The 44,220-nt window shown below is 59.1% G+C and carries 35 protein-coding genes (1 of these 35 cut by a window edge); 24 read left to right on the top strand and 11 right to left on the bottom strand.

Features of this window, described 5'->3' with window-relative positions:
- Both gdhA and ettA read right to left on the bottom strand, forming a co-directional pair.
- Positions 1-638 carry the start of an NADP-specific glutamate dehydrogenase gene (gdhA, locus tag BM267_RS13835; protein ID WP_036990740.1) on the bottom strand. The gene continues 703 nt to the left of window position 1, outside the view, so the window shows 638 of its 1,341 coding nt (coding positions 1-638); the start codon lies at positions 636-638; its stop codon lies off the left edge, out of view.
- A gap of 274 nt (positions 639-912) precedes the next feature.
- Positions 913-2,577 carry an energy-dependent translational throttle protein EttA gene (gene ettA / locus BM267_RS13840; protein WP_036990738.1) on the bottom strand — a complete coding sequence of 555 codons (1,665 nt, stop codon included), beginning with the start codon at positions 2,575-2,577 and terminating at the stop codon, positions 913-915.
- A gap of 310 nt (positions 2,578-2,887) precedes the next feature.
- Here ettA and glyA point away from each other — a divergent pair, with 310 nt between their 5' ends.
- Both glyA and BM267_RS13850 read left to right on the top strand, forming a co-directional pair.
- The gene (gene glyA / locus BM267_RS13845) at positions 2,888-4,144 is read left to right on the top strand and encodes a serine hydroxymethyltransferase (protein WP_036990737.1); all 1,257 of its coding nucleotides are present in this window, start codon (positions 2,888-2,890) and stop codon (positions 4,142-4,144) included.
- A 115-nt stretch (positions 4,145-4,259) separates the two neighbouring features.
- Positions 4,260-5,006: a substrate-binding periplasmic protein gene (locus BM267_RS13850; protein ID WP_143063075.1), complete on the top strand. Its 747-nt coding sequence runs from the start codon at positions 4,260-4,262 to the stop codon at positions 5,004-5,006.
- Between the two features lie 56 nt (positions 5,007-5,062).
- Here BM267_RS13850 and mqo read toward each other — a convergent pair whose 3' ends face one another.
- Positions 5,063-6,550, bottom strand: coding sequence for a malate dehydrogenase (quinone) (mqo, locus tag BM267_RS13855; RefSeq protein WP_036990735.1), 1,488 nt, complete (start codon positions 6,548-6,550; stop codon positions 5,063-5,065).
- Positions 6,551-6,699: 149 nt separating this feature from the next.
- Here mqo and thiO point away from each other — a divergent pair, with 149 nt between their 5' ends.
- Positions 6,700-7,806, top strand: coding sequence for a glycine oxidase ThiO (gene thiO, locus BM267_RS13860; RefSeq protein ID WP_074780755.1), 1,107 nt, complete (start codon positions 6,700-6,702; stop codon positions 7,804-7,806).
- Positions 7,807-7,896: 90 nt separating this feature from the next.
- Here the strand turns inward: thiO and BM267_RS13865 are convergent, their stop codons facing one another.
- The 4 genes from BM267_RS13865 to BM267_RS13880 all read right to left on the bottom strand — a co-directional run bounded on the left by BM267_RS13865 (position 7,897) and on the right by BM267_RS13880 (position 12,343).
- Complete coding sequence (locus BM267_RS13865; protein ID WP_407920283.1) at positions 7,897-9,177, bottom strand: sigma-54-dependent transcriptional regulator; 1,281 nt, start codon at positions 9,175-9,177, stop codon at positions 7,897-7,899.
- Positions 9,178-9,274: 97 nt separating this feature from the next.
- Positions 9,275-10,867, bottom strand: coding sequence for a sensor histidine kinase (locus tag BM267_RS13870; RefSeq protein ID WP_036990733.1), 1,593 nt, complete (start codon positions 10,865-10,867; stop codon positions 9,275-9,277).
- The gene (locus tag BM267_RS13875; RefSeq protein WP_051611040.1) at positions 10,848-11,078 is read right to left on the bottom strand and encodes a PP0621 family protein; all 231 of its coding nucleotides are present in this window, start codon (positions 11,076-11,078) and stop codon (positions 10,848-10,850) included. The genes BM267_RS13870 and BM267_RS13875 overlap by 20 nt, the downstream gene beginning before the upstream one ends.
- A 260-nt stretch (positions 11,079-11,338) precedes the next feature.
- Positions 11,339-12,343, bottom strand: coding sequence for an outer membrane protein assembly factor BamD (locus tag BM267_RS13880; RefSeq protein WP_036991184.1), 1,005 nt, complete (start codon positions 12,341-12,343; stop codon positions 11,339-11,341).
- 171 nt (positions 12,344-12,514) lie between these two features.
- Between BM267_RS13880 and rluD the strand changes: the two genes are divergently transcribed.
- From rluD to clpB, 3 genes are all read left to right on the top strand, one after another.
- Positions 12,515-13,474, top strand: coding sequence for a 23S rRNA pseudouridine(1911/1915/1917) synthase RluD (gene rluD / locus BM267_RS13885; protein ID WP_074780751.1), 960 nt, complete (start codon positions 12,515-12,517; stop codon positions 13,472-13,474).
- The gene (pgeF, locus tag BM267_RS13890; RefSeq protein ID WP_036990725.1) at positions 13,471-14,208 is read left to right on the top strand and encodes a peptidoglycan editing factor PgeF; all 738 of its coding nucleotides are present in this window, start codon (positions 13,471-13,473) and stop codon (positions 14,206-14,208) included. Before rluD ends, pgeF begins: the two co-directional genes overlap by 4 nt.
- A 121-nt stretch (positions 14,209-14,329) precedes the next feature.
- A complete protein-coding gene (gene clpB, locus BM267_RS13895) occupies positions 14,330-16,897 on the top strand; it encodes an ATP-dependent chaperone ClpB (protein WP_074780748.1) in 2,568 nt (855 codons plus the stop codon).
- A gap of 221 nt (positions 16,898-17,118) precedes the next feature.
- Here the strand turns inward: clpB and BM267_RS13900 are convergent, their stop codons facing one another.
- The 3 genes from BM267_RS13900 to aceE all read right to left on the bottom strand — a co-directional run bounded on the left by BM267_RS13900 (position 17,119) and on the right by aceE (position 22,752).
- Complete coding sequence (locus BM267_RS13900) at positions 17,119-17,718, bottom strand: REP-associated tyrosine transposase (protein ID WP_074781116.1); 600 nt, start codon at positions 17,716-17,718, stop codon at positions 17,119-17,121.
- A 398-nt stretch (positions 17,719-18,116) separates the two neighbouring features.
- Complete coding sequence (gene aceF / locus BM267_RS13905) at positions 18,117-20,090, bottom strand: dihydrolipoyllysine-residue acetyltransferase (RefSeq protein ID WP_074780745.1); 1,974 nt, start codon at positions 20,088-20,090, stop codon at positions 18,117-18,119.
- Between the two features lie 10 nt (positions 20,091-20,100).
- On the bottom strand, positions 20,101-22,752 hold the full coding sequence (gene aceE, locus BM267_RS13910) for a pyruvate dehydrogenase (acetyl-transferring), homodimeric type (protein ID WP_036990721.1): 2,652 nt from the start codon (positions 22,750-22,752) through the stop codon (positions 20,101-20,103).
- A 246-nt stretch (positions 22,753-22,998) separates the two neighbouring features.
- On the opposite strand from aceE, the gene glnE reads away from it, so the two are divergent.
- From glnE to BM267_RS14000, 18 genes are all read left to right on the top strand, one after another.
- Positions 22,999-25,941, top strand: a complete 2,943-nt coding sequence (gene glnE, locus BM267_RS13915) for a bifunctional [glutamate--ammonia ligase]-adenylyl-L-tyrosine phosphorylase/[glutamate--ammonia-ligase] adenylyltransferase (protein WP_074780743.1) — start codon at positions 22,999-23,001, stop codon at positions 25,939-25,941.
- Between the two features lie 121 nt (positions 25,942-26,062).
- Positions 26,063-26,986 (top strand): branched-chain amino acid transaminase, encoded by a 924-nt coding sequence (locus BM267_RS13920; protein ID WP_036991180.1) that lies wholly within the window; start codon positions 26,063-26,065, stop codon positions 26,984-26,986.
- An 81-nt stretch (positions 26,987-27,067) separates the two neighbouring features.
- On the top strand, positions 27,068-28,111 hold the full coding sequence (waaF, locus tag BM267_RS13925) for a lipopolysaccharide heptosyltransferase II (protein WP_074780740.1): 1,044 nt from the start codon (positions 27,068-27,070) through the stop codon (positions 28,109-28,111).
- A 5-nt stretch (positions 28,112-28,116) separates the two neighbouring features.
- Positions 28,117-29,172: a lipopolysaccharide heptosyltransferase I gene (gene waaC / locus BM267_RS13930; RefSeq protein ID WP_074781114.1), complete on the top strand. Its 1,056-nt coding sequence runs from the start codon at positions 28,117-28,119 to the stop codon at positions 29,170-29,172.
- Positions 29,173-29,513: 341 nt separating this feature from the next.
- On the top strand, positions 29,514-30,635 hold the full coding sequence (locus BM267_RS13935) for a glycosyltransferase family 4 protein (RefSeq protein WP_074780737.1): 1,122 nt from the start codon (positions 29,514-29,516) through the stop codon (positions 30,633-30,635).
- Positions 30,632-31,450 (top strand): lipopolysaccharide core heptose(I) kinase RfaP, encoded by an 819-nt coding sequence (gene rfaP, locus BM267_RS13940; protein ID WP_074780733.1) that lies wholly within the window; start codon positions 30,632-30,634, stop codon positions 31,448-31,450. Before BM267_RS13935 ends, rfaP begins: the two co-directional genes overlap by 4 nt.
- Positions 31,447-32,193 carry a lipopolysaccharide kinase InaA family protein gene (locus BM267_RS13945; protein WP_074780730.1) on the top strand — a complete coding sequence of 249 codons (747 nt, stop codon included), beginning with the start codon at positions 31,447-31,449 and terminating at the stop codon, positions 32,191-32,193. Before rfaP ends, BM267_RS13945 begins: the two co-directional genes overlap by 4 nt.
- Positions 32,190-32,969, top strand: coding sequence for a lipopolysaccharide kinase InaA family protein (locus tag BM267_RS13950; RefSeq protein ID WP_074780728.1), 780 nt, complete (start codon positions 32,190-32,192; stop codon positions 32,967-32,969). The genes BM267_RS13945 and BM267_RS13950 overlap by 4 nt, the downstream gene beginning before the upstream one ends.
- Complete coding sequence (locus tag BM267_RS13955; protein ID WP_074780726.1) at positions 32,966-34,393, top strand: lipopolysaccharide kinase InaA family protein; 1,428 nt, start codon at positions 32,966-32,968, stop codon at positions 34,391-34,393. The genes BM267_RS13950 and BM267_RS13955 overlap by 4 nt, the downstream gene beginning before the upstream one ends.
- Positions 34,394-34,510: 117 nt before the next feature.
- Positions 34,511-36,259 (top strand): carbamoyltransferase family protein, encoded by a 1,749-nt coding sequence (locus tag BM267_RS13960; protein WP_074780723.1) that lies wholly within the window; start codon positions 34,511-34,513, stop codon positions 36,257-36,259.
- Entirely contained in the window at positions 36,249-37,199 is a 951-nt protein-coding gene (locus BM267_RS13965) for a glycosyltransferase family 2 protein (protein ID WP_328586285.1), read from the top strand. The genes BM267_RS13960 and BM267_RS13965 overlap by 11 nt, the downstream gene beginning before the upstream one ends.
- A gap of 88 nt (positions 37,200-37,287) precedes the next feature.
- Positions 37,288-38,436 (top strand): glycosyltransferase, encoded by a 1,149-nt coding sequence (locus tag BM267_RS13970; protein ID WP_074780721.1) that lies wholly within the window; start codon positions 37,288-37,290, stop codon positions 38,434-38,436.
- Positions 38,433-39,530 carry a dTDP-glucose 4,6-dehydratase gene (rfbB, locus tag BM267_RS13975; protein WP_074780718.1) on the top strand — a complete coding sequence of 366 codons (1,098 nt, stop codon included), beginning with the start codon at positions 38,433-38,435 and terminating at the stop codon, positions 39,528-39,530. Before BM267_RS13970 ends, rfbB begins: the two co-directional genes overlap by 4 nt.
- On the top strand, positions 39,527-40,399 hold the full coding sequence (gene rfbA, locus BM267_RS13980; RefSeq protein WP_074780714.1) for a glucose-1-phosphate thymidylyltransferase RfbA: 873 nt from the start codon (positions 39,527-39,529) through the stop codon (positions 40,397-40,399). Before rfbB ends, rfbA begins: the two co-directional genes overlap by 4 nt.
- Positions 40,396-40,800 (top strand): sugar 3,4-ketoisomerase, encoded by a 405-nt coding sequence (locus BM267_RS13985; protein WP_074780710.1) that lies wholly within the window; start codon positions 40,396-40,398, stop codon positions 40,798-40,800. The genes rfbA and BM267_RS13985 overlap by 4 nt, the downstream gene beginning before the upstream one ends.
- Complete coding sequence (locus BM267_RS13990; protein ID WP_074780707.1) at positions 40,797-41,318, top strand: GNAT family N-acetyltransferase; 522 nt, start codon at positions 40,797-40,799, stop codon at positions 41,316-41,318. Before BM267_RS13985 ends, BM267_RS13990 begins: the two co-directional genes overlap by 4 nt.
- On the top strand, positions 41,315-42,433 hold the full coding sequence (locus BM267_RS13995) for a DegT/DnrJ/EryC1/StrS family aminotransferase (protein ID WP_074780703.1): 1,119 nt from the start codon (positions 41,315-41,317) through the stop codon (positions 42,431-42,433). The genes BM267_RS13990 and BM267_RS13995 overlap by 4 nt, the downstream gene beginning before the upstream one ends.
- Positions 42,434-42,460: 27 nt before the next feature.
- Positions 42,461-43,348 carry a glycosyltransferase family 2 protein gene (locus BM267_RS14000; protein WP_083392515.1) on the top strand — a complete coding sequence of 296 codons (888 nt, stop codon included), beginning with the start codon at positions 42,461-42,463 and terminating at the stop codon, positions 43,346-43,348.
- A gap of 229 nt (positions 43,349-43,577) precedes the next feature.
- Here BM267_RS14000 and BM267_RS14005 read toward each other — a convergent pair.
- A partial coding sequence (locus BM267_RS14005; RefSeq protein WP_074992216.1) for an IS3 family transposase occupies positions 43,578-44,220 on the bottom strand: 643 nt, incomplete at its 5' end.

The raw sequence follows: 44,220 nt of genomic DNA on the forward strand, positions 1-44,220 counted from the left end.
CAACCGTAGCCGGTAGCTTCAGGGCGGATCAGGCTGCCGCCGTAGGTCAGGCCCTTACCGGTCAGCACCGAGGTGAACTCGTTGCGCAGGCGCTTGTACTGGCCATACATGTAGCCGATTTCCCGCGCACCGACACCGATATCACCAGCGGGGATATCCAGGTTCTCGCCGATATGGCGGGACAGTTCGGTCATGAAGGATTGGCAGAAGCGCATCACTTCAGCGTTGCTCTTGCCCTTGGGATCGAAATCGGAACCGCCTTTGCCGCCGCCCATGGGCAGGGTGGTGAGCGCGTTCTTGAACACCTGTTCGAAGGCCAGGAACTTGAGCACACCCAGATTGACCGAGGGGTGGAAGCGCAGGCCGCCCTTGTAGGGGCCAATGGCGCTGTTCATCTGTACGCGGAAGCCGCGGTTCACATGGACCTGGCCGTTATCGTCCATCCACGGCACGCGGAACATGATCACCCGCTCGGGCTCGATCAGGCGTTCAATGATGCCGGCCTTGAGATACTTCGGGTTCTCCTGCAGAAAGGGCCACAGCGTGCTCAGCACTTCTTCGGCTGCCTGGTGGAATTCGGGTTGCTCTGGATCGCGCAGTTTGAGATGCGCCAGGCAGGAGGTCAGAGTATCAGTCATGGAAGTCTCTTTTTTGCAAGTTTAAGACGTAATGGCGCAAATTTATCAGAGGTGAGCACGCTCTGAAATAGCGCTTCACAAAAAAAAACGCGCGGGAATGAAGGTGAAAGGCACTTTGCAGCACCGCAACGAGCATCGCGCAGGTGCGCAAAGTTCTGTTGTAGATGATTGATTTTAAAGCGTTTTATGGACTTTCTTCGAGGCTCCGCTGCATGCGCGCTTTGGTCGCATGCAGCGGGTCGAAAAAGTTCCAGAAAAATGTGACTTTTTTGACTCAAGCCAGTTTTTTATAGCGGACACGGTGCGGCTGAGCTGCGGCTTCGCCCAGGCGTTTCTTGCGGTCTGCTTCAAACTCGGTGTAATTGCCCTCGAAGAATACCACCTTTGCATCATCCTCATAAGACAGAATGTGGGTGGCGATGCGGTCCAGGAACCAGCGATCGTGGGAAATCACAATGGCCGAGCCGGGGAAGTCCAGCAAGGCTTCTTCCAGGGCGCGCAGCGTTTCCACGTCAAGGTCGTTGGACGGTTCGTCGAGCAGCAGTACGTTGGCGCCCTGCTTCAGCGTCAGCGCCAGGTGCAGGCGGCCACGCTCACCGCCGGACAGGTCCTTGACGAACTTCTGCTGATCCGCACCCTTGAAGTTGAAACGGCCAACATAGCCGCGCGAAGGGACTTCATAGTTGCCGACCTTGATCATGTCGAAGCCGTCGGACACCTGCTCCCAGACAGTCTTGTTTCCATCCAGGTCATCACGGCTCTGGTCGACACTGGCGATCTGCACGCTTTCGCCGATGACGATCTTGCCGCTGTCAGGTTGCTCCTTGCCGGTCAGCATGCGGAACAGCGTGGACTTGCCCGCGCCGTTGCCGCCGATGACACCAACGATGGCGCCCTTGGGAATGGTCAGCGACAAATCGTCGATCAGGACCCTGTCACCATAGCCCTTGGCGACATTATGCAGTTCGATAACCTGGTCACCCAGGCGCTGGCCGGCCGGGATGTAGATCTCGTTGGTTTCACTGCGTTTCTGGAATTCCTGGGATTGCATTTCCTCGAAACGCTGCAGACGCGCCTTGGATTTTGCCTGGCGGCCCTTGGCACCCTGGCGAACCCACTCCAGTTCGGCCTTCATTGCTTTCGCATGGGAGGCTTCCTGCTTGGCTTCGGTAGCCAGGCGGTTGGCCTTGGATTCCAGCCACTGCGAATAGTTGCCCTCGAACGGGATGCCGTGACCGCGGTCCAGTTCCAGAATCCAGCCGGCGACATTGTCGAGGAAATAGCGGTCGTGGGTGATGGCCACCACGGTGCCGGGGAAGTCATGCAGGAAGCGCTCCAGCCAGGCTACCGAGTCGGCATCCAGATGGTTGGTCGGCTCGTCCAGCAGCAGCATGTCGGGGGCCGACAGCAGCAGGCGGCACAGGGCGACCCGGCGCTTTTCGCCGCCGGACAGATGGCCGATCTGCGCATCCCATGGCGGCAGGCGCAGCGCATCGGCGGCGACTTCCAGCTGGCGGTCGAGGTTGTGACCATCGGCGGCCTGCAGGATGGCTTCCAGTTTGGCCTGCTCGGCGGCCAGCGCGTCGAAGTCGGCATCCGGCTCGGCGTAGGCAGCATAGACCTCGTCCAGGCGAGCCTGAGCGTCCTTGATATTGCTGACCGCTTCTTCCACGATCTCGCGGACGGTTTTATCTGCGTCCAGCTGCGGCTCCTGAGGCAGGTAGCCGACATTGATGCCGGGCATGGGCCGGGCTTCGCCGTCAAATTCCTTGTCTACACCGGCCATGATGCGCAGCAGGGTGGATTTACCTGCGCCGTTCAGACCCAGCACGCCGATCTTGGCGCCAGGGAAAAATGACAGGGAGATGTCCTTGAGGATCTGCCGCTTCGGGGGCACAACCTTGCTCACCCGGTGCATGCTGTAAACGTATTGGGCCATGTGGATACAACCTTGATAATTGAATAGAGGAAATGGCACCTGGAACGGGTGCGGAATGGGGGGCAAGGCTAGCCCAAAGTGTGGGTTAGGGCAAACCTGGCGGCTGGCTGGTCTCGCAGCTGCTGCAATTGGGCACGCGCAGTCAATGTGAGCGGCGCGCACCGGCGCCAGCAGCACGTGGCAGGTCCCTGCCCAGGTACTTGAAGTCTCCTATCCGACCGCCTGAATGCTTTTCATGTGCCAGTTTGTCCCGGTTGAGGTAAAATGCGGCCTCTTTTTTATTTGTACATCTCTGGCAGAGGGCCGTGACATGTTTAGCCGTTCCAACGATATTGCCACTTTCGACGCCGAGCTGTGGGCAGCGATGCAGCAGGAAGCACAGCGTCAGGAAGAGCACATCGAGTTGATCGCATCCGAGAACTACACCAGTCCTGCGGTCATGCAGGCTCAAGGTTCGGTGCTCACCAACAAGTATGCTGAAGGTTACCCGGGCAAGCGTTACTATGGCGGCTGCGAATTCGTCGATGTGGCCGAGCAACTGGCCATCGACCGCGCCAAGGAACTGTTCGGTGCCGGTTACGCCAACGTTCAGCCGCACGCTGGTTCCCAGGCCAACAGCGCGGTATTCCAGGCGCTGGTAAAGCCCGGTGACACCGTGTTGGGTATGAGTCTGGCCCACGGCGGCCACCTGACTCACGGCGCTTCGGTCAACTTCTCCGGCAAGATGTACAACGCCGTGCAGTATGGCATCGACACCGCGACCGGGCTGATCGACTACGATGAGCTGGAGCGTCTGGCTGTCGAGCACAAGCCGAAAATGATCGTTGCCGGCTTCTCCGCCTACTCTCAGATCCTGGACTTCCCGCGTTTCCGCGAGATTGCCGATAAGGTCGGTGCCTACCTGTTCGTCGACATGGCCCACGTTGCCGGTCTGGTCGCCGCTGGCGTCTATCCGAACCCGGTACCCTACGCTGACGTGGTCACCACCACTACCCACAAGACCCTGCGTGGTCCGCGCGGTGGTCTGATCCTGGCCCGTGCCAACGAAGAACTGGAAAAGAAGCTGAATTCAGCGGTATTCCCCGGTGGTCAGGGTGGCCCGCTGATGCACGTGATCGCCGCCAAGGCAATCTGCTTCAAGGAAGCCATGAGCGACGAGTTCAAGGCCTACCAGCAGCAAGTGGTGAAGAATGCTCAGGCCATGGCCGGTGTGTTCATCGAGCGCGGCTTCGACGTGGTTTCCGGTGGTACTCAGAACCACCTGTTCCTGCTGTCGCTAATCAAGCAGGACATCACCGGCAAGGACGCGGATGCTGCGTTGGGTCGCGCCTTCATTACCGTGAACAAGAATGCGGTGCCGAACGACCCGCGTTCGCCGTTCGTGACCTCCGGCCTGCGCCTGGGCACTCCGGCGGTGACCACCCGCGGCTTCCAGGAAGCCGAGTGCCGCGAACTGGCCGGCTGGATCTGTGACATTCTGGACAACATGGGCGACGAGTCGGTCATCGATCGTGTCCGTGAACAGGTCAAGGCCATTTGCGCCCGCCTGCCGGTCTATCGTGACTGAGAGTTGCATGTGGTAATCGAACCCCTTGCCGGATGTCCGGCAAGGGGTTTTTTATTGCATTATGCCGGTAGGTCATTACGCTGGTTGCCAATTACCCAGGCGAGGGGAGGGAGTGATGCTGATCAAAGGAACGGCGAGGTGGTTGATCTTGCTATTGATGTGCTGGAGCAGCGCGATGCTGGCCAACAGCAAGCCGGTGGTGCAGGTTGCCTTCATGGACTTTCCCGGATATTCGCAGCTGGACGAGTCCGGCCGGGCCACAGGCAAGGCGGTCGAGCTGGTGCGCAAGTTGCTGAATGAAGCTGGCTATGATGCCCGGATACGGATTTTGCCTGCGGCGCGCATCTGGTTGGGGCTCGAGAGCGGCGACGTGCATCTCTGGCCTGGGGTATTGAATAAGCCGGGGCTCGACGAGCATACGCTGCTGACCGGTCGGGACCTGGGGCAGGTGAATATCAATCTGTATTACCTGCCGGGCCAGCCCGCGCCCGATTGGCCGGAGGGGCTGCGCGGTCGTAGTGTCATCATGATCACCAACTTCACCTATACTAATGCGCTGAACGATACCGTGCAGAATCCGGAGCTGGACCTGACTCTATATAAAAGCAACTCGCACAGGGGAGCGGTGGAGATGTTGCGGCGCGGGCGCGGGGACTACCTGCTGGATTACCGGGCGCAGGTGGATGTCGTGCTGGAGGAGCTGGATGGGGTCAGGCTGGAGCATATTGAGGTCGCGATGCAACCCATGCGTCTGGTGCTATCCCGTCATTCGGGCTTTGCTGAACAGTTACAGACTGATCTGGACGCTGCGTTTGACCGTTTACGGGCGCAGGGAGTCGAACTGGATGTGACGAAGCAGTAGTTTCGCTGCAAGGCAGGCGGTAATGCAGTCCGCCTGCCAGTAGCTATCGGCTGGGATCAGTCGCCGCGCAGGTTGAGTGTGCTCAACGTGCGATCACGGACCGTTTTCAGCAGCGCAGCGTCATCGATCAGGGATTGGCCATAGGAGGGAACCAATTCCTTCATGCGAGTCTGCCATTGCGGCGAGCTCATGCGTTCCTTGAAGCAGCGATGTAGTACGTCGATCATCGCCTGCACGGCGGTGGAGGCTCCCGGGGAAGCGCCCAGCAATGCTGCCAGGGTGCCATCCTTCGCGGCGACAATTTCGGTACCGAATTCCAACTTGCCGTGTCCCTCGGCATCTTTCTTGATGATCTGCACGCGCATGCCTGCATTCTGCAGCGTCCAGTCTTCCTCTTTGGCATCGGGGAAGAAGTTGCGCAGGGACGCGACACGGTCCTTGTGCGACTGGAAGGACTCGGCGATCAGGTACTTGGTCAGGTCCATATTGTCGCGACCCACGGCCATCATCGGTGCCACGTTGTACGGGCGAACCGAGGAGAACAGGTCGAATACCGAGCCCTTCTTCAGGAACTTGGTGGTGAAGCCGGCAAAGGGACCGAACAGCAGGGCCGGTTGGCCATTGATGATGCGCGTATCCAGGTGCGGAACGGACATGGGTGGTGCGCCGACCGGAGCCTTGCCATAGACCTTGGAATGGTGCTGCTGGACAATCTCCGGCTTCTTGCACACCAGCCACTGACCGCTGACCGGGAAGCCACCATAACCCTGGCTTTCATCAATATGGGATTTCTGCAGCAGGGGCAGAGAGCCGCCGCCGGCGCCAAGGAAGACGAAGCGGGCATTGAACTGTTTGTCCTCGCCGCTTTGTTCGTCCTTCACAGCGACACGCCAATGGCCACGCTTGCTTTTGCGCAGGCTCTTGACCGAGTGACTGAGGCACAGATCGAAACCGTCCTGAGTTACCAGATGCTTGATCATGCTGCGAGTCAGTGAGCCGAAATCGACATCCGAACCGTGGTCGACGCGGGTAGCGGCGACCGGACCCTCCGCTGCGCGGTCACGCATGACCAGCGGCATCCACTCAGCCAGTTGCTCCCGCGATTCGCTGTACTGCATATCCGCGAACAGGTGATGGGCGCTGAGCAGTTCGTGACGCTTGCGCAGAAAAGCCACGTCTTTCTCACCCCAGACAAAGCTCTGGTGTGCGGTGGGGTTGATGAATTTGCCGGGCGCTGGGAGGATCTGCTGTTCGACCAGGTAGGACCAGAATTGCAGGGTCACCTCGAAGTTCGCGTTGATCGACAGTGCGCGGTTGATCGTGATGTTGCCATCATCGGCTTGGGGAGTGTAGTTCAGCTCACAGTAACCGGCGTGCCCCGTGCCGGCATTGTTCCAGCCATCCGTGCTCTCATGAGCAACGTGATCCAGACGTTCGACCAGGGTAATGGTCATATTTGGATCGAGCTGTTTGAGCAACATTCCGAGCGTGGCGCTCATGACGCCACCACCGACCAGCAATACGTCTACATCTTTTGCTGTCATTTACATGTCGCCTCTTACTAAAAACTGCGCGTATGATACTCGTTTATCCGGTTGAGTGTCATAACCATTACCCTTTTGTAGTAGACGTGGTTGATGGACTACCTGTGCCGGAATGATCGGATGGATAACACGGGGAGGCGGCAGCAGACATGCATGAGGTGGTCATCATCGGTGGGGGTGTCATTGGTTGCCTGTCTGCCCTCAACTTGCTGGATGCTGGAGTACGCGTAACCCTGATCGAGCGGGGGGGGGTTGGCCGCGAGGCCTCCTGGGCAGGTGGCGGGATCGTCTCACCGCTGTACCCCTGGCGTTACTCCCAACCGATCAGCGCCCTGGCCGACTGGTCGCAGGGTTTCTATCCGCAACTGGCCGCGCGGTTGGCGGAAGATACCGATATTGATCCTCAGGTGACGCCCTGTGGCCTGCTCTGGCTGGATTCGGAGGAACAGGATGTCGCTCTGAGCTGGGCAGCAGGGCGCGGAAAACCGCTGCTCAGTGTCGATGCCGAGTTCATCTACCGTCAGGTCCCCGTATTGGCGGCCGGATATGAAAATGCATTGTGGCAGGCTGATCTGGCCAATGTACGCAATCCTCGTCTGATGGCCGCCCTGCGCGTTGCTCTGGCTGCCAACCCCCATTGTCGTTTATTGGAAGGCTGCGCCGACGCCCGCCTGCTGATCGAGCAGGGGCGGGTGGCTGGGGTGCGCTGTGCTGGCGAAAATATGCAGGCCGATGCCGTGGTATTGGCGGCCGGAGCTTGGAGCGGTGAGTTTCTCGCTGAGCTGGGCATGGCACTGCCGGTGGTGCCGGTGAAGGGACAGATGCTGCTGTACAAGGCGGAGCCGGGTTGGTTGTCGAGCATGGTGCTGTGCGGCGGACGCTATGCGATTCCGCGGCAGGATGGGCATATCCTGATCGGCAGCACTCTGGAGCATGAAGGTTTCGACAAGACCCCCACCGAGGCTGCGCTGAACTCCCTGCGCGCCTCCGCGGCGCAGCTATTGCCGGCGTTGGCGATGCAGCAGCCGGTTCGCCAGTGGGCCGGATTGCGTCCCGGTTCGCCGGATGGTGTGCCCTATATTGGCGAAGTGCCGGATTACCCTGGGCTCTGGCTGAATACCGGGCATTACCGCAACGGGCTGGTGCTGGCACCGGCTTCCTGTCAGTTCCTGGCAGATGTGATGCTGGGACGGCAGCCGATCATCGACCCGGCGCCCTATGCGGTGACGGCGGGCAGGGAGCTGCTGGCGGGTTAGTCGGGAACCTTTGTTCAGTGGAAGCGGGCTTGCCGGCCAAGGCGCTCCCACTCGGGCACACCGCGGGGCGGAACTGGCGCTGGCGGCAGGCTAGTCTTCCAGTCCCAGTTTCTTCAATCGATAGCGCATTGACCGAAACGTCAGGCCCAGGCGGCGGGCGGCTGCGGTCTTGTTCCAGCGGGTTTCCTCCAGCGCCTGGGTCAATGCCTTGCGTTCGATATCATCGAGGAAGTCTTCCAGCGAATCGATCTGGCGCAGCGCGGAGTCCTCGCCGGGAAGCGGGCTGGCGTTAAGCTGGATATCGCTGGCCATGATGGTATCGCCTTCACACAGGGTGAAGGCCCGCTCCAGAATATTCTCCAGCTCGCGCACGTTGCCGGGGAAGCGGTAGTTGCTCAACCGCTCCATGCACGCCGGGTCTATATGGGGCACCTCGACGCCCGCGCGCTGGGCCAGTTGGGTAAGAATGCGCCGGGCCATCGGTGCGATATCCTCACGGCGCTCGCGCAGCGGTGGTACGCAGAGCTCGATCACATTGATCCGATAGAACAGGTCCTGGCGAAATCGCCCTTCGGCCACTTCCACCGCCAGGTCCTTGTGGGTCGCGCATAGCAGCCGCACGTTCACTGGCTGCTCCTGCTGGGTGCCGACCGGACGCACCGCCTTTTCCTGAATCGCCCGCAGCAGCTTGACCTGCATCGCCAACGGCAGATCGGCCACCTCATCGAGAAACAGGGTGCCGCCACTGGCCGCCTGGAACAGGCCGGGCTTGTCAGCCACGGCGCCGGTGAAGCTGCCTTTGCGGTGGCCGAAGAATTCGCTTTCCATCAGCTCCGAAGGTATCGCCCCGCAGTTCACCGGCACGAAGGGATGACAGGCCCGAGGCCCCAGCGCGTGGATGCGCCGGGCGACCAGTTCCTTGCCGCTGCCGGATTCACCACTGATATAGAGCGGTGCCTCGCTGCGGGCGAGCTTGGCAATCTGTCGACGCAATTGCTGGATTGGCGGTGAGCTGCCCTGAATCGGATCGTCGCTCTCTTCAATCAGTGGGGCTTCCTGGCGCTGGTTCAGCCGTAGGGCACCGTTGACCAGTTCGCGCAGCCGCTGCAAGTCGACGGGCTTGGTAACGAAATCGAAGGCGCCGGATTTGAGCGCAGTGATGGCGGTATCCAGGCTGCCATAGGCGGTAATCATCGCCACCGGGGTGTTTGGGCAATGCTGCTGAATATGTCGCACCACACTCAAGCCATCGCCATCAGGCAGGCGCATGTCGGTCAGGCACAAGTCGAAGTGCTGCTGATTGAGCAGCTCCAGCGCCTGGCCGAGACTGGTCGCGCTGCGGGTACTGATGTTCATCCGCCCCAGAGTCATGTCGAGCAGCTCCAGGATATCGGGCTCGTCATCGATGATCAGTGCCAGCGGATTGTTCACATTGTGCTCCATGCGTTCGTGCGGTTCGAAAAGGGCATCATACCAGCCGTCTGGGGTGGGCGAAGACGATGCGCATGCAGCTGCCGCGCGGCTCCAGCCGTTCATACTCCAGGGTGGCCTGGTTGCTCTCGCATAGCTCGCGGGAGATATACAGGCCCAGACCGGTACCGGCGGACTCGGTAGTGTAGAACGGTTCGAATACCTGACTCAGATGGCGATCATCGATGCCCGGTCCGTGGTCGATGATCTCCAGGGTAGGCAGGCCGGTCCCGGCATCTTCATACAGCTTTAGCCAGATGGTGCGCTCGCTGCCCGGCTCGCCACTGTAACGGAAGGCATTCTGGCACAGATTGCTCAGCACCTGGCGCAGCTGATTGGGGTCCATGCGGGTCAGGATGCCTTCCTTCTCCAGTTCGCATTCGATGGTATCAGTGGCCGGGCTGGTCTGCTTGTAGTCTCGGATGAACTGTGCTACCCAGAGTGTCAGATCGACCAGTTGCGGTTCGCTCTGCCGCCGCCGGGACAATTCCAGCACGGTTTCGATGACCTTGTTCATGCGCTTGGAGTGCTGCTGGATGATCTCGGTCAGGCGCCGATCCTGATCATGGATGTGTTCTGACTCGATCAGCAATTGTGCCGCATGGCTGAGTGCGCCCAGCGGGTTGCGGATCTCATGGGCGATGCTCGCGGTGAGTCGGCCCAGGGAGGCCAGTTTGAGTTGTTGGACCTGCTGTGCCATCAGCGCATTATCGTCGAGGAAGACCAGGATCGACTCCCGCTCATCGGCGGGCAGGCGCTTGAAGTTGGCCATCAATTCTGCGCCGCCGGGATGGTTGCGAAAGGGCAGAGCCCGGATCGATGGATTGACCTGCCATTGGCGCTGGCGCTGGCCCAGCTCCGGGGCGAGGCTATCGAGGGCCATACCGCGGATGATCGGCTTGCCCAGCATTTGGGCGGCGGCTTCATTGGCCAGCAGTACCTGCAGCGATTCATCAATCACCATGATGCCGGTGCGCATGCGCTGGATGATCAACTGGTTGAGCTTTTCCAGGCTGGCCAGGCTGGCTGCCTGCTGCTGGGCCAGGTTTTCCGAGAGCCGCAGGCGGCGGCTGAGGCGCTGCACAAATAGCGCTACCGCAAAATAGATGCAGCCCAGCACACCCACCTGCAGGTAGCTTTGACTGATCGAGGGGTGCGCGAGGCTCAGAAAGAATGTCAGATAGATCAACGCCAGGCTGGCCAGCGCCGCCAGCAGCAGGCCAATACGCCCGTGCAGCAGAATATTGCCGGTAGCCACCGGGATGATCAGCAGGTTGCCCAGCCCGCTGCTGGCGCCACCGGCCGCGTAGAACAACACCGCCAGCAGGAAGATATCGATGAACGCCAGCACGAACAGATGCAGGTCGCGCTTGCCCTGATGCAGCAGCAGGGCGATCAGCACGTTGATGATCAGATAGATCCAGCTGGCGCTTTCGTAAAGATCGGGGTTCTGCAGGTCGATCAGCCCGTCGCGCAGGGCAGAGCTGGTCAGCAGCGTCAGGAAAAGTCCAAGCACCACCCGATAGATATTGTAGATGCGCAATATTTTCGGGCGTTGGGAGTCAACCGTATCAGTACTGCTGGTCCACATCGCGATGCTCACTGCAGCAATACCATTTGTCGTCCTGACGCAGGGCCATATCTTCCGGCAGATGCAGCTGGCATTGAGCGCAGCGAACCATCCTGGGCGGCTGTTGCGGCGGCGTTCGGTGTTTCTCCGCCTGGGCGGCCTTGAACTGGCGCCAGAAGACAAAGGCGATATAAGCCAGCACCAGCAGAATGAACAGTTTGATCAAGCCCATGATCGTGGTGATTCCATGTAGGTAAGCGAATGGCCCTTAGTGTATCCCACCCGGGCGATGCGCCAAACAAGTCCGTGGCTCGGGTGGTCAAACTGGCTTGATCGAATGATTTTCTATGGGAGCAGTGGGGGTTGGGCTGCGCAAGCTCAGGTGTTGGAGGGTGCCGGGTGGATTCGGTAATCCGGGGCTGGCAATAGCGTGCGATCAGAGCACGCCTGCCGGTGCGATGTGACGCCGAGGGAACGGCGTCACATCTTCAATCAATCAAACAGACCGAAAGTCAGCCGGCTCCAGATGGAGCGCTTGGGCTCTGGTTCCTGTTCCTGCCGTGGGGTCTTGATATCCCGGGGCAGAGCATTCAGCGCTGCCTGATACTGCTGTTCCATTTCCCGTTCCATCTGGGTTTCCCGGTTCATGGACGGCGGGGTCATGACCTTGTCCAGCAGGCCGGTGGTCATCGATTCGACCCAACCGGATTCGCGCTGGGCAGGCTCCACATGATGGCGGAACTCGCCGTCCTGAAGGCTCGGGTGCTCGGGATAGTTGGTCTGCAGCGTCAGCAGGGCGTTGTTGGCCAGATCATCCATGGCCAGACGACGGTAGCCTTCGACCATCAGCGCCAGGCCGTCACCGACAGACGGGGTCTGCTGGAAATTCTCGACAATATAGCGACCGCGGTTGACGGCGGCAACGTACGCGCCGCGCTTGAGATAATAATGGCCGACGTGAGTGTCGTAGGCGGCCAACAGGTTGCGCAGGTACACCATGCGCTGGCGCGCATCGGGCGCGTAACGGCTGTTGGGGTAACGGCTGACCAGTTGGGCGAACTCGTTGAAGGAGTCCCGGGCCGCACCCGGATCGCGACGGGTCATGTCCAGCGGCAGGAAGCGCTCGAAGAGCCCCCGGTCGCGGGTGAAGGAAGTCATGCCGCGCAGGTAGTAGGCGTAATCCACATCGGGATGCTGCGGGTGCAGGCGGATGAAACGGTCGGCAGCTGATTTGGCAGCATCCAGTTCCAGGTTCTGGTAGTAGGCATAGATCAGTTCCAGCTGTGCCTGTTCGGCGAAGCGTCCGAACGGATAGCGCGACTCCAGGGCCCGCAGCGATTCGATAGCCTGGCCGTAGTTGTTGGCGTCCAGGTTCTTCTGGGCCAGGACATAGAGCTCGGACTCGCTGAGCGATTCATCCAGAACCGTCGCCTTGTTTGATGAACAGGCCGCCAGCAGACTCAGCAGACCGACCAGCAATAGATGTTTAATCGACATGTTTGACATCCGGATGGACGACCCCGCGCTGTTGCCCTGACAGCCGTCCTGTTATAGTTGAGCTCAGTTGCCAGGCACAGCATGCGCCAGGCAAAGAAGCCGTATTTAACCACAGCGCCGGGCCGAAACCAAAAGGGATTGCGCGTACCGGTGCGTTCCAGTGAGCCATTGATGTCCGAACGAATTCGCTTGTCTGCACAGGTTACCCCGGAGTGCGGTGGTCAACGCCTTGACCAGGTCGCTGCCCGATTGTTCCCCAGCCACTCCCGATCGCGGTTGCAGGGTTGGATCAAGGACGGCAGTCTGACGGTGGACGGCAGACAGGTCCGCCCGCGCGATACCGTCTATACCGACGAACTGCTGGAACTGGATGCCGAACTTGAAGTTCAGGGTGATTGGCTGCCGCAAGCCATCGACCTGGATATCGTCTATGAAGATCACGCGCTGCTGGTGATCAACAAGCCGGCGGGTCTGGTGGTGCATCCCGCCGCCGGTCATCATGACGGCACTCTGCTCAATGCGCTGCTGCACCATGCTCCCGAGTTGGCCAAGGTGCCGCGCGCGGGCATCGTGCACCGCCTGGACAAGGACACCACCGGTCTCATGGTCGTGGCCAAAACCCTGGAAGCACAGACCGATCTGGTCATCCAGCTGCAGAACCGGACGGTCACTCGTGAATACGAATGCGTGGTGGTGGGCGTAATGACAGCCGGTGGCAAGGTCGACCAGCCCATCGCTCGCCACGGCAATAATCGGCAGAAGATGGCGGTGGTTGCCGGCGGCAAGGAGGCGGTGAGTCATTACCGCGTCATCAGCCGTTTTCGTGCCCACACCCATGTCAAGGTCAAGCTGGAAACCGGCCGCACGCATCAGATCCGTGTGCATATGAGTCATATCAATTATCCGCTGGTGGGCGATCCGACCTATGGCGGCCGGCTGCGTATTCCGCCGGGCGCGACGCAGGAGCTGATTGCCATGCTGCGTGAATTCCCACGCCAGGCACTGCATGCCCGGCGGCTGGAACTGGAGCATCCGGATGACAATCGGCCGATGCGCTGGGAAGCGCCGCTGCCCGCCGATATACAGGCGTTGCTGGCGCTGCTGCGCCAGGACGGCGAGTTGGAAGAATGAAAGAGCACTGGCTGCAGGCCGACTGGCCGGCCCCCGAGTGGGTCAAGACCTGCGTCACCACGCGGCAGGATGGCTGCAGTCAGGGCGTGTACAAGGGATTCAATCTGGGTACCCACGTTGGCGATGATCTGAATAACGTTCTGGCCAACCGGGCGGAGCTGGGGCGCATGCTGGGCTGTCGCATGGCCTGGCTGGAGCAGACGCACAGTACCGATGTGGTCGAGGCCGCGCCGGGACTGGTGGAGGAAGCGGATGCCAGCTGGACCCTTGAGCCGGACGTCGCCTGCGTGATCATGACCGCCGACTGTCTGCCGGTATTGTTCTGCGACCGTGCCGGCACCCGCGTGGCCGCAGCCCATGCCGGCTGGCGCGGGCTGGCTGCCGGGATTCTGGAGAACACCATCAGCGCGCTGGGGGTGCCGCCGGAAGAACTGCTGGTCTGGCTGGGCCCGGCCATCGGCCCCGAGGCCTTTGAAGTGGGTCCGGAAGTACGGGAGATTTTCGGCAGCACGGCTGCGGCGGCCTGTTTTGTGCCCTCCGAGCGTCCGGGGCATTACCTGGCGGATATCTATCAACTGGCCCGGCTGCGCCTCACCAATGCCGGCGTGAATGCTGTCTATGGCGGTGGTTTGTGTACGGTCAGTGACCCCACCCGGTTATTCTCCTATCGGCGCGACGGGCAAACCGGGCGCTTCGCTTCACTGGTTTGGCTGGACTCTGCGACAAAAAATTGACGCCGATCAGTGCGACCCCCTTGAAAGCACAGTAATAATCCTCATCTATCATTCATCTAAGTGAATCTCGCCGGACCGGGACAGACCCCGACTGCCGGCCTGCCGATAAGGATTGCTACTCATGCGTATTGACCGCTTAACCAGCAAGTTGCAAATGGCTCTGTCCGACGCGCAGTCGTTGGCGGTAGGCCGTGACCACAACCAGATCGAGCCGGTGCATCTGATGCTCGCGCTGATCGAACAGCAGCAGGGCTCGATCAAACCGTTGCTGCTGCAGGTCGGCTTCGACCTCGGCAGTCTGCGCCAGCAGCTCAGCGATGCCGTCGATCAACTGCCGACCATCGCCAACCCCACTGGCGATGTGAACCTGTCCACCGATCTTGCCCGCCTGCTCAACAGGGCTGACGGCTTGGCTCAGAAGCGCGGCGATCAGTTCATTTCCAGCGAGCTGGTGCTGCTTGCAGCGATGGACCAGGACACCCGTCTGGGCAAGATCCTGTTGGCCCAGGGCGTATCGAAGAAGGGGCTGGAAACCGCCATCGACAACCTGCGTGGCGGCGAGAGCGTGACCGACGCCAACGCCGAGGAGTCCCGCCAGGCGCTGGACAAGTACACCGTCGATCTGACCCGCAAGGCCGAGGAGGGTAAGCTCGATCCGGTGATCGGCCGTGACGACGAGATCCGCCGCACCGTCCAGGTCCTGCAACGTCGGACCAAGAACAATCCGGTACTGATCGGCGAGCCCGGCGTGGGCAAGACCGCCATTGTCGAAGGGCTGGCCCAGCGCATCATCAATGGTGAAGTACCCGATGGGCTGAAGGGCAAGCGCCTGCTGTCGCTGGATATGGGGTCGCTGATCGCCGGCGCCAAGTTCCGCGGCGAGTTCGAGGAGCGGTTGAAGGCGGTGCTCAACGAGCTGGGCAAGCAGGAAGGCCAGATCATTCTGTTCATCGACGAGCTGCATACCATGGTCGGCGCCGGCAAGGCCGAAGGTTCCATGGACGCGGGCAATATGCTCAAGCCGGCCCTGGCGCGTGGCGAGCTGCACTGCGTGGGTGCCACCACCCTGGACGAGTACCGGCAATATATCGAGAAGGACGCAGCGCTGGAGCGGCGCTTCCAGAAGGTACAGGTGGATGAGCCCAGTGAAGAAGACACCATCGCTATCCTGCGCGGCCTGAAGGAGCGCTACGAGGTGCATCACAAGGTGGCGATCACCGATGGCGCGATCATCGCTGCGGCCAAGCTGTCGCATCGTTACATCACTGATCGCCAGCTGCCGGACAAGGCCATCGATCTGATCGATGAAGCTGCCAGCCGCATCCGCATGGAGATCGACTCCAAACCGGAGGAACTGGACCGGCTGGATCGGCGACTGATCCAGCTCAAGGTCGAGCGCGAGGCACTGAAGAAGGAAGATGACGAGGCCGCCATCAAGCGGCTGGAAAAGCTTGAAGAGGATATTGCCCGGCTGGAGCGCGAATACGCCGATCTGGAGGAAATCTGGAAATCCGAAAAGGCGGAAGTGCAGGGCACGGCCCAGTTGCAGGAGAAGATCGAACAGGCCAAGCAGGAACTGGAGAATGCCCGGCGCAAGGGTGATCTGAACCGCATGGCTGAACTGCAGTACGGCATCATACCTGACCTGGAGCGCAGCCAGCAGATGGCTGAGCAGCATGGCAAGACCGAGAACCAGTTGCTACGCAACAAGGTCACCGATGAGGAAATTGCCGAGGTGGTATCCAAGTGGACCGGTATTCCGGTATCCAAGATGCTCGAAGGTGAACGTGACAAGTTGCTGCGCATGGAGCAGGAACTGCACAAGCGGGTGATCGGTCAGCATGAGGCGGTGGTGGCAGTGTCCAACGCCGTGCGCCGCTCCCGCGCCGGCCTGTCGGACCCGAACCGCCCCAGCGGCTCCTTCCTGTTCCTCGGCCCGACCGGGGTGGGCAAGACCGAGCTGTGCAAGGCGCTGGCCGAATTCCTGTTCGACACCGAAGAGGCCATGGTGCGCATCGACATGTCCGAGTTCATGGAGAAGCACTCCGTGGCCCGCCTGATCGGCGCGCCTCCGGGCTATGTCGGCTACGAAGAAGGTGGTTACCTGACCGAAGCGGTACGCCGCAAGCCGTACTCGGTGATTCTCATGGACGAAGTGGAAAAGGCGCATCCGGATGTGTTCAATATCCTGCTGCAGGTACTGGAAGACGGCCGCCTGACCGACAGCCAGGGCCGCACCGTGGACTTCCGCAACACGGTGATCGTCATGACCTCGAACCTGGGTTCAGCGCAGATCCAGGAGTTGGTTGGTGATCCGGAAGCTCAGCGGGCGGCAGTCATGGATGCTGTCGGCCAACACTTCCGTCCCGAGTTCGTCAACCGGATCGATGAGGTGGTAGTGTTCGAGCCGCTGGGCAAGGAACAGATCGGCGGTATCGCCGAGATCCAGCTGAGCCGCCTGCGCCAGCGCCTGGCCGAGCGGGAGCTGAATCTGGAGCTGAGCGACGAGGCGCTGGAAAAACTCGTCGCCGTCGGCTACGACCCCGTCTACGGCGCCCGCCCACTCAAGCGCGCCATCCAACGCTGGATCGAAAACCCGCTGGCCCAACGCATACTGGCCGGCGACTTCGAACCCGGTGCGGTGATCAAGGCAGGCGTGGAAGGGGAGGAGTTTGTGTTCACCCGGTGAGCGGAATGGACCACCAGGGCGGGCATCAATTTCTGATGCCCGCCTGGGATTTTCGAGCACCAGCTCGACAGCTCCCCTATCAGGCAAGCCCGTTGCCGCCGCCAGCAAGATACGAGCTGGTGCTCGAATCTCCCAGGAGTTCACTCCGGTCATGTGCTCGCCCCGGGATTGTCGAGCACCAGCTCGACAGCATTTCCATCAGGCCGCGCTGATGCGCCCTTCTACTCGGGACCGACATAGGCGCTGGACCACCGCCACGCTTCTGCTGCGTGACACAACCCGGCCTTTACCGGATTCTCATGCATGTAGTTCACTGCGGTATGGAAATGTCTCTCGTCACGTATGAACCTGTCCCAGTAACCTCTAGCCCAGATGCTGCCTACCGGTATCCCTAAACCCAGGCGCTCGTTATTGTTTACAGCCCAGCGACCGCTGTAGGACTTCCAGCTTTGTACAATCCTTGGTAGCGAGTAGTGAGCCTCAATAAGGATATGCACATGGTTGGGCATGAGGCACCACGCCAATAGGCGATAACGTCGCCCGTCATGAAGCCGCAGCCCCTGAATGAATACCTCAGCCATCTGAGGGTGGGCCAAGGCGCAGCAGCCCAGGCCGCGGTCGATCCAGTATTCCATTTTTCTACGGCGTTCAACGCTTTGACGTGCCAGCGGCAAAATCCGTAGCTCCGACTTGATCTGTCTCAACCGATCAGCGGGTAGGGAGTCAGCTAAGCGGAAGGAAATGAACTGGGTGGCATCGGGCCCATCGAAGTGCGACAGCTTCCGCGAGTGATACCAGCCTTGGTAGAGGAGTTCGTCCATGACTATCGATCCAAACAGAATGATTGGATGCTTGCAAAGGTAGGCTCTGGTTACAAGGAGGTGTGCCTGTTGGAACGCATAGTTGAGAACGGGCATACATTTTACGGGGGAGAAAAGCTGTCGAGCTGGTGCTCGACAATCCCGGGAGGGGATCTCGATGAGGCTGGTGAGTGCGGACGGATTGGCATTCCTGGGAGGTTCGAGTACCAGCTCGTACCTTTTTACCAGCGGCATCGCGTTGCTTGATGGAAACGCTGTCGAGCTGGTGCGCGACAATCCCGGGAGGGAGTCTCGTTGAGGTTGGTGAGTGCGGACGGATTGGCATTCCTGGGAGGTTCGAGCACCAGCTCGTACCTTTTTAAAAGCGGTCGGTAGCCTGCGCTACCGACCGCTTTTTCTTACAGCAACATTGACCGGATATCACCCAGCAGTTCACCTAGACGCTTGGTGAACAGGGCTGCGGCGGCGCCGTTGATGGCGCGGTGGTCGTAGGACAGCGACAGCGGCAGCATCAGCTTGGGCTGGAAGGCTTTACCATCCCATACCGGTTGCATGGTTGCCCGACTGACGCCGAGGATCGCCACTTCCGGGGTGTTGACGATCGGGGTGAAGTAGGTACCCCCGATGTGCCCCAGGCTGGAGATGGTGAAGCAGGCGCCTTGCATGTCGTTGGCGCTGAGCTTCTTGTTGCGGGCCTTGTCGGCGAGTTCCGCCGCTTCGGCAGCCAGCTCCAGCAGGCTCTTCTTGTCTACATCGCGGATCACCGCAACCAGCAGACCGTCCGGCGTGTCCACGGCAAAGCCGATGTGCACGTAGTTCTTCTGGATCAGTTGCTTGCCGTTGGGCGCCAGCGAGACGTTGAAGTTCGGCTGTTCGCGCAGCAGATGAGCACAGGCCTTGAGCAGGAACGGCAGTACGGTCAGCTTGACGCCGGCCTTCTCCGCCACAGCCTTCTGGGCCTTGCGGAAGTCTTCCAGTTCGCTGATATCGGCCAGGTCGAACTGGGTGACATGGGGTACGTTCAGCCAGCTGCGATGCAGGTTGCTGGCACCGATCTGCTGCAGACGGGTCATGTCCTTCAGTTCCACTTCACCGAAGCGGCTGAAGTCGACTTCCGGTACTTGCGGGATGCCGGCACCACCGGTTGCGGCTGCGCCGCCGGTTTCCTTGCTCTTGCGCATGACGCTCTGGACGAAGCTCTGCACATCCTCCTTGAGGATACGATTGCGCGGGCCGCTACCCGATACGTCGGTCAGCTCTACACCAAACTCCCTGGCCAGCTTGCGTACGGCCGGGCCGGCATGGACCTTCTTGTTGCCACGGCTGGGCGCGCCGACCGGGGCCGGTGCGGCTTGCTTGGCGGCCGGAGCTGGAGCGCGTTCTTCCTTGGCTGGTGCTGCTGCGACTTCTTCCCTGGTTTGCTCGGCGGCGGGTGCCTGCTCGGCTTCTTCAGCCTCGCCTTCCACGCGCATGCGCAGCATCAGATCGCCGGCTTTCACTTCCTGCTCGAGTTTTACCTCGATGGCTTCGATCACACCGGCGGCTGGTGCCGGAATCTCCATGCTGGCCTTGTCGGATTCCAGGGTCAGCAGGCTCTGTTCAGCCTCGACCTTGTCGCCGACCTGCACCATCAGCTCGATGACCCGTGCACTGCCATCGCCAATATCGGGGATATTGAACGATTGCACGCTGCTTTCGGCTTTCTTCGGTGCTGGCTTCTGCGCTGGGGCAGGGGCTGCCGTTTCCTGCTTGGCCGGCTCCTGCGCTGCTTCTTCTTCAGCTTCGCCTTCGCCTTCAACGCGGATATGCATCATCAGGTCGCCGGTTTTCACTTCCTGGTCCATCTTGACCTCGATGGACTCGATGACGCCGCTGGCCGGTGCGGGGATCTCCATGCTGGCCTTGTCGGATTCCAGGGTCAGCAGGCTCTGCTCGGCCTCGACCTTGTCACCTACCTGCACCATCAGCTCGATAACGCGCGCGGTGCCATCACCTATATCGGGGATGGTGAACGACTGAACGCTGCTGCCGGCTTTCTTCGGCGCGGGTTTTTCCGCCGGGGCAGGAGCTGCTGCTTCCTGCTTGGCCGGCTGCTCGGCTTTGGCTGCTTCCTCGGGCTTCTCGTCGGCCGGCTGCTCGCCGCCCTCGATGTCCAGCTCGATCAGCTCGTCACCTTCGGACAGGCTGTCGCCCAGCTTCACCTTGATGGCCTTGATGACGCCAGCCTTGGGGCTCGGCAGCTCCATGCTGGCCTTGTCCGATTCCAGTGTTACCAGACTCTGTTCCACTTCGACGCGATCGCCGACCTGAACCAGGATCTCAATGACTTCGCCTTCGCCGCCGATGTCGGGTACCTTGATCACTTCACTCATGGCCGTCTCCTCAGCAGTTCAGCGGGTTGGTTTTGTTCGGGTCCAGACCGAAGGTGGCCTGGGCCTCGATCAGTACCTCGGGCTGCAGCTCGCCGTTCTCGACCAGCGCCGACAGGGTGGTGTAGACGATCCAGCGACGGTCGACTTCGAAGAAGTCGCGCAGCTTGCGGCGGCTATCACTGCGGCCGAAGCCATCAGTACCCAGCGCCTTGAAATTGCCAGGTATCCACTGGCGGATCTGCTCGGCATACAGCTTCATGTAGTCGGTAGCGGCGATGACCGGCCCGCTGCGCTCGGCCAGGTTCTGCTCGACGTAGGTCAGGCGCGGTGTGTCGGTCGGGTGCAGGCGGTTCCAGCGCTCCACGTCCAGGCCGTCGCGACGCAGTTCGTTGAAGCTGGTGACGCTCCAGATATCGGCGCTGATACCGTAATTCTTCTGCAGAATTTCCGCGGCTTCGCGGACTTCGCGCAGAATGGTACCGCTGCCCATCAGCTGGACATGCTGCTTGCCTTTCTCCTTGGCCTCATCGAGCAGATACATGCCGCGGATGATGCCTTCTTCCACGCCTTCGGGCATGGCCGGCTGGGCGTAGGCTTCGTTCATCACGGTCAGGTAATAGAAGATGTTTTCCTGCTCTTCCATCATCCGGCGTGAGCCTTCGCGGATGATCACCGCCAGCTCGTAGCCGTAGGTGGGGTCATAGGTGCGGCAGTTGGGGATGGTCGATGCCAGGATATGGCTGTGACCATCTTCGTGCTGCAGACCTTCGCCGTTCAGGGTGGTGCGACCAGCGGTGCCGCCGATCAGGAAGCCCTTGGCGCGGCTGTCACCAGCGGCCCAGGCCAGATCACCGATACGCTGGAAGCCGAACATCGAATAGAAGATGTAGAACGGCAGCATCGGCTGGTTGTAGGTGCTGTAGGCCGTGGCAGCGGCGATCCAGCTGGACATGGCGCCGGCCTCGTTGATGCCTTCGTTGAGGATCTGGCCTTTCTTGTCCTCGCGATAGAACATCACCTGATCCTTGTCCACCGGCTCATACAGCTGGCCGACGGAGGAGTAGATGCCCAACTGGCGGAACATGCCTTCCATACCGAAGGTACGGGCTTCGTCAGGGACGATCGGCACGATGCGCTGACCCAGTTCCTTGTCCTTCAGCATTTGCGCAAGGATGCGCACGAAGGCCATGGTAGTGGAAATTTCGCGCTCGCCGGTGCCATCGAGAATCGACTTGAGCGTTTCCAGCGGCGGAACCGGGATCGGCGTGCTGCTGACGCGGCGCTGCGGCGTGTAACCGCCCAGAGCTTCGCGGCGAGAGTGCAGGTACTTGTACTCGGGCGAGCCTTCTTCCGGACGGTAGAAGGGCAGCTTCTCCAGCTCACTGTCGTTGAGCGGAATACCGAAGCGGTCGCGGAAGGTCTTCAGGCTCTCGGTGTCGACCTTCTTGGTGTTATGCGCGATGTTCTGGCCCTGGCTGGCGCCGGTACCATAGCCCTTGATGGTCTTGGCCAGAATGACGCTGGGTTGGCCTTTGTGGTTGGTCGCCGCGTGATAGGCCGCGTATACCTTGTACGGGTCGTGGCCGCCACGGTTGAGCTTCCAGACTTCCTCATCGGACATGTCTTCGACCATCTTCTTCAATTCCGGACGGGCGCCGAAGAAGTGTTCGCGTACATAGGCGCCATCGTTGGCCTTGTAGTTCTGGTAGTCGCCGTCGACGACTTCTTCCATGCGCTGCTGCAGCAGACCGTCATGGTCGCGGGCCAGCAGCGGATCCCACAGGCGGCCCCAGATGACCTTGATCACGTTCCAGTCGGCGCCACGGAAGTTGCCTTCCAGCTCCTGAATGATCTTGCCATTACCACGCACCGGGCCGTCGAGGCGCTGCAGGTTGCAGTTGATGACGAAGATCAGGTTGTCGAGCTTCTCGCGACCGGCCAGGGAAATAGCACCCAGGGATTCGGGCTCGTCACACTCGCCGTCACCCAGGAAGCACCAAACCTTCTGCTTGCCGGGCTCAATGAAACCGCGGCTTTCCAGGTACTTCATGAAGCGTGCCTGGTAGATCGCCTGGATCGGGCCCAGGCCCATGGAGACGGTGGGGAACTGCCAGAAATCGGGCATCAGCCAGGGGTGCGGATAGGAAGACAGGCCGTTGCCATCGACTTCCTGGCGGTAGTTGGTCATCTGCTCTTCGCTGATCCGGCCTTCCAGGAACGCGCGGGCATAGATACCCGGTGAGGCGTGACCCTGGTAGAACACCAGGTCACCGCCGTGTTCCTCGGTGGGGGCCTTGAAGAAGTAGTTGAAGCCGATGTCATACAGGGTGGCGCTGGAGGCAAAGGTGGAGATGTGGCCACCCAGGTCCGGATCCTGCAGGTTGGCGCGCATCACCATGGCCAATGCGTTCCAGCGCACCATGGAGCGAATACGGCGCTCCATGAACAGGTCGCCTGGCATGACCGCTTCGTGGGTCACCGGAATGGTGTTGCGATAAGGGGTAGTGATCGCATAGGGCAGGCGGGTGCCGGTGCGGCTGGCCAATTCGCCCATGCGTTTGATCAGATATTCCGCCCGATCCTCGCCCTCGGCATCGAGAACGGATTCCAGGGCATCGAGCCATTCCTGGGTTTCGAGTGGATCGATATCATCGTGCTTCATATTGTTCTCCAGACCTTGTGGGTCCCGTGGTGGAAAAACGATTGCATGTCGGAGTGGGGTGAAGGACTCGAAAATGCAATGGTCAAGGGTGCGTGTAGTTTTACTACAAAACGAATAAGAAAACCATCCGGTCACATGAGATTCTGTAGTGAAACTACATCGGTGGCCCGGGTTTTTTCGCTGTGCTCTTTTCCATGCGCCCCGGGCGTGGCAATCTGCATCCTTCGGATGTATTCAGGATAGACCATGTCTCTTTCATTGCCGCTCACCTTGCCTGCCAGCCTGCAGCGGCTGGTGGATCATCATCTGGCACAGTGGCGGCTCGCCGTCCAGCAAGCCGGGTTGGCCTCCAGCCTGCCGCAACTCGGTGACACCTTCATGTCCGAACTGCAGCAGGTGCTGGTGGGCAGCGACTTCGTTGCCGAGCAGCTGCGCCGCGATCCGCACATGGCCTGGCGTCTGGTCGAGGGTGAGCGGCTCCGGCGTTCGCTGGCACCGGGCGAGATGGCCGAGCTGCTGGCGGAAGCGCTGGCGCCGGCGACTACCGAGGATGAACTGGCCCGGCTGCTGCGACGTTTTCGTCAGCAGCACCAGGTACGCATTATCTGGCGTGACCTGCTGCGCCATGCGGCAACCATGGAGACCACCCAGGATCTGTCCGACATGGCTGATGTTTGTCTGGAGCAGGGGTACCGCTGGCTGTATCGGCACATGAGCGAGGGCCTGGGAACACCTTGCGATCACGCTGGAGAACCGCAGCATCTGGTCGTGCTGGGCATGGGCAAGCTGGGGGCCCATGAACTGAACCTGTCCTCGGATATCGATCTGATCTTCGCCTACCCCAGTTCCGGTGAAACCCAGGGCGGTCGGCGCAGTCTGTCCAATCAGGAGTTCTTCACCCGGGTCGGACAGCGCCTGATCAAGCTGCTGGATGAGGTGACGGTCGACGGCTTCGTGTTCCGCGTGGACATGCGGCTGCGTCCCTATGGTGACAGCGGCGCGTTGGTGTTCAGCTTTAACGCCCTGGAACAGTATTACCAGAGCCAGGGTCGTGACTGGGAGCGTTACGCCATGATCAAGGCGCGGGTGGTGGCGGGCGATCAGCAGGCCGGCGCCGAGCTGCTGTCCATGCTCAAACCCTTCGTCTATCGGCGTTATCTGGATTTTGCCGCGATCGAGGCGCTGCGCAACCTCAAACAGATGATCCAGCGTGAAGTGCAACGCAAGGGTCTGGAAGACAACGTCAAGCTGGGCGCTGGCGGTATCCGCGAGGTGGAATTTATCGGCCAGGCATTCCAGCTGATCCACGGGGGCCGCGACCGCAGCCTGCAGCAACGGCCAATCCTGCCGGTGCTCGATGTGCTGGCCACCAATGTCTATCTGCCCGACGCCGCGGTGGATGAGCTGAAGGGCGCCTATCTGTTCCTGCGTGATACCGAACATGCGCTGCAGGCCATCGACGACCGCCAGACCCAGATGCTGCCCATTGATGCGCTGGGGCAGGCCCGGGTGGCGTGGGTAATGGGGTTCGATTCCTGGGCAGACTATCGCACCCAGCTGGATCTGCAGCGCAGCAAGGTGGCGCAGCATTTTGCCGGGGTGATCGCCGATCCGGACGAGGACGAAGATCAGCCGCAGCTCGATTATGAGGAATGGATGCTGCTTTGGAACGACCTGCCCGAAGCGGAGCAGGCTCAGCAGCAACTGGCCGAAGGTGGTTTCCAGGATCCCGTGCGTGCCTGGGAGCTGTTGCGTAATCTGATGGGCTCGGCGCGGGTGCGAGCCATGCAGCGCATGAGTCGTGAGCGGCTCGATATCTTCATGCCGCGGTTGTTGGGGATGGCATGCGAGCAGGAAGACCCGGACCTGGCGCTGGAACGAGTCATGCCGTTGGTCGAGGCGGTGGCGCGGCGCTCGGCCTATTTGCTGCTGCTCACGGAAAACCCCGGCGCGCTGCACGAATTGCTGGTGCTTTGCTCTGCCAGCCCGCTGATCGCCGAGCAGATTACCCGCTATCCAGTGGTGCTGGATGAGCTGTTGAACTCAGGGCGCTTGTATCGTCCGCCGGAAATCGCGGAGCTGGTGGACGAGCTGCGTCAGGAACTGGTGCGCATTCCCGAGGACGACCTGGAACAGCAGATGGAAGTGCTGCGCTACTTCAAACGTGCCCATGTATTGCGGGTGGTGGCCTCTGAGATTGCCGGGAGTCTGCCGCTGATGAAGGTCAGTGACTACCTGACCTGGACCGCCGAGGCCATTTTGCAGCAGGTGCTGGAGCTGGCCTGGAGCGATATGGTTCGGCGTCATGGCGTGCCGCGGCGGCATGATGGCAGCCCCTGCGAACTGGATTTCACCATTGTCGGTTACGGCAAGGTGGGGGGGATTGAGCTATCCCACGGGTCCGACCTCGATCTGGTATTCATCCACGACGGCGATACCGATGCGGAAACCGATGGCGCGCGCCCCCTGGATGGTGGCCGTTTCTATACCCGCCTGGGCCAGCGCATCATCCATATACTCACTGCCCAGACCACCTCCGGCGCGCTCTATGATGTGGATATGCGGCTACGTCCCTCGGGTGATGCCGGGCTCTTGGTCACCTCGCTGGATGCCTTTGCCCGTTATCAGCGTGAGCAAGCCTGGACCTGGGAACATCAGGCTTTGGTACGCGCCCGACCGCTGGCTGGGTGCCCGCGGCTGGGTGAAAAGTTCATTCGCCTGCGCGCTGACGTGCTGGGTCAGGAGCGAGAAGAGGCAAAGTTGCGCCAGGACGTGCTGAGCATGCGTCAGAAGATGCGCAACAACCTCGCCACGCAGGCCACCCATGGCGGTTTCGCCCCCGCGGCTTTCAGCGCCGAGACGCTGTTTGATCTGAAGCAGGACGCTGGAGGTATCGTTGATATCGAATTTATGGTGCAATATGCGGTTCTGGCCTGGTCGTGCCGGTACCCCGAGTTACTGCGTTTCACGGATAACATCAGAATATTGGACGGGCTGCGTGACGCCGGATTGATCGCCGGTGAGGACGTTCAGCGATTGCAGGAGGCTTACAAGGCCTACCGCGCAGCAGCCCATCGCCTGGCTTTGCAGAAGCAGCCGGGGAAAACACCTGGCGACCAGTTTCATGACTACCGACATGACATCATCCGACTCTGGCGACAATGGCTGCCAGAGGCTGCGGATGCCTGAATGACATTACATTCGAACAATGCGGCGGGCATGACCAGGCCAGAAAACGATAGGAAAGCTCCGCCAGATGCGGATGCGCAATCCTGAACCCTAGATAGATATATGAATGGAGCTGGCTGTTATGTCGATGGCTGATCGTGATGGTGTTATCTGGTTTGATGGTCAAATGGTTCCGTGGCGCGACGCCAACGTCCACGTCCTGACCCACTCGCTGCACTACGGCATGGGCGTATTCGAGGGTGTGCGTGCCTACAACACCGATCAGGGCACTGCGATTTTCCGTCTGCAGGCGCACACCGACCGCCTGTTCGACTCTGCCCACATCATGGGCATGAAGATCCCCTTCACCAAGGAACAGATCAACGAAGCGTGCCGCGCTGCGGTGCGTGAGAACAACCTGGATACCGCCTACATTCGCCCGCTGGTGTTCTACGGTTCCGAAGGCATGGGCATCCGCGCCGACAACCTCAAGGTGCATGTGGTCATCGCTGCCTGGTACTGGGGAGCCTACATGGGTGACGAGGCGCTGGAGCAGGGCATCCGCATCCGTACCAGCTCCTTTACCCGTCATCACGTCAACATCACCATGACCCGCGCCAAGTCCAGCGGTGCCTACATGAACTCCATGCTGGCCCTGCAGGAAGCCGTTTCCGCTGGCGCTGACGAGGCCCTGTTGCTGGACCCCGAAGGCTACGTGGCTGAAGGTTCGGGTGAGAACGTCTTCATCGTCAAGGACGGTGTGATCTATACCCCGGAAGTTACCGCCTGCCTGAACGGCATTACCCGCGGCACCGTGTTGAGTCTGGCCGAAGAAATGGGTATCAAGGTGATCGAAAAGCGCATCACCCGGGACGAGGTCTACATCGCCGATGAGGCCTTCTTCACCGGCACCGCGGCTGAAGTCACCCCGATCCGCGAAGTGGACAACCGCCAGATTGGTATCGGCCGTCGCGGCCCGGTCACCGAGAAGCTGCAGAAGGCCTACTTCGACCTGGTCAATGGCCGGATTCCGGCGCGCCACGAATGGCTGACGCTGGTGAAGTAAGCTGAAAGCGGCAGGCTGAAGCGGGATGTCACTGGTGTTGCGACCTTCCGCTTTCAGCCTCATGCTTTGAGCTTCAAGCTTATGAGAATTCTGATAGTTGGTCCCAGTTGGGTTGGTGACATGGTGATGGCGCAAACGCTGTTTGCCTGCCTGAAGCTGCGTCACGGCCCCGACTGCCTCATTGATGTGCTGGCGCCTGAGTGGAGCCGGCCGATTCTCGAGCGCATGCCCGAGGTCAACCAGGCCCTGAGCTTCCCGCTGGGCCACGGCGTATTGGATATCGCCAGCCGCCGACGTATCGGCAAGAGCCTCGCTGGCCAGTATGACCAGGCCATTTTGCTGCCCAATTCCCTGAAATCGGCGCTGGTGCCGTTCTTTGCCGGCATCCCCAAGCGCACCGGTTGGCGCGGCGAGATGCGTTACGGTCTGTTGAATGACCTGCGGATACTCGACAAGGAAGCCTATCCGCTGATGATCGAGCGCTTCATGGCGCTGGCCTGGGAGCCTGATCATCAACTCACGCGACCCTATCCACGGCCAACACTGCAGATCGACCCGGCCAGCCGGGAGGCGGCGCTGGCGCGCTTCGGCCTGGAACTGGACCGGCCGGTGCTGGCGCTCTGTCCCGGTGCCGAGTTCGGTGAGGCCAAGCGTTGGCCGGCCGAGCACTATGCTGCCGTGGCGGACCGCAAGGTCCGTCAGGGTTGGCAGGTCTGGCTGTTTGGCTCGAAGAACGATCATCCGGTGGGCGAGCAGATCCGTGGTCGGCTGATTCCCGGGCTGCGTGAAGAGTCCAGCAACCTGGCCGGGGAAACCAGTCTGGCCGAGGCGATCGATCTCATGTCCTGCGCCACCGCGGTGGTCAGCAACGATTCCGGCCTGATGCATGTAGCGGCGGCGCTGAACCGGCCGCTGGTGTCCGTGTACGGATCCACCTCGCCGGACTTTACCCCGCCGCTGGCCGAACAGGTTGAAGTGGTACGGCTGGGGTTGGACTGCAGCCCGTGTTTTGACCGTACCTGTCGCTTCGGGCATTACAACTGCCTGCGAGACCTTGATCCGCAGCGGGTGATCGATGCGCTGGATCGCCTGGTCGGTGATCCCCTGCCTGACCCGCAACTGTGACCGATATGCGCGTATTGCTGATCAAGACCTCCTCCATGGGAGACGTGATTCATACCCTGCCGGCGCTGACCGATGCTCAGGCCGCGCTGCCGGGCATCAGTTTCGATTGGGTGGTGGAAGAGAACTTCGCGGAAATTCCGCTATGGCACCCCGCGGTGGCCGAGGTGATTCCGGTGGCCATCCGCCGCTGGCGCAAGAGTCCGCTGAAAACCTTGCGCACCGGTGAATGGCAGCGTTTCCGGCGACGCCTGAAAAACCGCCACTATGATCTGGTCATCGATGCCCAGGGACTGCTGAAAAGTGCGCTGTTGACGGTAGGTATCAAGGCGCCGGTGGCTGGGCTGGATTCTGAATCGGCCCGCGAACCCCTGGCCAGTCGGCTGTATGATCAGACCATCAACGTACCTTGGGGGCAGCATGCCGTTGAGCGGGTGCGTCAGCTATTTGCCCAGGCGCTGGGTTATCAGGTGCCGGATAGCACCGGACAGTACGGCCTGAATCGCTCCTACCTGGCCGGCGAATATTCCGGCGAAGACTATGTGGTCTTTCTGCACGGTACTACCTGGGTCACCAAACACTGGCCCGAGCTGTACTGGAAGCAGCTGGCGGAGCTGGCGGTGGAGCGGGGCATGCAGGTCAAGTTGCCCTGGGGCAATGACGCCGAAAAGGCTCGCGCCGAGCGCATCGCCGCTGGCCTCCCAGGCGTTCAGGTGCTGCCCCGGTTGCCGCTGGCGGGTATGGCCAATATCCTTGCCGGTGCCCGCGGCTGCGTGGCGGTGGATACCGGGCTCGGCCATCTGGCCGCAGCACTGGATGTACCCACGATCTCCCTGTTCGGCCCGACCAACCCCGGCTTCACCGGCGCCTACGGCGCGGTCCAGAGCCATCTCGCCAGCGACTTCCCCTGCGCGCCCTGCATGAGCAAGAAGTGCAAGTACGAGCCCACCCCCCAAGACGCCCGCCAGTTTGACCTGCGCCGGGAATTGCCGCTGTGCTTTACCCGATTGTCGCCCGAGCGGGTTATGACTCAACTGGAAGGATTGTGGCTGGCCGAGCGTTAGGCCGTCGCAGCTTTTGGCAGGTCTATGGCGACCCGGTCGGTCGACTTCCCCTCAGCGGCGGTGCAGGACCCAATCCAATATCTATCGCAGCGAACCAGCGCCTGGGAGGGTCGAGCATTAGCTCGACCAGCGGAGCCGCCAACTACACCCGCCATCGGGCTGGTCCTCGACGGTCCCAGGAGCCGTAATCCGCGGCAGCTTGAGTTCGCCCGCTGCCCCAGCGTCCAAGCCAGCTATGCTAAACTCGCCGATTCATTTGAACTTTGTGCTTTTGCGCATATACAGCCGTCGCCCTCGCCAAGCAGATGAACACCTTGGCATTCCAGACAACGAGAGCCCTGATGCAACTGGCATTTCTTCTTTACAAATACTTCCCCTTCGGTGGTTTGCAGCGGGACTTCCTGCGGATCGCTCGGGTGTGCCAGCAGCGTGGTCATGCGATCCGTGTCTATACCATGGACTGGGAGGGGGAGCGGCCGGCCGGCTTTGATATCCGCCTGATCAAGGCTAGCGCGCTGACCAGCCACCGCCGCAACGAGAAGTTCCTCAGGCAGGTCCAGGCCGACCTCAGCCATGAGCCGGTGGATCGGGTGATCGGTTTCAACAAGATGCCCGGTCTGGATGTCTATTACGCCGCGGATGGCTGCTATGAAGACAAGGCGCAGAGCCAGCGCAGCTGGTTCTACCAGTTCGGCCCGCGCTATCGACATTTTTCTGCCTATGAGCGCGCCGTGTTTGCTCCGCAGGGGCGAACCGAGATTCTGATGATATCCGAGGTGCAGTTGCCGCTGTTCATGCAGCATTACCGTACCCCGCCAGAGCGTTTCCATCTGCTGCCACCGGGGATCTCCTCTGACCGCCGCGCACCTGACAATGCGGCGGAGATCCGCGCCGCTTTTCGCCAGGAGTTCAATCTGGGAGCAGATGACCTGTTGCTGGTGCAGATCGGCTCGGGCTTCAAGACCAAGGGCCTGGATCGGACACTCGAGGCCGTGGCGGCCTTGCCAGCCGAGCTGCGCCAGCGCACGCGCCTGATCGTCATCGGTGCCGATGATCAGGCGCCGTTTCTGCGGCAGGTTCGCGCGCTGGGCATAGCCGAGCAGGTGCAGATCCTCCAGGGGCGGGATGATGTGCCGCGTTTTCTGCTGGGAGCCGATTTGCTGATTCACCCGGCCTACAACGAAAATACCGGCACCGTGCTGCTCGAGGCGCTGGTCGCCGGGCTGCCGGTCCTGACCACGGCGGTATGCGGTTATGCGCACTACATCGAGGAGGCCGATTGCGGCCTGGTGGTGCCCGAGCCCTTCGAGCAGAGCACATTGAACAGCTGGCTGGCGCGCATTCTTGATGATCCGGAAACGCGGCAGGAATGGCAGCAGAATGCACTGGAATATGCCGAGCATGCCGACCTGTACAGCATGCCGGAGCGGGCAGCCGATGTGATTCTGGGAGAGCTGGCGTGACACTGGTGTTGAAAGAACCTTTCAAGGCACTCTGGGCCGGCCGCGATGCCTTCGCCGAGGTGGAAAACCTGCAGGGCGAGGTCTTCCGCGAACTGGAAGCGCGCCGTACCCTGCGTACCGAGGTCGACGGGCAGGGCTATTTCGTCAAGATTCACCGGGGCGTCGGCTGGCGGGAAATATTCAAGAACTGGTCCACCCTGAAGAAACCGGTGCTGGGTGCCGATCAGGAATGGGAGGCAATCGACGCGCTGACCCATGCCGGCGTGCCGACCATGACCGCGGTGGCCTTCGGCGAGCGCGGTGCCAATCCCGCCACTCGGCATTCCTTCATCATCACCGAAGAATTGGCACCGACCATCAGTCTGGAGGATTTCACCCTCCATTGGCCAAGTGACCCACCGCCGGCAGCACTGAAGCATGCACTGATTCACCGGGTGGCGGAGATGACCGGACGGATGCACCGCGCCGGAGTCAATCATCGTGACTGCTATATCTGCCACTTCCTGCTGCACACCGATGCGCCGCCGACCCCGGACAATTTGCGCTTGTCCCTGATCGATCTGCACCGGGCCCAGGTGCGGGCTGAGGTGCCGCGCCGCTGGCGTGACAAGGATCTGAGCGGGCTGTATTTCTCTGCGCTGAATATCGGCCTGACCGAGCGCGACAAGTTGCGTTTTCTGCGCACCTATTTCCAGCGCCCGCTGCGCCAGATTCTGGCCGACGAGGCGGTGCTGCTGAGCATGCTGGAGCGCAAGGCTGCGCGGTTGCAGACCCGGTTCGAGCGCAAATATGTCAAGGATGGCGGTGGAAAATGAGTCGTTGGAACCTTAACCCGGAATATGCCGTTGGGCCGACCGGGACGGCTTTCGCCACGCTGGATGCGGTGTTCGCATTGCAGGGCGAGCTGATCGCCACTGACCCGCTGAGTGAAGTCCTACGGGTGCAGGTGGGCGCGCGCTTCTATTACGTCAAACGCTACCATGGTGCCGGCAAGCATTTGCGGCGCTTCATCGGGCGCCCACGGGTCATGGCGGAGTGGCGCAACCTGCTGTATTTCCGCGCCTGGGGGATACCTGTCGCCACGGTGGTGGGCTATGGCATGGAGCGGCGCTACGGTTTTTTTCAGCGCGGGGCGCTGATTACCGAGGAGTTGCCGGGCACGCAGGATATGGCGCGTCTGGCGCGCGATAATGATCCCCGGCTGCGGGACCCGCGCTGGCTGGGGCATGTCTTGCCGCAGATTGCCCATGCCACGCGGATAATGCATGAGCACCGTTTTGCGCACAACGATCTCAAATGGCGAAATATCCTGGTAGATGGATTGCCGCTGGGCAATATCCATATGATCGACTGCCCAGGCGGGACCTTCTGGTGGGGCCCGTTTCTCGAACGACGCAAGATCAAGGATCTGGCGTGCCTGGACAAGGTCGGCAAGTACCATTTGAGCCGAACACAGAGGCTGCGCTTCTATCTGCAGTACTGCGGTCAGCAGCGACTCAAGCGTGGTGATCGCACACGCATCAGCAAGATCGTGCAGTATTTCGAGGGGCGTGAATGAATACCTCACCTTTCATTGCGGTGAATGTGTCCGATACGTTGCGACGTCATCAGCTCGATAGCTTCAATGCCCTGTGGGAGGTTGCCGCGGAGCTGGTCGACGAGCCTAATCATGGCCGGGGAGGGATTAGCAGCGTCAGCCGCCTGACGCTGGAGGATGCCAACGGTCGGCCGAAGGTCTTCTATCTCAAGCGTCAGAGTAACTATCAGATCCGTAACCTGCGCAGGCCTTTCGGGGAACCCACGGCGAGCCGCGAATTCTACAACATCGGCCGGTTTGCCGAGCGTGGCATACCCGCATTGGAAGCGGCCTTTTATGGGCAGCGGAAGGTGGAGGGCGAACTGCAGGCCATCTTGTTGACCCGAGAGGTAAAAGGTTATCTGCCGTTGGATGACTGGTTCTCCCGCTGGGATCAATTGAGCTTCCGATTGCAGCGTGACCTGATTACCGCGGCAGCATCATTGGTGGCGACGCTGCGTGAGCAGGGTGTCGTACATAACTGCCTCTACCCCAAGCACCTGTTCCTGCGGCCCACTGAAGACGGAGTTGGTGCCCGCTTCATTGACCTGGAAAAGTCCCGTGCGCATCTGTTTTCTCCTTGGGGAAACATGCGTGATCTGGATGCGCTGAACCGTCGCAGCCGGGCACCCAGCCGCACTCAGCGCCTGCGCTTTCTGCTGACCTACCTCGGCAAATCGCGGGTCGATGCGGAAGTCCGTTATTGGGCCCGCCGTGTAACGCGTCGTACTGCCAAGAAGAGCAAGAGGCGCAAATGAGTTCTACCACGGCCAGACTCCGCGACGCCGGGCGTACACCCCCAACCGATATCACGCTGACGCTTGCCGGCGGCAAGTCGCTGCAGGTCCATCGCTGGTTGCGTGTCCTGCCGGGGAAGCGTCTCGTGGGGTACGGTGAATGGGATGGGAAAAAGGTATTGGCCAAGCTGTTCATCGCCACCGGCGCCGAGCGGCACTGGCAGCGTGAAAGCGTGGGAATTCAGGCGCTGCAACAGGCGGGGATAAGCACCCCGGCTCTGTTGGATAGTGGTGACTTGCCTGGCGGCGGATATTATCTGCTGACAGAGTACCTGGCGGATGCGCAAAGTCTTCAACAACGTTGGGAGCAGTTGACGGATCAGTCGCCACACAATCCGCAGGCTTTCGCTGTTCTACAAGGCGCGCTGCAGATAATCGCGGTCATGCATGCCAAGGGGCTCTTGCAAGCCGATCTGCATTTGGGCAACTTCTTGCAGGATGGACAGCAGCTGTATGTCATCGATGGCGATGCGATCGAAGCGCAGCATTCGGGCAAGCCGCTGCCGCTGGCGGCGGTGCAGAGCAACCTCGGCCTGTTCTTCGCACAGTTGATGCCGCAATGGGATTCCCAGCTGGAGGCATTGTTGCGTGTCTACCTGGATTGCAACGCCATTGCCGGTTTGCAATCCAGGGCCCTGACGGCGGAGATCAAGGCGCAGCGACAGCGGCGGCTGGATAACTTCCTGGGCAAAACGCTGCGTGACTGCAGCCAGTTTGCGGTGACCAGATCGGGCGACCGTTTCTGCGCTGTGCTGCGCTCGGAGCAGGACGCGCTGGCATCTGTGTTGGCCGACCCCGACAGCCTGTTTGGCAGCGCCCCATTGCTCAAGGATGGTGGCAGCAGTACGGTCACGCGGGCCAACGTGGCCGGCCGCGAGCTGGTTATCAAACGCTACAACATCAAAGGGATTGGGCATTGGCTCACCCGGTTCTGGCGCCCCAGCCGCGCCTGGCATTCCTGGTTGGCCGCCTGGCGGTTGAGCTTTCTCAGCATTGCCACGCCGCAGCCGCTGGCCATGATCGAGCGGCGAATCGGACCACTGCGCCGCGAAGCCTGGCTGGTCACTGATTACTGTCCTGGTGAGAGTCTGTTCGAGCGGTTGGGACAAACAGGCGAAGCGTTACCTGATCAAGCCACCGCCGACGCCATATTGCGTATCTTCAACCAATTGAATGATGCCTGGATCAGCCACGGCGACTTCAAAGCGAGCAACTTGCTATGGCAGGAAGGCCAGGTATGGCTGATTGATCTGGATGCCATGCAGAGCCATGCAAGCGAGGCAAGCTGGCGCAGGGGGTGGGCCAAGGACAGAGCGCGTTTCGTGCGCAATTGGCCTGCCGACAGCCCGTTGGCGCAATGGCTGGAGCAAACGCTTCCTCGCTGACAAAAAGCGCGCCCTGACGCTTTCCGGTCGCGGATACTGGAGCGCTGCTTTCATCAGGCAGAAACAGGCTTATCGGTGTAGAATCACGGTTTATTTTTACCTTGTAGAGGCGAAACCGTGGCATTGACTATTCTTGGACTTTCCGGCGCTTTGAGCCACGACCCCTCAGCTGCCCTGTATATTGACGGCAAACTGATTGCTGCGGTCGAGGAAGAACGCTTTGTGCGGGACAAGCATGCGAAAAATCGAATGCCCTATGAGTCCGCAAAGTTCTGCCTCGAACAAGCCGGCATCAAGCCGGAAGACGTGGATGTCGTTGCCATTCCGTTTGCGCCCATCAGCATCTTCGAAAAGGCCCGCTGGCACTACGCCAAGCGCTATTGGTACGCACCGGATCGTTCGTTGGATGCCATCTTCATGGGCAACCGCCGCTTTCACCGCTACAAGAAACGCATCCAGTGGTGCCTGCAGCAACTGGGCTTCGATCTGAAGAAGGTCAAGCTGGAGCCGGTTGAGCATCACCTGGCCCACGCTTCCAGCGCCTACCACTGCTCCGGTTTCAAAGAGAAGACAGCGATTCTTGGCATCGACGGCAAGGGTGAATACGCCACCACCTTCTTCGGCTACGGCGAAAACGGCAAGATTCACAAGATCAAGGAATTTTACGATCCCGACTCCCTGGGCGGCCTGTATGGCGCGATTACCGAGTACCTCGGCTTCGACATGCTCGATGGCGAGTTCAAGGTCATGGGCATGGCACCCTACGGGGACGCCAGCAAACACGATTTTTCGCGACTGGCCAAGTTCGAGAACGGCGAGCTGACCATCAATACCGAATACGCCAACGTCATCGGTTTCCGTCGTTACAAGGAAAAGGGCAAGGGCTACTATTTCTCGCCCAAGCTGATCGAGTGGCTGGGGCCCAAGCGCGAAGGGGATGTGGCGGATGATCCCTACATCCATTACGCCGCCAGCATCCAGGCGCTATTCGAGAAGTTGGCCCTGGAGATGATGGACTACTACCTGGGCGACATCATCAAGGAAACCGGCCGGATTGCCTTCGCCGGTGGCTGCGCGCTGAACGTCAAACTCAACCAGAAAATCATCGCCCGGGATGAGGTGAAGGAACTGTTCGTCCAGCCCGCCGCCAGCGATGCCGGTACCGCTGTGGGTGCTGCCGCCTACGTCTCGGTGAAAAACGGCGTGCCGGTAGAGAAGATGGAACATGTTTATCTTGGCCCAAGCTATAGCAACGAAGATGTTATCGCCGCCTGCGCGCGTCACCCAAGCCAGCCGCAGTGGCAGAAGATCGACAACGTGCCCGAGCACATCGCCCAGTTGATGGTAGAAGGCAACCCGGTAGCCTGGTTCCAGGGCCGCATGGAGTTCGGCCCGCGCGCCTTGGGCGGACGCTCCATTATCGGCTGCCCGAGCGTGCCGGGTGTTGCCGATCGCATCAACGCCCAGATCAAGTTCCGCGAGCGCTGGCGTCCTTTCTGCCCGTCCATGCTCGACACCGTCGCCCCGCAGATGCTCAAGGTCGATCACCCCAGCCCCTTCATGACCTTTACCTTCGAGGTCAAGGACGGCTGGGCCGAGCGCGTACCGGAAGTCGTCCACGAAGACGGCACCTCCCGCGCCCAGGTACTGGAGCGCCGGCACAACCCGCGCTGGTATGACTTGATGCTGGAACTGGAGAAACTCACCGGCAACGGCGTGTCACTGAATACCTCCCTCAACCGCCGGGGTGAGCCGATGGTGTGTTCGCCGACGGATGCACTGAACATGTTCTATGGGTCGGATCTGGAGTATCTGATCATGGAGGATGTGTTGGTGGTGAAGGAGGGGGTAAAGAGTGTTGGATAAGCCGGTACCCTTGAGCCAGGAAGGTGAGCGACATCAGGATCAGCGCCCGGAGCTGATCTGTGTGATCATTCCTGCTTATAACTATGCGTCTTCTTTGGCGCGTGCAGCGCAGTCAATACTCGGACAGCGTGACGCCCGCACGGAGTTGTTGATTATCGATGATGGGTCGACGGACGTAACCCCTGCGGTGATCGATGCCTTGCATCTCGCCTATCCTGGACAGTTCAGAAGTATTCGCAAGGAAAATGGCGGCTTGGCCTCTGTGCGTAATCTGGGTATTCGTGAGAGTCGTGCTGACTGGCTGGTATTTCTGGATGCCGACGACGAGTTTGTACCGGGGGCTTTGGGCAAGCTGATTGAACATATCGATAATAATGCTCAAAGCCGCTTGGTCATGGGTGAACATATTTCGATCAATGCAGCAGGCAATCGACGCCGGCACCGTAATAAACCTTTACCTGGAAGTGCTTTTGAGCGGGTCAAGGGCTATTTGCTAGATAAAACAATAGGCCTTTCCAATGGCGGCTGTGCCATGCATCGGGAAGTATTCAGCATGGGTGATTATCCGGAAAGATTTCGCAACTCTGAGGATCTGCCAGTTTTCGCCCAGGCACTGGCCAATTTCCCCGTGAGTCAACTGAATGAGCCCTTGTTGCTGCTTTACAAGCATGATGACAGTTTGCGGCACCACACAGGGTATGGGCAGCAAGTTGGCCTGCAGGTTGTTGACGAGGTTTTCTCGCGCCTGCCAGAGTCCATGCAGTCAATGCGCAAGGATTTTTATGTGCAGCGCTGTCTATCGCTGTTTCGCAGTGCCTATCTGGCCAAAGAAAATACCCAGGCCAAGACTTTTTTCTTGCATGCGCTAAGGATGGACTGGCGTGTGTTGTTGAATCTGAGTTATTCCCGTAAGGCCCTGCGCATATGGCTACGCAATTGAGTGCTGCCGGGTGATATTACTTCCGGTTGAAGCCTTCTACGCATGAAAACTCTGAATTGATTGGAAAGCACATGGAGCGGAGGGTAGGTTGAGTAAAAGGATAAAGGTTCTACAGATACAGCTGCGTTACAACGTCAACGCCTCTGATCTGGCTGAGCAAGTGATCGCGGGTCTACTAACAGAACGCTATGGTGTTACCACGTTGTTTCTTCGCGGCAGGCCAGGGCCTGACGAACCAGTGAGTGCTGCTGAACGCTCGATCTATTTTGATCTCGGTAAATCAGACCTGAAGGGGCTGAAACGCTGGTCAGCTCTGCTGAAGTTGTATCGTTTTTGTCGTGATGAAGGCTTTGACGTTGTCATTGCCCATCGATTCAAGCCAATCAGTATGATGATGTGGCTTAGCAAGCTGTTGAAACGCACGGCCTTTATCGGTGTTCAACACGGTATCGGCGACTATGACCGGCGAGCGCGTGTATTTGAAGCCAGTTGGCTTATTGGGCCACGGTGGCACATTGTTGGCGTCTCGCAGGCAGTAAAACATTATTTGTTGTCCAAGGTTCCTGGCTTCACCGAAAGCAATACCTCTCATATCAATAATGCTATTGATATCGATCGGGCCACCGGCATGCTATTAGACAGCCGTGAGGCTCGTAGCAGGCTTGGACTGCCTCAGGAGCGTCGAATAGTTGGCTGTATTGGCCGTCTTGTGCCTGTGAAGGGACATGCCACGTTGATCGCCGCTTTTGCCAGGTTGGCGGCGCGCTATCCAGATGTGTTGATCGCCATTATTGGTGAAGGGCGCTCGCGGGAAGAACTTGAGGCATTGGTTGCGGAGCATGGCTTGCAGGAGCGGGTTGTGCTTCTGGGGGCTCACCATGATGCTCTTCAGTATGTCAGGGCATTTGATATCTTCGCCATGCCATCCCTCAGCGAGGGGCTGCCGTTGGCCCTGTTGGAAGCGCTTGCCGGCCAGCGTCCGGTTATTGGCTCCGATATTCCCAGTCTGGTGTCGATCCTGGAAGGGTGTTCCGGGCGTTCTTTTCAGGTAGGAAATGCTGATGATCTTGCCCGGCAGTTGAAACAGCTGTTGTCCATGGAGGACAGTCAGTTGCAAGCCTTGGGAGAGGCTGGCTATGCCTACTTGTGCGCGCAGCACAGCATCCATGATTTCAGAAAAAACTATCGCCAGCTACTTGAGAAAATGGTGATGCTCGTAGGGGATACAAGGCCGTGATAGAGCGTGTGCTGGTAACCGGAGGGGCGGGCTTTATCGGCTCGGCACTGATTCGATACCTTATCTCGCATACAGGTGTACAAATAGCCAACATAGACAAGCTTACCTATGCCGGTAATTTGGAGTCGCTAGCCGATGTTGAGCATTCTGAGCGATATACCTTTTGTCAGGCGGATATTACTGATGCCGCCGAGGTGCAGCGTATTGTCGAAAACTTCCGTCCGCAGGCCATTATGCACCTGGCTGCAGAGTCCCACGTTGACAGGTCTATTGACGGGCCCATTGAATTTGTCAGAACCAATGTTATGGGAACGGCTGTACTGCTGGACGCCGCCCGGAAATACTGGCAAGCCTTGCCAGAGCATGAGCAACAGAGCTTCCGTTTTCATCATGTGTCTACCGACGAGGTCTATGGTGATCTGGAAGGCAGTACAGAGCTGTTTACCGAGGTCACGAGTTATTCGCCCAGCTCACCCTATTCTGCCTCGAAGGCCGGATCCGACCATCTTGTCCGCGCATGGCAGCGTACCTATGGAATGCCGGTGCTGGTTACCAACTGTTCGAATAATTATGGGCCGTATCATTTTCCCGAAAAGCTGATTCCACACATGATCCTCAATGCCTTGCATGGCAAGCCGCTACCGGTTTATGGCAATGGCATGCAGATTCGTGACTGGTTATATGTGGAAGATCATGCCAGAGCGCTTTGGCGAGTGGTTTGTGCGGGCGTGCCGGGGGAGACCTATAACATCGGTGGCCACAACGAGTTGGCAAATTTGAATGTGGTTGAAACGATTTGCGATCTGCTGGAGGAGCTTGTTCCTATTAAACTGGCAGGCGTCGCCAGCTACAGAAGCCTTATAAAGTTTGTCCAGGATCGCCCTGGCCATGATCGCCGCTATGCCATAGATGCCAGCAAGATTGAGCGTGAGCTGGGCTGGGTCCCGCAGGAGAGCTTTCAGACAGGGATTCGCAAGACAGTATCCTGGTATCTGGAAAACCAGGAGTGGTGGCAGCGGGTATTGAGTGGTGACTACCGTCTTGGACGACTAGGTGCTGCTGGTGTGAATCATCAGGAGGGGGACTATCAGTGAAAGGCATTGTATTGGCAGGAGGGTCGGGTACGCGGCTTTATCCCATCACCAAAGGGGTGTCCAAACAACTGCTCCCGATTTATGACAAACCGATGATTTATTACCCGTTGTCGGTTCTGATGCTGGCGGGTATTCGAGATATTCTGTTGATCAGTACCCCAGAGGATATTTCTGCCTATAAGCGTTTGCTTGGCAATGGTTCAGAGTTCGGTGTATCTATAACTTACGCGGAACAACCTAGCCCTGACGGGCTGGCTCAGGCTTTCATCATTGGTGAAGAGTTTATTGGGTCAGATCCAGTATGCCTGGTGCTGGGGGATAATATTTTTTATGGCCAGGGCTTTAGCCCAATGCTCAAAACGGCTGCAGGGAGAGGTTCGGGTGCAACGGTTTTTGGTTATCAGGTAAAAGATCCTGAGCGTTTTGGCGTCGTCTCGTTTGATGAAAACAGGCGGGCAGTGTCGATTGAAGAGAAGCCGCTGAACCCTCAATCCTCCTATGCGGTAACAGGTCTCTACTTCTATGACAATGATGTCGTAGAAATGGCCAAGCAGGTTGTCCCTTCTCCCCGCGGCGAGCTGGAAATTACCAGCATCAACCAGGCCTATCTGGAGCGAGGTGATCTTAATGTCGAGCTGTTGGGACGGGGGTTTGCCTGGCTTGATACTGGCACACATGAGAGCCTGCTTGAGGCGGGGCTATTTGTAGAAACGATCGAGAAGCGGCAAGGCTATAAAATTGCCTGTCTGGAAGAAATTGCCTACAACAACGGTTGGCTGAGCAAGGAAGAGCTTCGACGCATAGGTCAGTCGCTAAGAAAGAACAGCTATGGCCAGTATTTGCTGAGTTTGGCGGAGGGCAGATTGTGAGTCTGGTGCAATGGATAGATTTTCCGTTGAGGGGTGATGATCGTGGGTCACTGATCGCTATCGAAGGGACCAGTAACGTGCCCTTCGGCATCGAACGAATATATTACATATTTGATACCAAGGCGGGCGTATCCCGTGGTTTCCATGCACACAAGGCTTTGCAACAGGTTGCTTTCTGTGTTTCCGGACGCTGTCGGATGCACCTGGATGACGGCGTCCAGCAGCAGGATGTCTGGCTTGATTCGCCAATCAGGGGGATATTTATTGACACCATGGTTTGGCACACCATGCATGATTTCAGTCAGGACTGTGTTCTCGTTGTATTAGCCAGTGCGCACTACGATGAGGGTGACTATATCCGTGACTACGAAGAGTTTCTCAAACAACGGGCTGTTATATGAATCTTGATGCCAAAACTATCCGTATGCGGCTGGTTGAAGAGGATGATGCAGAATTTATTCTGGCGCTGCGGCTGGATGAGAACTATGGGAAATATCTGTCCAGCACCGACGCCAGTGTCAGCAAACAACGTGAGTGGATTCGCCGCTACAAGCAGGATGAGCAGGCCGGTATACAGTACTATTTCATCATAGAGCGACAGGACGGTGTGCGCTGTGGGACGGTTCGTGTCTATGATTTTCGTGAAAATTCTTTTTGCTGGGGGAGCTGGATTCTCAATCAGGACAAGACACGTTATGCGGCCATAGAGAGTGCTTTTCTTATCTATAGGTTTGGATTCGAGGTTTTGGGGTTTGCCCAGTCCCACTTTGAAGTGATGAAAGATAACCAGCGTGTCATAGCCTTCCATGAAAAAATGGGTGCTGAGGTTGTTGGGGAAGATGAGCATAATCTGTACTTCACCATACAGAAGGCTGCGGTAGCAGAAAGCAAAAAAAAGTTGAGCAGCAAGATACAATGATACCTTTTTTAGATTTGCAGGCCGTAAATGCCTCGCTCCGCGAGGAGTTATTGAGTGCCGCAGCGCGCGTTATTGACTCGGGCTGGTACATTCAGGGCCAGGAACTCAAGGCCTTCGAGCAGGAGTTTGCGGCATACTGCGGTACACGGCATTGTGTAGGTGTTGCGAACGGGCTTGATGCGCTTATTCTTGTTTTGCGTGCCTGGAAAGCGCTGGGACGACTCAAGGAGGGGGATGAAGTCATTGTCCCTGCCAATACCTACATTGCCAGCATCCTGGCCATAACTGAAAATCGCCTGACTCCGGTTTTGGTAGAGCCTGATGAGCAGAGCTGCAATCTTTCTCCAAACAAGATTGCAGCTGCTATAACGCCGAATACAAAAGCCATTTTGGCGGTTCACCTGTATGGTCGGCTGGCTCCCATGGCTGACATCATGGCGTTGGCAGAAAAACACCAGCTTCTGGTGCTGGAAGATTCGGCCCAGGCCCACGGCGCCGCTATCGGTGAGAGAAGAGCCGGCAGTTGGGGGCATGCTTCGGGCTTCAGCTTTTATCCTGGCAAGAACCTCGGTGCATTGGGTGATGGCGGAGCTGTCACGACCAGTGATGATGACCTGGCTGAAGCTGTTCGTGCCATTGGCAACTATGGTAGCCAAAAGAAGTACGAGAATATTTATCAGGGTGTCAATAGCCGATTGGATGAGTTGCAGGCAGCGCTGCTGAGAGTCAAGCTGGTTCGTCTTGATCAGGATACCAATGCCAGGCGGAAGGTGGCGCAGCGTTATCTCTCCGGTATCAGCCATCCCTCGATTGCTCTGCCAGGCAGCAGTCAGTATTGGCTTGAATGTGCCGAGCAGCATGTGTGGCATCTGTTCATAGTGCGCTGTACTGATAGGCGCTCCTTGCAGGCGCATTTGCAGCAGCATGGCGTGCAGACCCTTGTTCACTACCCCATACCGCCACACTTGCAGCAGGCCTATAGCAGTTGGAACGGGTTGTCGCTACCGCTTACTGAAAAACTGCACGAGCAGGTTTTGAGTTTGCCCATCGGGCCTGCAATGACGAATGAGCAGGTAGAGTCAGTTGTGGCTGCCTGTAATGCATATGGCTGCTGAAATGTGTCTGGCAAATCAGGAAGTGGCATGAAGAGCATTGAGGATCAGGTGTCGGTGGGTGGACCTTTGGTCAGTGTGGTCGTGCCTTCATACAATCATGCGTCTTTCATTGAGGCCTGCCTGCAGAGTATCTTTGCACAGGACTATGCCAATAAGCAGGTGATAGTCATTGATGACGGCTCGACCGATGACAGCCGAGAGTTGTTGCAACGATTGCAGGGCGATTACCCGTTCAAGCTGTATGTGCAAGCTAATCAAGGTCTGTTGAGCACGCTCAATCGGGCGCTGGCATTGGCTGAAGGCGACCTCTTTGTCCCTATTGCTTCAGATGATGTGATGCTGCCTGGCCGACTCAGTCGGCAGGTTGAGCACATGCATTCGCACCCTCAGGTGGCTATCTGCGGCGGAAATATTGTGCCTATTGCTGAAAATGGTGAAAGGTTGCCGCACAAGTATCGTCATCGGCCCGCTCGGCGCCTGGATTTTCGTGCAGTTTTCAGTGGCACGGTAGCGGGTGCGCCTGCTCCCAGCATGATGCTACGTACAGATGTTGTTCGTAACGTAGGTGGTTACGACGAGACCATGCGCATTGAAGACCTGTTAATGATGCTCAAGGTTACCAGAGCCGGTTACTTTATCGATGTACTGGAGGACGATCTGGCCTTTTATCGGGTACATGATGGCAACATGCATTCTCGTCTGGAGTTTATGTTCGATGAGGTATTACGGATATATGATTTGTATGCCGACGATCAGGATTATCAAGCGGTGTGTATCAAGCATTTCAAATCCTATTTTATGAAAGCAGCCAAAGCTGATCGCAGGCTAGCCTTGAAGATACTAAGGCGCATTCCGCTTAGGAGTATGGATTTGAAGGTACTGAGAGGAGTATTACGGATGCTGGTAAAGTATTGAGAGGCATTTATGTGTAGAAGTTTCGTAATTGCTCCATCAACCCCACTACCTTACAGGGTGCAATGATAGGCGGTTTACACAGCTTTATTTAAAGTCTCTAGGTATGTTTTTATCATTTTTCTAAGTTTAAATTTTTTAGATCGCTTTGCTACTGATGTTATTTGAAATTCAATTTTTCTAGCTGAGATCAGCTGTACCCAGCTGTAATGACCCAGCGGAATTTGCACACTCAAGCCGCTAATTGTTGGTAAATCGTACTGGGTGTTTTCATCCCCAGTGCCTGATGAGGGCGCTGCTCGTTGTAGTACTTGAACCACGCCCTCAAGGTTTGCCTGGCTTCATCCAGTGTCTGGAAGTTATGAAGCCAGAGACACTGCTCTTTCACAGTTCGGATCAGTCGCTCAACCATCCCGTTCTGCTGCGGGGTGTGGGGACGGATGAACTCCTGTTTCAGACCGTATTGGTACACCGTCCGAGTGTAATGCCGAGAGGTAAATACCAGGCCGTTGTCACTACGCAGCGTGATCGGATCCTGAGCCCTGCCCAGCGTGCCGTACCGGGTAATGAGCGCCTCCTCCAGTGCTGCTTCAGCTGCCTTGGCGTTGCCGCTGGGGCTCAACCGCCAGCCAAGTGCCTCTCGGGTATAGCAGTCCATAACGATGGTCAGGGCGCACCAACGGTGAACCGGACCACACCAGACACGTGCAATGTCTGTTGCCCAGCGCTCATTCGGGCGCGAGGCCACCGAAGGTAATGCCTGCACCCGGGGGCGGGCTCCACTGCGGCGCTTGCGCACCTGCCAGCCCTTGATCTGGAACAGGCGCTGGATGGTGTTCTTGTTCTCACCCAACAGCCAGGCAACGGTACGGTAG

It is taken from the genome of Halopseudomonas bauzanensis (assembly GCF_900114735.1).
In the GTDB taxonomy this organism is placed as follows: Bacteria; Pseudomonadota; Gammaproteobacteria; order Pseudomonadales; family Pseudomonadaceae; genus Halopseudomonas; species Halopseudomonas bauzanensis.

What these genes read in the sequence shown, in the direction of transcription:
- BM267_RS13880 (WP_036991184.1), bottom strand. Translation starts at nt 12,343, where the DNA reads ATGTCGATTAAACATCTATTGCTGGTCGGTCTGCTGAGTCTGCTGGCG.
- rluD (WP_074780751.1), top strand. Translation starts at nt 12,515, where the DNA reads ATGTCCGAACGAATTCGCTTGTCTGCACAGGTTACCCCGGAGTGCGGT.
- clpB (WP_074780748.1), top strand. Translation starts at nt 14,330, where the DNA reads ATGCGTATTGACCGCTTAACCAGCAAGTTGCAAATGGCTCTGTCCGAC.
- BM267_RS13990 (WP_074780707.1), top strand. Translation starts at nt 40,797, where the DNA reads ATGAATCTTGATGCCAAAACTATCCGTATGCGGCTGGTTGAAGAGGAT.
- BM267_RS13900 (WP_074781116.1), bottom strand. Translation starts at nt 17,718, where the DNA reads ATGGACGAACTCCTCTACCAAGGCTGGTATCACTCGCGGAAGCTGTCG.
- waaF (WP_074780740.1), top strand. Translation starts at nt 27,068, where the DNA reads ATGAGAATTCTGATAGTTGGTCCCAGTTGGGTTGGTGACATGGTGATG.
- pgeF (WP_036990725.1), top strand. Translation starts at nt 13,471, where the DNA reads ATGAAAGAGCACTGGCTGCAGGCCGACTGGCCGGCCCCCGAGTGGGTC.
- BM267_RS13920 (WP_036991180.1), top strand. Translation starts at nt 26,063, where the DNA reads ATGTCGATGGCTGATCGTGATGGTGTTATCTGGTTTGATGGTCAAATG.
- waaC (WP_074781114.1), top strand. Translation starts at nt 28,117, where the DNA reads ATGCGCGTATTGCTGATCAAGACCTCCTCCATGGGAGACGTGATTCAT.
- glnE (WP_074780743.1), top strand. Translation starts at nt 22,999, where the DNA reads ATGTCTCTTTCATTGCCGCTCACCTTGCCTGCCAGCCTGCAGCGGCTG.
- mqo (WP_036990735.1), bottom strand. Translation starts at nt 6,550, where the DNA reads ATGACAGCAAAAGATGTAGACGTATTGCTGGTCGGTGGTGGCGTCATG.
- BM267_RS13935 (WP_074780737.1), top strand. Translation starts at nt 29,514, where the DNA reads ATGCAACTGGCATTTCTTCTTTACAAATACTTCCCCTTCGGTGGTTTG.
- BM267_RS13870 (WP_036990733.1), bottom strand. Translation starts at nt 10,867, where the DNA reads ATGTGGACCAGCAGTACTGATACGGTTGACTCCCAACGCCCGAAAATA.
- thiO (WP_074780755.1), top strand. Translation starts at nt 6,700, where the DNA reads ATGCATGAGGTGGTCATCATCGGTGGGGGTGTCATTGGTTGCCTGTCT.
- aceE (WP_036990721.1), bottom strand. Translation starts at nt 22,752, where the DNA reads ATGAAGCACGATGATATCGATCCACTCGAAACCCAGGAATGGCTCGAT.
- BM267_RS13945 (WP_074780730.1), top strand. Translation starts at nt 31,447, where the DNA reads ATGAGTCGTTGGAACCTTAACCCGGAATATGCCGTTGGGCCGACCGGG.
- ettA (WP_036990738.1), bottom strand. Translation starts at nt 2,577, where the DNA reads ATGGCCCAATACGTTTACAGCATGCACCGGGTGAGCAAGGTTGTGCCC.
- BM267_RS13955 (WP_074780726.1), top strand. Translation starts at nt 32,966, where the DNA reads ATGAGTTCTACCACGGCCAGACTCCGCGACGCCGGGCGTACACCCCCA.
- BM267_RS14000 (WP_083392515.1), top strand. Translation starts at nt 42,461, where the DNA reads ATGAAGAGCATTGAGGATCAGGTGTCGGTGGGTGGACCTTTGGTCAGT.
- aceF (WP_074780745.1), bottom strand. Translation starts at nt 20,090, where the DNA reads ATGAGTGAAGTGATCAAGGTACCCGACATCGGCGGCGAAGGCGAAGTC.
- BM267_RS13850 (WP_143063075.1), top strand. Translation starts at nt 4,260, where the DNA reads ATGCTGATCAAAGGAACGGCGAGGTGGTTGATCTTGCTATTGATGTGC.
- BM267_RS13875 (WP_051611040.1), bottom strand. Translation starts at nt 11,078, where the DNA reads ATGGGCTTGATCAAACTGTTCATTCTGCTGGTGCTGGCTTATATCGCC.
- BM267_RS13865 (WP_407920283.1), bottom strand. Translation starts at nt 9,177, where the DNA reads ATGACTCTGGGGCGGATGAACATCAGTACCCGCAGCGCGACCAGTCTC.
- BM267_RS13995 (WP_074780703.1), top strand. Translation starts at nt 41,315, where the DNA reads ATGATACCTTTTTTAGATTTGCAGGCCGTAAATGCCTCGCTCCGCGAG.
- glyA (WP_036990737.1), top strand. Translation starts at nt 2,888, where the DNA reads ATGTTTAGCCGTTCCAACGATATTGCCACTTTCGACGCCGAGCTGTGG.
- BM267_RS13950 (WP_074780728.1), top strand. Translation starts at nt 32,190, where the DNA reads ATGAATACCTCACCTTTCATTGCGGTGAATGTGTCCGATACGTTGCGA.